Source organism: Fervidobacterium sp., assembly GCF_059913585.1.
In genome coordinates, this window is record NZ_DBOLZL010000007.1 from 1 (window position 1) to 57,671 (window position 57,671).

Annotated in this window: 48 protein-coding genes and 1 tRNA gene; 23 read left to right on the forward strand and 26 right to left on the reverse strand. The window is 38.4% G+C overall.

Features of this window, described 5'->3' with window-relative positions; all coding sequences use genetic code 11:
• On the forward strand, positions 1 to 3,351 hold a 3,351-nt coding region (locus AC3M61_RS01405; protein WP_500779158.1), incomplete at its 5' end, for a hypothetical protein.
• Positions 3,352 to 3,519: 168 nt separating this feature from the next.
• Positions 3,520 to 5,871 (forward strand): homocysteine S-methyltransferase family protein, encoded by a 2,352-nt coding sequence (locus tag AC3M61_RS01410; RefSeq protein WP_500779159.1) that lies wholly within the window; start codon positions 3,520 to 3,522, stop codon positions 5,869 to 5,871.
• A 32-nt stretch (positions 5,872 to 5,903) separates the two neighbouring features.
• On the opposite strand, the gene AC3M61_RS01415 is transcribed toward AC3M61_RS01410, so the two are convergent.
• The 9 genes from AC3M61_RS01415 to AC3M61_RS01455 all read right to left on the reverse strand — a co-directional run bounded on the left by AC3M61_RS01415 (position 5,904) and on the right by AC3M61_RS01455 (position 17,374).
• Positions 5,904 to 6,299, reverse strand: a complete 396-nt coding sequence (locus tag AC3M61_RS01415; protein WP_500779160.1) for a hypothetical protein — start codon at positions 6,297 to 6,299, stop codon at positions 5,904 to 5,906.
• Positions 6,300 to 6,322: 23 nt separating this feature from the next.
• Positions 6,323 to 6,877: a J domain-containing protein gene (locus AC3M61_RS01420; protein ID WP_500779161.1), complete on the reverse strand. Its 555-nt coding sequence runs from the start codon at positions 6,875 to 6,877 to the stop codon at positions 6,323 to 6,325.
• Between the two features lie 7 nt (positions 6,878 to 6,884).
• Entirely contained in the window at positions 6,885 to 8,129 is a 1,245-nt protein-coding gene (locus tag AC3M61_RS01425; RefSeq protein WP_500779162.1) for a hypothetical protein, read from the reverse strand.
• A 33-nt stretch (positions 8,130 to 8,162) separates the two neighbouring features.
• A complete protein-coding gene (locus AC3M61_RS01430) occupies positions 8,163 to 9,290 on the reverse strand; it encodes an alanyl-tRNA editing protein (RefSeq protein WP_500779163.1) in 1,128 nt (375 codons plus the stop codon).
• Positions 9,291 to 9,338: 48 nt separating this feature from the next.
• A complete protein-coding gene (gene gltX, locus AC3M61_RS01435) occupies positions 9,339 to 10,709 on the reverse strand; it encodes a glutamate--tRNA ligase (protein WP_500779164.1) in 1,371 nt (456 codons plus the stop codon).
• Positions 10,710 to 10,742: 33 nt separating this feature from the next.
• A complete protein-coding gene (locus tag AC3M61_RS01440) occupies positions 10,743 to 11,918 on the reverse strand; it encodes an alkaline phosphatase family protein (RefSeq protein ID WP_500779165.1) in 1,176 nt (391 codons plus the stop codon).
• On the reverse strand, positions 11,918 to 14,329 hold the full coding sequence (locus AC3M61_RS01445) for a sugar ABC transporter permease (RefSeq protein ID WP_500779166.1): 2,412 nt from the start codon (positions 14,327 to 14,329) through the stop codon (positions 11,918 to 11,920). Before AC3M61_RS01445 ends, AC3M61_RS01440 begins: the two co-directional genes overlap by 1 nt.
• The gene (locus tag AC3M61_RS01450) at positions 14,329 to 16,035 is read right to left on the reverse strand and encodes an ABC transporter permease subunit (RefSeq protein ID WP_500779167.1); all 1,707 of its coding nucleotides are present in this window, start codon (positions 16,033 to 16,035) and stop codon (positions 14,329 to 14,331) included. Before AC3M61_RS01450 ends, AC3M61_RS01445 begins: the two co-directional genes overlap by 1 nt.
• Before the next feature lie 151 nt (positions 16,036 to 16,186).
• Entirely contained in the window at positions 16,187 to 17,374 is a 1,188-nt protein-coding gene (locus AC3M61_RS01455) for a sugar ABC transporter substrate-binding protein (protein WP_500779168.1), read from the reverse strand.
• A 325-nt stretch (positions 17,375 to 17,699) separates the two neighbouring features.
• Between AC3M61_RS01455 and AC3M61_RS01460 the strand changes: the two genes are divergently transcribed.
• On the forward strand, positions 17,700 to 19,043 hold the full coding sequence (locus tag AC3M61_RS01460; RefSeq protein ID WP_500779169.1) for a cyclic 2,3-diphosphoglycerate synthase: 1,344 nt from the start codon (positions 17,700 to 17,702) through the stop codon (positions 19,041 to 19,043).
• Between the two features lie 103 nt (positions 19,044 to 19,146).
• Here AC3M61_RS01460 and AC3M61_RS01465 read toward each other — a convergent pair whose 3' ends face one another.
• From AC3M61_RS01465 to AC3M61_RS01475, 3 genes are read right to left on the reverse strand one after another with little or no spacing between them, the layout of a single operon-like run.
• Positions 19,147 to 19,389, reverse strand: coding sequence for a hypothetical protein (locus AC3M61_RS01465; RefSeq protein WP_500779170.1), 243 nt, complete (start codon positions 19,387 to 19,389; stop codon positions 19,147 to 19,149).
• Positions 19,390 to 19,447: 58 nt separating this feature from the next.
• Positions 19,448 to 20,674, reverse strand: a complete 1,227-nt coding sequence (locus AC3M61_RS01470) for a sensor histidine kinase (protein WP_500779171.1) — start codon at positions 20,672 to 20,674, stop codon at positions 19,448 to 19,450.
• Positions 20,649 to 21,338 (reverse strand): response regulator transcription factor, encoded by a 690-nt coding sequence (locus tag AC3M61_RS01475; protein WP_500779172.1) that lies wholly within the window; start codon positions 21,336 to 21,338, stop codon positions 20,649 to 20,651. The genes AC3M61_RS01470 and AC3M61_RS01475 overlap by 26 nt, the downstream gene beginning before the upstream one ends.
• A gap of 102 nt (positions 21,339 to 21,440) precedes the next feature.
• On the opposite strand from AC3M61_RS01475, the gene AC3M61_RS01480 reads away from it, so the two are divergent.
• Positions 21,441 to 21,529: transfer RNA gene (locus tag AC3M61_RS01480), tRNA-Ser, on the forward strand.
• Positions 21,530 to 21,569: 40 nt separating this feature from the next.
• Here the strand turns inward: AC3M61_RS01480 and AC3M61_RS01485 are convergent.
• From AC3M61_RS01485 to AC3M61_RS01545, 13 genes are all read right to left on the reverse strand, one after another.
• Positions 21,570 to 22,229 carry a hypothetical protein gene (locus AC3M61_RS01485; RefSeq protein WP_500779173.1) on the reverse strand — a complete coding sequence of 220 codons (660 nt, stop codon included), beginning with the start codon at positions 22,227 to 22,229 and terminating at the stop codon, positions 21,570 to 21,572.
• A 33-nt stretch (positions 22,230 to 22,262) separates the two neighbouring features.
• Complete coding sequence (locus tag AC3M61_RS01490; RefSeq protein WP_500779174.1) at positions 22,263 to 23,240, reverse strand: radical SAM protein; 978 nt, start codon at positions 23,238 to 23,240, stop codon at positions 22,263 to 22,265.
• Entirely contained in the window at positions 23,237 to 23,680 is a 444-nt protein-coding gene (locus AC3M61_RS01495) for a GatB/YqeY domain-containing protein (protein ID WP_500779175.1), read from the reverse strand. The genes AC3M61_RS01490 and AC3M61_RS01495 overlap by 4 nt, the downstream gene beginning before the upstream one ends.
• 39 nt (positions 23,681 to 23,719) lie before the next feature.
• Complete coding sequence (locus AC3M61_RS01500; protein WP_500779176.1) at positions 23,720 to 24,703, reverse strand: histone deacetylase family protein; 984 nt, start codon at positions 24,701 to 24,703, stop codon at positions 23,720 to 23,722.
• On the reverse strand, positions 24,704 to 25,141 hold the full coding sequence (gene rpiB / locus AC3M61_RS01505) for a ribose 5-phosphate isomerase B (protein ID WP_500779177.1): 438 nt from the start codon (positions 25,139 to 25,141) through the stop codon (positions 24,704 to 24,706).
• Between the two features lie 28 nt (positions 25,142 to 25,169).
• Complete coding sequence (locus AC3M61_RS01510) at positions 25,170 to 25,505, reverse strand: STAS domain-containing protein (RefSeq protein ID WP_500779178.1); 336 nt, start codon at positions 25,503 to 25,505, stop codon at positions 25,170 to 25,172.
• Between the two features lie 40 nt (positions 25,506 to 25,545).
• A complete protein-coding gene (locus AC3M61_RS01515) occupies positions 25,546 to 25,881 on the reverse strand; it encodes an STAS domain-containing protein (RefSeq protein WP_500779179.1) in 336 nt (111 codons plus the stop codon).
• A gap of 16 nt (positions 25,882 to 25,897) precedes the next feature.
• Entirely contained in the window at positions 25,898 to 26,494 is a 597-nt protein-coding gene (gene lexA / locus AC3M61_RS01520; protein ID WP_500779180.1) for a transcriptional repressor LexA, read from the reverse strand.
• Entirely contained in the window at positions 26,491 to 26,943 is a 453-nt protein-coding gene (locus AC3M61_RS01525; protein ID WP_500779181.1) for an archease, read from the reverse strand. The genes lexA and AC3M61_RS01525 overlap by 4 nt, the downstream gene beginning before the upstream one ends.
• Positions 26,933 to 29,413 carry a DNA gyrase subunit A gene (gyrA, locus tag AC3M61_RS01530; RefSeq protein ID WP_500779182.1) on the reverse strand — a complete coding sequence of 827 codons (2,481 nt, stop codon included), beginning with the start codon at positions 29,411 to 29,413 and terminating at the stop codon, positions 26,933 to 26,935. Before gyrA ends, AC3M61_RS01525 begins: the two co-directional genes overlap by 11 nt.
• A gap of 62 nt (positions 29,414 to 29,475) precedes the next feature.
• Complete coding sequence (gene metG, locus AC3M61_RS01535; protein ID WP_500779183.1) at positions 29,476 to 31,437, reverse strand: methionine--tRNA ligase; 1,962 nt, start codon at positions 31,435 to 31,437, stop codon at positions 29,476 to 29,478.
• Positions 31,438 to 31,617: 180 nt separating this feature from the next.
• Positions 31,618 to 33,417, reverse strand: a complete 1,800-nt coding sequence (locus AC3M61_RS01540; RefSeq protein ID WP_500779184.1) for a 5'-nucleotidase C-terminal domain-containing protein — start codon at positions 33,415 to 33,417, stop codon at positions 31,618 to 31,620.
• Positions 33,414 to 34,016 (reverse strand): thymidine kinase, encoded by a 603-nt coding sequence (locus AC3M61_RS01545; protein ID WP_500779185.1) that lies wholly within the window; start codon positions 34,014 to 34,016, stop codon positions 33,414 to 33,416. Before AC3M61_RS01545 ends, AC3M61_RS01540 begins: the two co-directional genes overlap by 4 nt.
• Positions 34,017 to 34,174: 158 nt before the next feature.
• Between AC3M61_RS01545 and AC3M61_RS01550 the strand changes: the two genes are divergently transcribed.
• From AC3M61_RS01550 to AC3M61_RS01595, 10 genes are all read left to right on the forward strand, one after another.
• Positions 34,175 to 35,020 (forward strand): TatD family hydrolase, encoded by an 846-nt coding sequence (locus tag AC3M61_RS01550; protein WP_500779186.1) that lies wholly within the window; start codon positions 34,175 to 34,177, stop codon positions 35,018 to 35,020.
• Entirely contained in the window at positions 35,017 to 35,580 is a 564-nt protein-coding gene (gene ruvA / locus AC3M61_RS01555; protein ID WP_500779187.1) for a Holliday junction branch migration protein RuvA, read from the forward strand. Before AC3M61_RS01550 ends, ruvA begins: the two co-directional genes overlap by 4 nt.
• 68 nt (positions 35,581 to 35,648) lie before the next feature.
• Complete coding sequence (locus AC3M61_RS01560; RefSeq protein WP_500779188.1) at positions 35,649 to 36,164, forward strand: hypothetical protein; 516 nt, start codon at positions 35,649 to 35,651, stop codon at positions 36,162 to 36,164.
• 60 nt (positions 36,165 to 36,224) lie between these two features.
• Positions 36,225 to 36,554, forward strand: coding sequence for an iron-sulfur binding hydrogenase (locus AC3M61_RS01565; RefSeq protein ID WP_500779189.1), 330 nt, complete (start codon positions 36,225 to 36,227; stop codon positions 36,552 to 36,554).
• 107 nt (positions 36,555 to 36,661) lie between these two features.
• Positions 36,662 to 37,285, forward strand: coding sequence for a PHP-associated domain-containing protein (locus AC3M61_RS01570; RefSeq protein WP_500779190.1), 624 nt, complete (start codon positions 36,662 to 36,664; stop codon positions 37,283 to 37,285).
• Positions 37,273 to 37,812: an ATP-binding protein gene (locus AC3M61_RS01575; RefSeq protein WP_500779191.1), complete on the forward strand. Its 540-nt coding sequence runs from the start codon at positions 37,273 to 37,275 to the stop codon at positions 37,810 to 37,812. Before AC3M61_RS01570 ends, AC3M61_RS01575 begins: the two co-directional genes overlap by 13 nt.
• 33 nt (positions 37,813 to 37,845) lie before the next feature.
• A complete protein-coding gene (locus AC3M61_RS01580) occupies positions 37,846 to 40,056 on the forward strand; it encodes a BamA/OMP85 family outer membrane protein (RefSeq protein WP_500779192.1) in 2,211 nt (736 codons plus the stop codon).
• Positions 40,057 to 40,094: 38 nt separating this feature from the next.
• Positions 40,095 to 40,721 (forward strand): N-glycosylase/DNA lyase, encoded by a 627-nt coding sequence (locus AC3M61_RS01585; RefSeq protein ID WP_500779193.1) that lies wholly within the window; start codon positions 40,095 to 40,097, stop codon positions 40,719 to 40,721.
• A gap of 35 nt (positions 40,722 to 40,756) precedes the next feature.
• Positions 40,757 to 41,671, forward strand: coding sequence for a glutamate formimidoyltransferase (gene ftcD, locus AC3M61_RS01590; RefSeq protein WP_500779194.1), 915 nt, complete (start codon positions 40,757 to 40,759; stop codon positions 41,669 to 41,671).
• A 153-nt stretch (positions 41,672 to 41,824) separates the two neighbouring features.
• Positions 41,825 to 42,778, forward strand: coding sequence for an aldo/keto reductase (locus tag AC3M61_RS01595; protein WP_500779195.1), 954 nt, complete (start codon positions 41,825 to 41,827; stop codon positions 42,776 to 42,778).
• A gap of 44 nt (positions 42,779 to 42,822) precedes the next feature.
• Here the strand turns inward: AC3M61_RS01595 and AC3M61_RS01600 are convergent, their stop codons facing one another.
• Positions 42,823 to 45,918, reverse strand: a complete 3,096-nt coding sequence (locus tag AC3M61_RS01600; RefSeq protein ID WP_500779196.1) for an alpha-mannosidase — start codon at positions 45,916 to 45,918, stop codon at positions 42,823 to 42,825.
• A 280-nt stretch (positions 45,919 to 46,198) separates the two neighbouring features.
• Here AC3M61_RS01600 and AC3M61_RS01605 point away from each other — a divergent pair, with 280 nt between their 5' ends.
• The 9 genes from AC3M61_RS01605 (at position 46,199) to AC3M61_RS01645 (ending at position 57,517) form a co-directional block, all read left to right on the forward strand.
• Positions 46,199 to 46,894, forward strand: a complete 696-nt coding sequence (locus AC3M61_RS01605) for an N-acetylmannosamine-6-phosphate 2-epimerase (protein ID WP_500779197.1) — start codon at positions 46,199 to 46,201, stop codon at positions 46,892 to 46,894.
• Positions 46,878 to 48,137: an FAD-dependent oxidoreductase gene (locus AC3M61_RS01610; RefSeq protein ID WP_500779198.1), complete on the forward strand. Its 1,260-nt coding sequence runs from the start codon at positions 46,878 to 46,880 to the stop codon at positions 48,135 to 48,137. Before AC3M61_RS01605 ends, AC3M61_RS01610 begins: the two co-directional genes overlap by 17 nt.
• Before the next feature lie 36 nt (positions 48,138 to 48,173).
• Positions 48,174 to 49,421, forward strand: coding sequence for an ABC transporter substrate-binding protein (locus tag AC3M61_RS01615; RefSeq protein ID WP_500779199.1), 1,248 nt, complete (start codon positions 48,174 to 48,176; stop codon positions 49,419 to 49,421).
• 64 nt (positions 49,422 to 49,485) lie between these two features.
• A complete protein-coding gene (locus AC3M61_RS01620; RefSeq protein ID WP_500779200.1) occupies positions 49,486 to 50,370 on the forward strand; it encodes a carbohydrate ABC transporter permease in 885 nt (294 codons plus the stop codon).
• On the forward strand, positions 50,367 to 51,194 hold the full coding sequence (locus tag AC3M61_RS01625) for a carbohydrate ABC transporter permease (RefSeq protein WP_500779201.1): 828 nt from the start codon (positions 50,367 to 50,369) through the stop codon (positions 51,192 to 51,194). The genes AC3M61_RS01620 and AC3M61_RS01625 overlap by 4 nt, the downstream gene beginning before the upstream one ends.
• 40 nt (positions 51,195 to 51,234) lie before the next feature.
• Positions 51,235 to 54,138, forward strand: coding sequence for a family 10 glycosylhydrolase (locus tag AC3M61_RS01630; protein WP_500779202.1), 2,904 nt, complete (start codon positions 51,235 to 51,237; stop codon positions 54,136 to 54,138).
• A 130-nt stretch (positions 54,139 to 54,268) separates the two neighbouring features.
• On the forward strand, positions 54,269 to 55,750 hold the full coding sequence (locus tag AC3M61_RS01635) for a DUF4127 family protein (RefSeq protein ID WP_500779203.1): 1,482 nt from the start codon (positions 54,269 to 54,271) through the stop codon (positions 55,748 to 55,750).
• A gap of 39 nt (positions 55,751 to 55,789) precedes the next feature.
• On the forward strand, positions 55,790 to 56,677 hold the full coding sequence (locus AC3M61_RS01640) for an ROK family protein (RefSeq protein ID WP_500779204.1): 888 nt from the start codon (positions 55,790 to 55,792) through the stop codon (positions 56,675 to 56,677).
• Positions 56,678 to 56,680: 3 nt separating this feature from the next.
• Positions 56,681 to 57,517, forward strand: a complete 837-nt coding sequence (locus AC3M61_RS01645) for a MurR/RpiR family transcriptional regulator (RefSeq protein ID WP_500779205.1) — start codon at positions 56,681 to 56,683, stop codon at positions 57,515 to 57,517.
• Positions 57,518 to 57,671: the final 154 nt, after the last annotated feature.

Sequence of the window (57,671 nt, forward strand, 5' to 3'; positions counted from 1 at the left end):
AACACACTAACACTTAAGAACTACAATAGCAAACTTGGTCTGTCAGCCGATTTCTTTACAGTCCAGCACACGTTGACCATAGTAGTAACATCGGGCCTTAGGACTGAGGAGCTAAAAATACCATTGACTGTAACCAATCAGTTGCCCGTTTTGAAGATTACCCACACAGGTGAGAAAATTAACATCTCTGCAAGTGATATTGATGGGGATACACTCACTACAACGATAAAGGTGTACAAGGATGGAAAGGAATACACACCTGCACAGCCACTGCAAGTAGGAGAGAACGATATCTCGAGTTACCCTGCAGGTAATTACAAGATAGTGGTTCAGACGACCGATGGCTTCAGTGATCCTGTCCAGCAAGAATATTCCTTCGTCATTGAACCATTCATCGAGAGCATCACCTACGACGGAAAGAATTACACATCGTTCACTAGTCCAATAAACGTCGTCAGGTCTAAAGCAATTAGTGTGAACCTGAGGGACACGAGCAAAACTTATACATTCACTTACAAGCTAGACAACATCGAACTTGAGAGCGCAACAACGACGAGGACAATTGTTTTGAAAGATTACAACTCAAAATTGAAACTTTCATCCAGTTTCTTCAATGAGCAACACACGTTGACTATTGTCATTAAATGTGTTGACACAAGTAGGAGCGATGAAATAACAGTACCTTTGGTAATTGATAATCAAGTTCCAATCATTAACATATACAAGGTTACAAAAACTAACAAAACAATAATTTACTTGGACATTTCTGAGCCAGACGATGATGAGATACCGCAAGAAAATATAGGCATCAGACTTTTTAAGGATGGTTTGGAATATAGTCCTTCTGAGCCTATAAAGGTTGGTGAAAATGATGTCACTAATTATCCTGGAGGTAGGTACTTGTTAAGTGTGTCTGCAACTGACAAGTATGGTGCATCTTCTTATAACGAGTACATTTTTGAAATTATCGTTAATAATCCACCAACAGTGAGGATTATTCAACCGTTCAACGGAGAAATAACACCCCTAAGTTTTGTACTTAGGTACTTAGGTAGCGATCCCGATAATGGTGATGCCTTAACTTATGATATTACTGTTGAAGATGTTTCTACGCATTTGCCAGTTCTTCGTATTAGGAAAACGAGTTCCACAGAAATTGTTATTCCAAACTTGATAGGAGGAAAAACGTATAGGGCGACTGTAACAGTTTATGATATGTTAGGAGCCTATGGAGTAGATACTGTTACCTTCAATACGTCGAGTACAACAAACTACTTATACGTGAGCGCTACAGACTTCAGCTCAAGATCACTAATCAGTATTTTGAAGACTTGGGATCTTGACAATATCAGTACCATAGGTTCTTTCACTTATGATAGTCCAATAACCGACTTCGATGTCGTTGAAGATTACATTTATGCGGTGAGTAACAACAAATTGCTCGTCATAGATGCAAAAGACAAATCAATGCCCGTACTTAAGAGTTCTTTGACATTTGATTCTAATTTGTCAGTAGTCAAGGTTTACAAAAACTATGCAATAGTTGGTGTGGGATACGATAGAATCGAGATTGTTGACATAACAGATCCTTCTACACCCCGTGTTTACAAATACGGTAACTTCGGTTCAAAAGTGTTCTCTTACTCGATATCAGTTTTAAGTAAGCAAGTTAAGGCATTGCGCTCCAGTGAATCAAGGAGGGCTACAGATTCAATAGGTGTAACACAAGGGTACATAAGCGACATAAAGCTCTATGCTGACAAAGCATATATCGCGGCGGATATAGCGGGAATATTGGAACTTAATTTGTCTAAGATACCTGATGTTACGATCAATGATATTAAAACGGTCGTTTTGGGAGACTACAGCACAATTGATATAGGTGTCATAAGTTCCGGTGATTCTGTTTTAATATTTGCCTCAAATAATAGGGTTGGATACGTGAAACTTCCAGTAATATCTTATCCAGTTTCACTAACAGAAATAACTTGGAGTCCCTATACCTTTGACACAAATGTCAGAAGAGTGAAGGTTTACGATGGAAATATCTACATACTAACAATGGACAAGTTATATGAATGGGACGGTTCATCTTCCTCAGTTCCAACTTTGATAAAGGAATTCGTTGGAAGTAGTCTCAGAGATTTATACTTTACAAATGATTCTTCGGGTGCAAAGAGTTTGCTAATCTTCGATGAAATCAACGGAATGTGGAGATTTAGAGAAGCCGGAGCAAACTATGAATTGTACGAACCAAACAAGATATATAGTTCTAATGAGCATATTCAGGTCGGAAATTATATCTTCTTACTAGGTGAGGGTTATCACGACGGTGAGAGAAGGAAGGGTCTATTCGTTATTGATTCGAGAGATCCAAATAATCGTATAGTCAGAGATAAGAAGATAAGTGATAGTTTTATAAAGTTGAAGGCAAACCCGATAAGTTCCTCAAAAATCGCAGTCTTAACGAATGATAAAAAAATACATTTCTACAACTTTGACATAGCCACTCTTAAGCTTACCGATGACAGAGTTCTTGATTTGAGCACTTTTGATAATGTATATGACTTTGCTCTAGATAGTCAAAATAACGTTTATGCGCTTGTCAAGGTCGGGACGCAAAACAAAGTAGTTTATTATGATTATAACACTCTGGACTTATTACGCAGCGCAGACTTACCTTCGACAATCAACCAGCAACTACCAAACGTAGAACCCAAGAATGAGTCTGTTGAGCCAAGGAACATAGAGGTTGTAATCAACAACCTGGGTGTTAATAATGAAACATTGGCAATTCTTGTTGCTCTTGGTAAAGCAGGAAGTATGAAGTTCTCGGCAGACTTGTCTGAGTCAGAAACAATATTTACAAGGCATTATATAATCACGGAAAAAGAAGGCACATTCACGCTACAAGTTTATAATCCAGGTGATGATCAAAAAATAATTGCAGACAAGTACTTCGACAGAATCTATGTAGCAGATGGTGAATACAATGGTGTTTGGATACTTGACAAGCATGGCAACAACTTACTCGATACTGCAGGTGACAACTTATCTTCAACACCGCTATTCGATGGTGCACCAGCTAGAAGCATTTCATGGTACGGAAATAAACTCTATGTTGCAGGAGGTTCATATGGATTCAAAATAATAGATGTAAACCTAAAATCAAAGATTGCCGAACTTAGTTTCTCGGGTCTCACATATACGTTCCACTTAACAAGTACAGACGACAAATACTTGTTCGTTTCAACTGATAGCGGATTGATAGTCTACGACATATCAAACATATCAGACATAAAACCTCTCTTCACCTTAAGTATGCCTATGTTCAAAGCTATTGGAAGATAAGGTCATCAAAAAGTTGCAGATTCAATGAGAATCCAAAGGGGGTGGAACTAACCATCCCCTTTTGCTTTTAGAAAAGAACGCCAAGATACTACAAAAATGTTTGATATATGGTAATATATAGAAAAATAAACGTGAAAAAGATAAAAGGACAGAGGAGGGAGAGAAAAATTGGGACCCCTTACCAGACAAAAGTTTTTAGAACTTCTATCCCAGAGGGTGATGTTCTTAGACGGTGCGTATGGCACGGAACTTTTCAAACGAGGATATATTAAAACCAGAGAACCCATTGAGTTACTCAACATCACTAATGCTGAGGCGGTCTTGTCACTGCAATCTGACTACGTCCACGCAGGAGTTGATTTCCTACTTACAAACACTTTCAGTGCAAATAGGCATAAGTTGATGAAATTGGGATATGATGAGTATTTCAGGGAGATTAACCAGTCTGCTGTAAAGATTGCGAAAGAGGCAACTAAAGTTGCCAGCAAGCAGGTTTTTGTTTTAGGTGATATCTCTTCCGTCGGAGAAATGATAGAACCTCTTGGAGAACTGAAATCAAAATACGTGTACAACATTTTCAAAGAGCAGGTTGAAGTCCTAGTTGGTGCAGGCGTGGATGGTATTATTATCGAAACAATGAGTGATATAAAAGAGGCAAAACTTGCGTATTTGGCAGCAAGAGATGTTGCTCCGGAAATCCCCATCTTAGTGAGTATGACCTTTGAAGAAAACGGCGTCGCCGTAACAGGTACAAGTTTAGAAGTTTACGTTGCTTTGTTCAACGATTTGGATGTTGATGCAATAGGTATCAATTGCACGCTGACTCCTGAAAAGATGGTTCCGCTTGTGAAGAAATTGGTAGCACTTTCCAAAAAACCGGTTTTTGTTGAACCAAACGCGGGAAAACCTGTTCTGTCCGCAGATGGAAAATTGACTTACAAAACTACCCCTGAAGAATTCACTATATACATCGAAGATTACATTGAACTGGGTGCGAATATCGTTGGTGGATGTTGTGGTACAGGACCGGAACACATCAAGTACATGGTCCAGCATATTGGTCTGAGAAAACCAAAAACTAGGAAAGTTGAAGAGCTGAATGTGGTTACAAGCAGGGTTCATATGTTTAACGTTGCACCATTCTTGGTCGTAGGAGAACGTATCAACGCATCCGCAAGAAAAAAACTGCATAATGAAATCCGAGAATTCAACTTTGAGAACGTTTTAAAACTTGCTAAATCCCAGGAACAAGAAGGAGCACAAGTAATCGATGTTAACTTTGGAATAGAATCTGTTCTATCTGAAGAACATTTTTCTAAAGCAATTGTTGAGCTCGATAAAATTGTAAGCATTCCAATCTCTTTTGATATTCAGTACAACGAATTTTTAGAAAGTGCATTGATGGAATATCCTGGAAGACCGTTAATTAATTCTTCCAAGGCAACAAAGGAAGAACTCGACAAGAAGATAAGGTTACTCAAAAGGTATGGCGGTCTACTGATTGTTCTTGCAATGGGCAAGGAGATACCAAATACAGCGGAAGAAAGGTATAAATTGAGTAAAATGGCTGTAGAATACCTTGAAAGACAAGGAATAGACCGTTCAAGGATTTTCGTTGACCCATTGGTTTTACCCATTGGTGCAAACCAAGATTACAACGTGACACTTGAAACTATCAAAAAGCTCTCATCCGATGGAATAAAAACAATGATAGGACTTTCCAATTTCAGTTTTGGAATGCCAAACCGAGATGAATTGAATGCTTCATTCCTAGCTTTAGCAATGCATTCAGGATTATCAGGAGCAATCCTGAATACATCAGAAGACGCGACTATGAAAATTCTAAGAGGGATGATAAGAATTTTAGGAAAGGAAAGTGCTCGAATAAGTGAAGAAGTAAAAAGTAGCGAATTAGTACATTTGCTTCTTCGTGGTAACTTAAGTGATGCGGAAAGATACGTACTGTCCTTCTTAGATACATTAACACCAATTGAGATAATTCAAACAATTCTTGCTAAGGCAATGGAAGAAATAGGCAATCTTTACGCTGAAAATAAGATTTATCTTCCCCACCTGATTCTTGCGGCAGAAACTTCGAAGCCCATATTTAACAAGCTACTCTCCATGGTGGCAGAAAAGGATTCTTCAAGGTTGGGCAGGATTCTTCTCGCAACAGTTGAAGGTGACATTCACGATATCGGAAAGAAAATAGTGGCAACAGTTTTAGAAAGTGCAGGATTTGAAGTAATTGATATAGGCAAGGATGTACCGGCAACTGTTATTCTGGAAAAAGTTAAGGAATTAAAACCAGACATAGTAGGGCTGTCAGCAATGATGACAACAACTGTTATCCAGGTTGGACACGTGGTCAAAACACTTAGAGATAACGGAATAGAAATTCCTGTGATAGCTGGTGGTGCTTCAATGAATGAAGAGCTTGCTAAAAGATTTGGAAGCTACTATGCAAAAGATGCCCAGGAAGCTGTCAAATTGTGCAAACGAATTTTGAGTAATAACTAATGAAAGAAGGAGGCTCCAAAGCCTCCTTCTTCTTAACCCTTTTTCGAATAATAGTCGGCAACTATTTCGAACATCTTATCTATCTCTTGAAGCTTTAACTCTTTCACTTCCGTTGGCAAGCTAGAAGCTAGTATTGCTTTTCTTAGGGCGTAATATCTGTAGGATGCGTCCCAGTAATTATCATAAGGAGTTAGTCCGAAAGTTTTAAAAGCTCTTAACAGTTCTTCATTATCAATCCCACTCATTACGTTTCTTCTTTTTTGAAATTCACGCCTACTACCAACACTTGTTTCTGACTCCGGTTCTGTGAAAAATCTAAGAAGAACGTACAATGTGTAAAAAATTAGTATTATAGCTCCTATCCTAAGGACCAGAAAAACCCAACTAATCGGTGGTATCGGGAAATAGTAATAGAGTTCAAAATCCATAATACCACCCCGTCTTTATAACTTCAACTTATTTTTGAATAGTATTCGGTTAGTACCTCGTACGCGTTTGCCAATTCTTCAAGCATTATTTGCCTATGTTCCTCGCTAATTTTCATGTTATTTACTTTCTTGACGAGCTCATAGTATCTCTCGCTCACCTTTGTATAAGACGCGCCGGGGCGCAACCCAAGAATTCTAAATGCTTCTTGAACATCTAACTTATCCACTTTTGTGTTGCTTTCAAGCGAATGTGCTGAACTTTTTTGGTATTCTCTACTATGTTCGTCTTCTGATTGAGTCCAAATTTCCTTTTGTTCAGCAGTCTTCTGCTGACTTTGTTGAGTTTTGACCTTTTCTTTGATAAGTGAAGATATTATGATAAACGTCACAAAAGCAAAAGCAATAAGCACAATAACTACGAAATCTCGTATTATTGTTGGGAAGAATCTGAAAATGCCGAAAGGTATCAACACCCCAAATATAGATGCTAGTACAGGGATTAAAAACAGAAAAGCAACAATTGACATTACACAGCCTAAACAACCCTTACTTTCCTTTCCATTACTGGCATTTGTCATGCTATTCTCACTTCACAGTCCCTTTTTGGATAATTGAATCACCTTCTATGTAGGATACGAACACGGCGGATGATTTAATTTTCTTACCCAACATGGTGTTGATAAGTGGTTCAAAGTTAAGGAATATTCCCATGAAATACTTTGAATTGTACATTGATGTGAAAAAGGTCCTGTCACCTGGTTTGTATTTGGTCGGATTTACCGTGTAGGTTATCATTCTGTCGTTCTTTATAAGTATGTAACTTTCTATCCCATTTTCAGAAGTCAACACTCCGTACTTTTCAGAACCTATCGTTACGTACTTTTTCACCTCAGCAGGCATTTTGAAACCTGTTCCGAAAACCACAGAGTACGCAGATAGACTTACCTGAGGTGTTGTTTGACTAGATTTGGAATTTTGTGCTTGCGAATCTGCACTCAACAATGCATTAACTGCTGCACCAATATCTGCAGAAAGATACATCACCCCTGTTGCATTCATGTTTGTTATATTAAAGTTAGATGCTAAGGCATCTAAAAAAGTTTTTCTCAGAGCGTCAGGGATGGGCCTGTTGACAAACACCAGTAAATCTCCACCAACATTTTTGTCGGCAAAGATATCAATAGGTTTTGTATTTTCCAGTGTTTTGAGCACATTCTTCGCATCTGCCGTTTTGGCATCCAACTTTTGGTAGAAAGTAAGCGCGTTATTTTCTACTCTTATGTATCCGTATCCTTCGAATGTGATTTTACCGTCTGTCACGTAGGAATACGTTACTCCAAGGTTCCCCTTGAGATTTGAAAGTAAATTTGCTGGAACTTTACCACCACCAACTTGCATATCGGAATATATAAAGTAATTCTCAGTAAATTTAACTTTCTTCAACGTCTCCGCCTCTAGAAAGCTCTCCAATACCTTTCTGACTTTCGTAGGACTCTTTACAGGGCCCAGCACAACAGTTGTATTTCCATCTTTATCAATGGTAATGAGCATTTCCTTGCTAAACAAGTCGAAATCATCTAATGTGTATTTCATCGATAAAAGTTGCTGTTCTAACACACCTCTCACAAGTGACTCCAAACCTATTCCTGTATCAGCTAACAAGGTTTGACCTATGGGCAATGCTTTAAACGCATCGTAAGCCTTAGGAACGTCAGGAACGTACAGAATTGCTGAGTAATCTTTCGGCAAAAATTTTAAGGCGTTAGAAAATGCAAAGACGGAAACAAGAAATAGCAGTCCAAATATGAATAACTTCTTTGACATACTCATACGAAACACCTCCAGTGAATAATTTCTTGATAACTATCTGTTGTAGACTTCGGAAAAAACACTCTCAAAATCTGTTGCTGACAACTTTCTGTTTGGTATGTAATTCGCGAACTCTTCTTTTCCTCCGCCCTTTCCTCCAAACCTTTCAATTAACGCTTTTACAAAGTTCCGCACATCATACTTTTTTGAACCGATGATGTACTTGCTACCATCGTAGAAAACCAAGAACTGGTTGTCAACGATTTTCGACAAGAAGTTTCCAACTTCTGTGTAACCTTCCAAGTAGACAAAATCACTGTTTTCAACAGTTCGTTTCAATAATTCCGCATAGTCTTGTGAAACTTTTGAAAGCAACGAACTTTTTTCCCGAAGTTCATCGAGTATCTTTTCAACACGCTGGTTCAGTTCATCGATTGAAGAAGTTAATAGTCTTGAAAGGTTCTTCAGCACGTTGTTGTACTTTCTGAAATATCTTATAGCCCTCTCCCCTGCGACAAAATAAACCCTTGTGAGGTTACCTTTCACTTTTTCCAGATCTATAATCTTTACAACACCTATCTCGCCGGTATTATCAACATGAAACCCACCGCACGCCGAGATGTCTAGGTTCGTTATTTTTATCAACCTTACCTCTCCTTTTATCTTGTCGCTCAAAGGTTTTCTCAATTCAAAAGCCTTAGCTCCTTCGACATCTGTTAATATTTCCTCTACCTGCGTGCAAGATTGAACAATCCTGTTCGCCAAATCTTCTGTTTCCTCAATGACTTCTGGTTCCAAAAACGGTATGTCCAAGTCTATAGTTGAATACTCTTCGCCCATGTGAAAGCTAACAGTCTCAATTTCAGCAACTTCTATGAAAGCTGCTGACAATATATGCTGCGCAGTATGTTGTTGTGCAATATCTTTCCTACGAACTTGGTTGATTTGCACATCGTATATGCCTGGTTCTATCATCCCCGCAAGTTCATGGATAACAAAACCGTCTCTTTCGCTTACAGACAATACATCGACATTGCCGACTCTTCCTCTATCTCCAAGTTGTCCACCTTTTCCATCGGGATAAAATGGTGATGAAAGAGCGTACGCGTAATATTTACCACTCTTTTCTTCGATTTTGAGAATTTCTAATTTATCGCTTTTGTAAACACTTTGAATCTTCAAGGTTTCCAACCCCTTATGTGTTCTTTATAGCTCTTGGTCTTAATCACATTAGCTTAGCTTTTTAATAAAATCAAGAGTTCTTTGCAATCTTCTAATTGTTTCCCCTTTTCCTAGTACAACTATACTTTCAAACAGCCCAGGAGTAACAAGCTTTCCAAGTAATGCTCCTCTAATTGTTTGAAAAACTTTATTAGTTCCGATATTGAGTGAGGCAGCAATTTCCCTCAACGTTGTTTCAACATTCTGAATATTGTAATCTTCTAAGCTTGAAAATCTCTCCAGCGCCAACTCGATGATACTAACAGCTTCTGGTTTCTTTGCGAACTTTTCAATGTAATCTTCCGAATACTCGTATTCCTCATCAACAAATGGCAGAGCAAATTCGTAGAGCTGTCTTAGGGTATTAACCTTCTCTCTGCATATTTCTAAAACCTCTCTTGGAATGCGTTTTTCGGCTCCAACGAACTTTCTCCATTCCTCAAAATGGGTATAGAGTTCATCCACTGTAAGTAGTCTCATATGCTTTCCGTTGACCCACTCAAGCTTTTGATAATCAAATACAACATTTTTGTTGGAAATTCTATCTGGGGTGAACGAATCTATCTTTAGAGTATAATCGAATATCTCTTCGTCTACGCTCCATCCAAGGATTGCAAGATAGTTAACCAAAGCTTTAGCAAGGTATCCTTCCCTTCTGAAATGTTCAACTGCAGTTGCTCCATGCCTTTTACTCAAAGGTGTCTTGTCTGCGCCAAGTATCAAAGGAATATGCATAAATTTTGGTGGTTCCCACCCAAATGCTCTGTAGATGAGTATCTGTTTTGGTGTGTTTGATATATGGTCTTCTCCACGAAGAACATGCGTTATCCCCATCAGATGGTCATCTATAACAACGGCGAAGTTATAAACAGGATATCCGTTGGACTTCAATATTATAAAATCATCCATGTGTTCTGTTGAAAATTCAATCTCACCTTTTAGCATATCATTGAATTTCACAATCTCATTCTCCGGCACTTTAAAAACAACGGTATATGGGTTCCCATCTTTTGGTTCTTGAGTTGTTGTGTAAAGGACTTTTTTTGCATCTTCTTTATCGTAAACCGCAAAGTAGGCATGCCCATTTTTAACCAACTCGTATGCGTACTCTTTGTACAGTTTCAGTCTCTCACTTTGCCTGTAAGGACCAAACTCGCCTCCAATGTCTGGTCCTTCATCCCAGAACAAACCAAGCCATTTTAAATCGTTCATTATCATTTGTTCTGACTCACGTGTTGACCTTTCCGTATCGGTATCTTCTATTCTTAGGATGAATTTACCCTTGTTTTTTCTTGCAAACAACCAATTAAACAGTGCAGTTCGAGCTCCACCCACATGTAGGTAACCGGTCGGACTAGGTGCAAATCTCACTCTTACCATTTCCGTTTCCTCCTGTGTGTAGTGTTTTTATTATCATCTTCTTATAAAAACTGCAGGAACAAAAACTTCATCTTCAGTTAAGCTACCGTGCATGCCAGAAAGTCTTTCTTCGCCACCACTGTATAAATATGTAAAGGCATTATTCGCCCTTGTTATCATTATAGCATCACCTATTCTGTTATACAACTCCGGATGCATTCTCCCATTTCCAAAAAGTCCCATATCCACAGCTTCTCTACTTGTTAGAAGCACGCAACTTAAAGGGTAGTTTTCTTCAAAGTAGTTCTTTAAAAACTCGTAGTTGCTCTTTTTTACTAAATAGAAATACATCATTCTCATTTCTCCACCTGGAGGTGACACTAAGAGTCTGTTGAATACATCCGTCGGTTTTAAGAAATAGTTTGTCGAACTTGGTATCTGAACCATACCATGGTCAGATGTAACCACAAGAAGTGTATCACTAGGTAGGTGGTCTTCGGCAAATTTCTTAATTTCTAAAAGTATCCTTGCCATTTCCATTTCGTAAGCTTCACTATCCGGACCTTTTTTGTGGCCCAAACCGTCCAGATGACCCCAGTAAATGTAGAGAATCCCTTGCCAGTCTTCAGCAAGCTTCTTTTTTAAAGTAGCCAACAAATCTCCCATATAGTAATACCCCATTACGTGCGCATTTTTATGTATCAAATAAGAGAGACCCGAGTTAGAGATATTGGCATGCGTTAAGACCCCTCCGTAAAGTCCCCTGTCTTTCAAAAGGTCGAAAACGTTATCTAATCTGTGCAACCGCTTCTTGATAAGACCAGAAAATATACCACCTTCTACCCCCGGATACGTGAACTCAATCATGTTTGTAATTGAACCTATCTCACGTAGATACAAAATATAACCAAGAAGCCCGTGTTCTTTTGGCGTCTTCCCAGTAAACCAACTCGTTACAGCAGCAACAGTAGTTGTTGGGAAGACACTTGAAACTTTCAGAATATCTCTGAACCCAACAATTGCGTTGATTTTTACGAACTTGTTATATCCCATACCATCTATTAAGAATATCACTATTTTTCTCACATCGTGGAAAAACCCCTCGAAGTTACCTTCGAGGGGGTATCCGGGATGGTTTGATTGAATTTCGAAGTGCTTGAGAAACGTTGAAACAAGATTGACAATTGATTTGTCGTATTGTGGAGTAATCAAGCCGTCACCGATGTTCATTATCCTTTAACTGCTCCTTTCACAAGCCCACCGACAATATATTTTTGCATCAACAAGAAGAGAATCACCATTGGCACCATACCTATCATCGCAGCTGCTGTAAACAATCCCCATTGCGTTTCAAACGGACCTGTCGAGAAGGTGTACAAACCTATAGCGTATGTGTACTGTTTTACGTCTTGTAATATAATCCTTGCAAGGACGAATTCGTTAAATGTACCCATGAACGTAAGGATAACGATAACCGCAAGAATTGGAGAAGCAAGAGGAAGAACTATTTTCACAAATGTCTGCCATCTCGTTGCACCATCGATTAGAGCTGCTTCTTCTAATGAGTCTGGGATGGTGTCGTAATAACCTTTTATAAGGTACATGTTGTACGCGATACCACCCAAATAAGCAAATATCAAACCAGATAGTTTGTTCAACCCAAACCCTGGAATATACTTTCCTGCAAACGATAAGAATGTGTAAATAGCAATCATGTACATAATTGCTGGGAACATTTGAATGAGCAATAACGCCATGATTCCATACTTTCTTCCTTTGAATCTCATTCTACTGAATGGATATGCTGCAAGAGCAGTTACCGCAGTTATTATAATTGCAACACTGAGAGAGACAATAACACTGTTCATAATCCACCTTAACATGTAATGGTCTGGTTTTCTTTGCCAAATTTGGTCAATTCTGAACGCCGCTCCATCGAGTTTTTTCAAAGTTGCTGAAAGTTCTTTAATATTAAGCTTGTCTGACAATTCTGATGATTTTCTCGACATAACATTCATATTAGGTACTACGTTGTTCCTATATACAGATAGTACAGTGTCAGTTAAACGTTCCATAGCAATAGGTCTGACCTTTACACCTGTCTTAGAAACGGGCATAAACTTGGGACCCTGAATTTCTATATCCGCAAGGTAAGCTTTTAAGTCGTCTATGAAAGGTTCATAGTTTTGTGAAAAGAGCTCGTAGTTCGTAAACATATCTTTTGCAGTACCTGGCCAATCAAGCTTAGAAGCTATTTTCCTAATCTTACTCTGCTTTTTTTGGTCATTAATCATGCTTGCCACATCTGTTGTGATTCCAAATATCCTCCTGGATTGGATGTTAAGCATTTGCAGTTGAGCTGGGAGTTTTATGTTAGCGACTAAAGTTTTTATTCTTTCAAGCTGAGTAACTGCAAGTTTTGCTTTTAGGTACAACAATGAATCATGTAAAATCTCGTAAGCTTTTGTAAGCTCAGCACTGGTTTTGTTCATTTCTTCTTCTATCTTAGCGTACCTACTCTTGTATTTCGTTATTTCCGCTTGCAGTTGTAACATTTTCTCGGTTACTCTATTTAATCGATTAATTAAGCTTACAGTTTCGGTTATTGTACTTGCTATTCTCGTTGTAAAAACATCTATTGTATTCAAGAAATCGGCAAACGGTGCCTTATCCTTGTTTGTTGCCTGTACCCATCTGCTCATAACTTGGTTATATCCGTTTTGGAATTCTGACAACGCATCATCGATATCTTTCAAATCATCAAACTTTTGAACATTTAACTGGATATCTTTTATCTGTTCGAATGTTGTTTGGAAACGTTCTAATATTATATTTTCTTCTGGCAATGATTCTGACAAAACATTAGAAACCTCTGCTGCATCAAGCAAATCAATAGCAGATTTGAGAACTAAGGAGTATTCCTTTAGTTGTGGAACTAAGAAAGAACGAATTGTTTTAGCAAGACTTAGATATTGACTTTGATATGTTTGATATGTTTTTTCTAGAGGTTCAACAGCGCTCTTCAACTTCATCTTTTCGCTATTTAATTCTTCTAATTGCATTTTTCTTTTACCAATCATATCTTCCCAATCCTGCTGACCTGCGTATGGGTCAATTTCTAGTATTACACTTAAATCCTCACCTTGTGAGTACAATTCATAAGCGGCGACTTCCAAGTATTTTTCTGGTCTTTCAAATTGGAGTTCCCTAATTATGTTATCTATATCAGCTATGTAAGATTTTATAAGCGATTGTGAATTCTTTTCAAAATAATCATTAAGATACGCAATTGCGTTGTCTATTTCTTTTTTCAATTTTTCGGTTTCTTGGATGTACGTCTTGAATCTTTCCACATCGCGTTGGAAAAGTTCTTTCGCTTTTTCAACCGTAATCTTATCATGAGGGGGTGCCATAAGAATAAGTGCGTCCATATCAGAAACCAACCTTGGTCCATTTTTCTCAGGTGCTATAAGGTCTATGTAGTTTTGGAAAGTCATTCTACTGCTAAACAGTTTTGTCGAAAACGCTGCATTATCACGTCTTAAAGACGTAGAAACAACCCAGACTATTGGGAATAAGACAACTATAGAGACTATTATAAGAAGGATATGAGTGAGCCATTTTCTTTCTTTTCGAACCATTATCTATTCACCTCCTCAAAGGACCCTGACAGGCGGAAGTTGATAAAGCTCAGTGTTCCGACTATGAAGAATATGATAATAGATATCGCTGAAGCAAAACCGAAATCTTGACCACGTCCTCCTTCAAAAGCAAGCTTGTACGTGTAAGAAATCAAAATATCTGTAGAACCAGCGGGGGTTGTTGTATTTGGCATTGCGGGTCCACCACCAGTAAGGAGGTAAATGTTGACAAAGTTGTTGAAATTGAACGCAAAACTACCAACCAGCAAAGGTGCGATGGTAGTCATTAGCAATGGGAATGTAATCTTCCAGAATCTTTGCCATTTGTTAGCACCATCAATAGCAGCAGCTTCGTAGTAATCTTCAGGAATACTTTGCAAAGCACCCAGCGAAACAACCATCATGTAGGGAAAACCAAGCCATGTGTTGACCGTCAATACAGCAACCTTAGCCCAGAATGGGTCATTAAACCACCTGATAGGTTCCTTACCAAAAAGTTGAGTGATTATAAACTTGTTTAAGATACCGTAAGTTTCATTGAAAAACCCGTTTTTCCAAACGAGAACAGATATGAAAGCAGGTATTGCCCAAGGTATAATTAAAAGTGACCTGTAGATTGCACGCCCTCTTAAATTCGGATTATTAAGAACAAGTGCAAGTATCAGACCTATAACAAAAGTGAACAAGACGCTCAAAGCCGCCCATGTAAAGTTCCAAACGAATATTTTTGCAAATGGGCCGGAAACAGTCGGATCGGTGAATATTCTTGTAAAATTCTTCAAACCATAGTAAGAGATGTATCCACCAACAGCAACCTTTTCTCCTTTTTCATTTATATCGTAAATCGTACCATTCTCCTCAATTAGAGGCCTGTTCGTGATGGTATTTATAAGAACGGTTTTAACTATGCTTTTCCCCTTCTCTATTGTTTCGGCAAGGCCTAGTTTATACAAATGCCTGATATTGTACATTAAAAGCTTGCCTTCTTCATTTTGCCTGATTGCAAATCTATTGCCATTGCTGTCAACAAATTCTATTTTACTCATAATTGGGAAAAGTATTGAATACTTGAAGTAGTCTTCGTTTATGGATGTTGAACTATCTTCAGGGTTGTAAAAGTACCTGAAAATCTTTCCATTATCTCTTATAAGCTCTATTTTACCGTCTTGCCTTTCTAAGCTCAATCCACTTTCGCTAAGCTTTATCAATTCGGCTTCACCTAATATCAATTGCCCTGCTTCACTTTTCAGAACGCGATATTCGCGAGCAACATAGTAACTTGAACCATCAGATACAATAGTTCTAAAATCATTCGTTGGCTGAGTACCTTCGAACCTCACATACACACTGTAAGTTAGTGGCGAACTATCTGGAACAATGTAAGTATAAATCGGGTCAACGAGTAATCTTTCAACAACCTCTTGACGTGTCATAATGTGACCGGTTCCATAATTTGTAAATGCAGTTCTTATTGTGAACGCAATTGGATAGAGAACGAGAATAAAAAGTAAAACCAAAGCGGGTATCATGTAGCGATATGGATAGGCGTTCCTATTAAGAATAAAAAAGTCTATCACGAATATCAAAACAAAGAGTGTTACAGATAATTCGTAGAAACCCCTTCCAAAGAGGAAGATGGCACCAAGTATGCTGAATATAGTGAATACAACTAGCATTGTGTAACCAAGAGCTTTCCAAAACTTCATCAGTTCATCCTCCTTGTAGTCATTTTAAGGAACTTCCTTCATCGGAATTATTTATATGAGCTACTACTACGGCCGTTTTCTCAATTCCTACATAATTAACTTAAGAAAAAGCACGGGGGCATTCCCCCGTGCCCCATATTTTTTGCTATAACTACTTAATCTGTGCCTTTATCTGGGCTACGGCGTCGGCAAGAGCCTTTTCTGCTGGAACACCCTGGTCAAGCGCTTTTGCAAGAGCATCTCCCATTGCTCCCCAGACAGCTGCCATTTCTGGTACGTTTGGCATTGGAAGACCATATTTTCCAAGGAAGTCGGCGAATTTCTTTGTAAGTGGGTCTCTTGCCATAACGAGTTCGTTAACATCCGTTCTCGATGGACACCTTGGGTCTGCCTGCCAAATTTGGAACATGATATCTTTGGTTGCTATGAACTTTGTCAAGAAGTCAAGTGCGAAGAGTTTGTTTTTACTCTTTGCATTAACCATGAAACCTTGTGCACCAAAGAACGGCTTTGGTTTCTTTCCGCCAGGAAGGTCTGGAATTGGAGCAACATCAAAATTGATACCGGCCTGTTTGTAGCCAGGAACCGCCCATGGTCCGTTGATTATCATTGCTGCCAAACCGTCTTTGAACAGACCATCCATTGTATTGTAGTTGTCGCCAGGTGTAAGTATCTTTTCATCAACAAGTTTCTTAATAAGTTTGAGACCTTCGATTGCTCCAGCATTTGCAAGTCCAACATCTTTCACATTGATTTTTCCTGTCTTATCGGTTCCAAACACGTAACCGCCCATACCAAAGAATGCAAATGAGCTGAAGTAGAAGTTCTTGTAGTCGTAAATAAATCCTCTAACTTCTCCACCATAGTCTTTTTCTATTTTCTTCGCGAGTGCGATGAGTTCATCAAATGTTTTTGGTGGGTTCTGGACGTAGTCTTTGTTGTACATTAGTGCTGGACCATCGAATGCATATGGAACACCGTAAATCTTGCCGTTGTAGGTAAATCCTTGAAGTGGTGCAGGGAAGTATTTGTCTTTTTCTGGGAGGTTGATTGGTTCAAGTAAACCGTTAACAACAAGTTCTCCAACCCAGTCATGTGCTCCGACAATGATATCCGGACCTTCACCTGCTGGTGCTGCTGTCAAGAATTTCGATTTGATATCCCCGAAATTGACTTGAATAACATCAACCTGAACACCATACTTTGCTTTGTACTGGTCTGCAAGCTTTTTAAGAATAGGAACCTGGGCTTCTGATGTCCAAATAGTGATCTTCTTGGCTTGAGCAAATGCCAAGAAAACGAAAAGAACTGCCAAAACAACTGTTAGCCACTTTCTCATACGCTCTACCTCCCCTTTCAGGATAATGTGGAAACCATTTATATTATACTACAACTTGCCTTAAAGTGAACCTTATTTTGGAAAAGTTTCCATAAAGTATGTGAAAATTCCAGGATTCGTATTTTAAGCTACATTAATATCACTGCGCACAAAAAAACATACTTCAGCATACTAAAGCATACCAAAGGATAAAACAGTAACGAAGAAATTGTCACTAATAATTCGGAATACCTAGTATTGAAATGTACAGCTACTACTTGTATAATTCTAAATGCTGTGAATCATTATCAATTATCAATCAACCAGTTGAACGGAGGTGAACAACATGGAAAAAAGAAGGAGAAGAGTCATCATACTTGGTGCCGCCGGTAGGGACTTCCACAACTTTAACACGTTCTTTAGGAACAACCCCGATTACGAGGTTGTTGCTTTCACTGCTACGCAGATTCCCGATATAGCTGGTAGAATTTATCCTCCCGAGCTTGCTGGTCCACTCTATCCAAATGGAATTCCTATCGAAGATGAAGCACATCTTCCAGAACTCATTAAAAAATACGATGTTGACGAAGTTATTCTTGCCTATAGTGATTTACCACATCAATATGTTATGGAAAGGGCTGCAATTGCTCTTGCAGCTGGTGCTGACTTCAAACTCATGGGTCCAGATTCAACAATGATAGAGTCAACCAAACCTGTTGTTTCTGTATGTGCTGTAAGAACTGGTTGTGGAAAGAGCCAGACAACAAGAAGAGTGCTTGACATTTTGAGAAGCAAAGGGCTCAAGGTAATCTCAATAAGACATCCAATGCCTTACGGTGATTTGGTTGCACAAAAGGTTCAAAGATTCGCCGATTACTCCGACCTTGATAAACACAACTGTACAATTGAAGAAAGGGAAGAGTACGAACCACACATTGATAGAAAGAGCGTAATTTACGCAGGTGTCGATTACGAAGCTATTCTCAGGGCAGCCGAAGCGGAAAATCCAGATATTATCCTCTGGGATGGTGGTAATAACGACTTCCCATTCTACAAAACCGATTTACACATCGTTGTAGTTGACCCACACAGACCTGGTCATGAAGTTACTTACTACCCCGGTATGACAAATCTGCTTATGGCAGACGTAATAGTCATTAACAAAGAAGAAACAGCAAATAGAGATGACATTGAAACAGTTAGAAAGAACATTGCTAAATGGAATCCTAATGCAATAGTAGTTGATGCCGCATCCCCAATCTTTGTTGATGACCCATCATTGATAAGAGGGAAAAAGGTCTTAGTTGTCGAAGATGGTCCAACCCTAACACACGGTGATATGAGATACGGAGCTGGATACGTTGCAGCAAAGAGATTTGGAGCAAAAGAAATAATTGACCCAAGACCGTTTGCAGTTGGTTCTATCGTTGAGACCTACAACAAATACAGCCACTTAGATGTTATACTTCCAGCGATGGGCTATGGCGAAAAGCAAATGAAAGAATTAGAGGAAACAATCAACAAGTCTGATGCGGAAGTCGTTATAATAGGTACACCTATCGATTTGAGAAGGGTTTTGAAACTCAACAAGCCTGCAGTCAGAGTTAGATACGAACTCCAAGAGATAGGCGAACCAACACTTGACCAAATTCTTACAGACTTCCTCAAGAAAAAAGGACTTTTGAAGTAATCACAAAATAACAAAAAATCAAGCGGGTGTGTTGAAAACACACCCGCTTTTTTCAAGTATAAAAAGCGTTATTGGATAGCCTAATCTATGGTACAATTCCAGACTATACAGTTACATCAAGACTCTTACCCTGGAAAAGTTCGCCAGCAATCCTTACAAGCTTGAGATTCATGTCTTGTTGTTTGTAAAACGCAAATTCCAAAGTTCTAAGCATAAGCTCTTTCGCTTGTTCGACTTGCTGATTCACGTCCAAAGCGGATGGTCCGGAAGTTGATACACCCTTTACTCCAACGGACATTTGATGATACATGGGTCCTAAAATACTGTTTACACCAGAAATAGTCATACATATCACCTCTGGTTGTATTATCGGCAAAAACAGAATTTATTTTACGGTTAGCTTGTCAATCTTTCACTATCTTAAAGATAGTTCTTTCTTCTGTGCTATTCACGTGTATTTTCAAACCCAACTTTTTAGCAATTTCGTTTGCAATATAAAGTCCCAAACCTGTGCCTGTTGATTTCTCACCTTTGAAGAATCGTTCAAAGATTTTCGGAATAACCTCTTCGGGTATCATTTCACCGTGGTTAACAACTGCAATTTCGTTGTTTTTTATTTCAATTAAGTAGGGAGGTGCTCCATGGTTAAAAGCGTTATCAAGCAATATCGTCAAGATTATACCCAGTCCCTCCCTATTTGTTTTCATTGTTCCTTCCCCACGAATTTCCACATTGACAGATTCATGGTTTCTGTTTCTAAATTTCTGATGCAGTAACTCTTCGCAAAAGCTCTTTAGTTCTATATTCTCCTCTGTAAGAGTTTCCACCCTCGCAATCAAGAGCATGTTTTCAACTATTTGTTTTATCTCTTTACTACTTTCTTCTATAGCCTGAACAGACTCCCTCAAAACGTTCTCATCATTCATACCCCAACGTTTAAGCATGTTAACGTAACCTAATAACGTTGCAACAGGTGTTCTTAATTCATGCGATACAGCCGAAACAAAAGCTTCTTGAGCTTTATAGGACCTCTCTATTCTTTCCATCAATTCATTAAACTTTTGAACCAGCTCTTTCAATTCATACGTGGTGGTAGCCATCTCAACTCTTTTTGTAACATCCGTGCCACCAAGCAATTCAATTTGTGATATGAACTCCTTTAATTCTTTAACGTTCTTCCTTGTCAGAAAATAAGTAAACACTGCTACGCCTATTGCAAGAAGCAAAATAGCGAGGATAAAAAGCTTCCGAACGTTTTCGAGAAATTTGATTATTGCAGTTATCTCCTTTCCTACTATCACATTCTGAACGGATGTCATATAAAAGTAGCGATTTCCAATTTTCTTTAGTCCATTTTCTTCAACTAAACCTATTCCATAAGGATCATTGACTACCACTCCCTCTTCCAAATCCGCAACATATGCATCCCATCTTAACACAATGTACTGCTTACCAAAAGGTGTGGAAATGATGGTTACAAACCTTCCAGGGTTGGAAAAATCTTCAAGGACGGGTCTCATGGCAAGCTTGTAGAAGTATAGGTATGTGATTCCTAAAACAAAAGAGACAAGAATGACAGTTGCAAAAGTATTTACAAGCGCAAGCTTAGTGGTTAGTTTCAAGTTCTTCACCAACCAGTCGGTAACCTACTCCCCTGACTGTTTTTATCAAATCAGATGAGAGCTTCTTTCTGAGGTAGTTTATGTAAACTTCCACGGTGTTGTCTGAACCGTAATAATCTATGCCCCAAACAGCATTGAGTATTTCTTCTTTGCTAACAGCTCGATTTCTGTTTTTAACTAAATATATCAGCAACTCAAACTCAGTTTTCGTTAGGTCAACCTCTTTTCCGTCATAATACACAGTCCTTCTATCTTCGTAGATTTCTAGAGGACCTATCCTGTATGGTCTTGAGACATCGATATGTTTCCTTCTTAAAAGTGCCTTAATACGAGCTAAGAGTTCTTCATTGTCAAATGGCTTTGTAAGGTAATCATCTGCTCCGGATTCAAATCCTGTAAGCTTGTCTTTTTTCATCCCTAGAGCTGTGAGCATCAAGATTAAAACGTCTGGACTAAGTTTTCTTAAATTTTGAGCTATTTCGTAACCGTCCATATCTGGAAGCATTATATCGAGTATTACCAAGTCTGGCGCGAACTGTTTGAAATTTTCAAGAGCATCTATACCATTATCAAATGAAGCTACTTTGTAGCCTGCGTGTTCAAGTTCCATCTCTAGAAGTCTACGAATTTTTCTGTCATCTTCAACAACCATAATTCTTGGAGTATTTTCCACAAACCCCACCTCTAATCGAAAAAAGCAATTACAGACGACTTAATGTGAAACTTTTAAATATTGAAAATTACAAAAGCTATGGTATACTATCTACTGCTGGACGGAGGCGTGTCCGAACTGGCTAAGGAGCCGGTCTCGAAAATCGGTGGACCTTACGGTCCTTGTGGGTTCGAGTCCCACCGCCTCCGCCATTTTATTTTTTAATAAGTTATCCTTTTTGTCCTGCACAAGTCACTGGTTGTGTGATGTTCCTCTCTGTATTGCATATTCATCCAACGCCTTTTGCCACAAATCTTTAAAAGGAACACCGTAAGTTTGAAGTTCTTGAATAATGTCGGTTGCCACAGATTCTATTAGTATCCTTGCGTATTCGTCATCAAAAATAACAAGATAATAATATGTTGTCACTTCACCTTTGCTCTTTTTCCAAATTTTGTAGGTAACAGCCAGTGCATCGTCAAATGCGATTCTTTGGTAAAGCTGGTCAAATAATTCGGCTATTTTTGTACCCATTGTTTTCGCCCTTTCCTCGTCGAAAAGTGAAATGACCTGTGCTATAAGGCTGTTTTTCACTGTTTCTAGTTCTGTAATCAAACCCTGATAAGCTATTTGTTGAGCTCCGTCTCTGATACCTTTTTCGTTAAAAGTAGGACCTGAGAATTCTCCCAATGAATAAATAACAACTTTCCCTTCGAGAAATTTACTCAGTTTTTCACCGAGAATTTCATTTTCATATATTAATTGCGCATCAGGGTCCTTTTTGCTCAAGTCCGGCAGCTCAACATTTGTGAGTTGAGGTACTGCCGGTCTCTCTGTAACCACGACTGTTTGAGTAATTATCAATGTTGCCGCTACAATGGAAAAAATCAACCAGAATATAAGTTCTTGCATTTGACCACCTCAATTTAAACTGGGAAAATCTTTTCAAATTATTGCTGAATATTTCCTTAACATTTCTGAAAGCGGTGTCCCATCAAAAAATATATTCTCTTCTTCAGTAAGTTCGAGAAATTTTACTTGGGGATTTTCGTTTCCATAACCTTTAACCCAAGACGTGAATCTTCGACTATAAGCAATATGTTTCACTTCAAACCTCTCAACTATCATTCTTATAATTCTACTTCGCACCAAGTCACCAAATGAAGGATGGTACGGACCGGCAACAACAAATTTTAATTGAGATTGTGGAATATGATAACCAATTCTAATAACTTTTCCATCATTACCTTCAGCAATTATAACCATTTCGGTCACAACAAGTGTGGCTTCTTCAAGTGTCTGAGGCTTGTATAGACCTTTCTCTAAAAGTTTCTCTAGCGCTGTGTTCCTAAAAACAATTGTAGGATGTATTCTAAAGTTTCTGATACCTTCATTTATAAGGAGTCTGACACTTTTCAAATCTTTTTCTCTGCTATCTTTAGGAAGCCCGGTCATTAGATGTGCAATAATTTCAAAATTGTCTTTTAATAGTGATATCGCTTTAAAAATATCGTGTTTCGAATAATTACGCCCGGAGTGAAAAAGTACTTCATCATCGATACTTTCAATCCCTAATTCTATCGTTTTTACGTTGCTTTTCTTTAGGAATTCAACAATATTCTCATCGATAGTATCAGGTCTGGTGGAGACTCTTTTTGGTATATCTGGTCTTATCGAAAGTAACTTTTCCATTAGTTCCCATTTCAAGCCCGTAAATGTGCCGCCATAGTATGCTATCTCATCTATCTGAGTCACAAACGCAAGTTCTTCAGCAATTTTGTCAATATTTGGAATTGTTTCTCCTGTCATTATAAACTGGTTGCAGTAAACACAACGTGTCTTACAACCAAGGTTCGGCAGAAATACGGGATATATCTTAGGTTTCTTTTCACTCTCTTTCTGTTTTAATTCCTGTTGTTTCACTTAAGTAGCTCCTTTACAACTTCGTTCACTAATTTTCCATCAGCAGAGCCTTTGACCCTTGCCATTACTTCTTTCATAACCTTTCCAAAGTCTTTAGGCGTAGCATTCAGCTCTGATATTACAGCTGAAACGATCTGTTTTATTTCCTCTTTGGAAAGCATCTTAGGAGCGTATTGCTCTAGTATTTTGAGTTCTTCTTCTTCGGCTTTTGCTAAGTCTTCCCTACCTGCTGCCTTGTAAGCTTCTATTGATTCTTGACGCTTTTTGATTTCTTTAAGGATAAGCTTTTGCACGTCTTCATCGGACGCTTCTTTTTTCTCACCTTCAACTTCAAAATAGCCGATAGCAGTTTTGATGGATCTTAAGACTCGTAATCTTATTTCATCTTTATTTCTCATAGCTTCTTTCATATCATTGAGTATTTTTTCCTTAAGTCCCATATGAATCCTCCTTCTGTCGTTAAACAGTTTTAGTTCCAGCTATTCTCCAAGAAGGCCTGCAAGGAAATTTTTAACTGCTACAAGGTTAGACCTCGAGTTGTACCCACCTTCATGCACAATAACGAGATAGTCGCTCACTAAAGAATTAGCTATCAACGAGCCAATAGTTTTGTAGTCTTCAGATAAAAGAGCGAATCTTCCGACAGGGTCTTTTATATGCGTGTCAGTACCCAGAGAAATCATAAGGGCGTCTGGTTTGAAATCTTTTAACTTTTGAACTGCCTTTTTTAAAGCCTCAACATATATATTCACATCTGCGTTTTCAGGCAAAGGAATATTTAAATTCGTCCCATACGCGTTTCCTTCTCCACATTCCGTCTCGTAGCCGCTAAACCACGGATAAAATTTTCTGGGGTCTCCATGTATAGAAACGTAAAGCACTTTTGGGTCTTTGTAAAATATATCCTGCGTTCCGTTGCCATGGTGGAAATCTAAATCAAGAATAGCGACACGCATACCCTCTTCTTCAAGGTATCTAGCTGCAACTGCAACGTTGTTGAAATAACAGTATCCACCACCATAATTGACCATTGCGTGGTGGCCGGGTGGTCGTGTAAGTGCGTACGTCATAACTCTTTGCTCGAGGGCGTATTTTGTCGCACTGAGAACTACGTCTACGGCTCTTTTGGCTGCAAGAAACGCTTCTTTCTTGATAGGTGTTCCAGTATCAAATATTGGGTCAATAAAAAATACTTCTGGGAGGTATTCGTCCTCCACTTCCTCAGATTTCTTGACTAAATAATTAAAGTAACTTTCACTATGCACTTTCAGGATATGTTCTTCGCCGAACTCCGATGGTTGAATTGCTTGGAAATGTTCTTGAAGATAATTCAAAACAAACTTTAACCTGCTTGGTTTCTCAGGATTTCTTATAAATTTTCCGTTATCTATTTCTTTTTTCGGAACAAAATACTCGTTCAAGTCAGCACAGAAAAACAAACACGTTTTTTTACCACTTAACATTTATTTCTCAAGCTCCTCAATTTTCTTAACTCTTCTTTCGTGTCTTCCACCTTCAAAGGAGGAATTCAAGAACGCATCAACAGTCCACTTTGCTAATTCTATTCCCATCAATCGCCCAGGTAAAACTAGAATATTTGCGTCATTATGCTTGCGTGCATATACAGCCATTTCTGGGAACAAGCAGAGGGCAGCACGAACACCCTTTATCTTATTTGCGGCAATAGACATGCCTATCCCTGTTCCACACATAAGGATTCCAAAATTACACTCTTTGCTTGTAACTTTTTCTGCAACTTTTTTCGCGTAGTCAGGATAATCAACGCTTTCAATCGAATAGGTGCCACAATCGATAACTTCTATACCTGTTTTCTGAAGATGTTCCTTTACTCTCTCCTTCAATTCAAAAGCAGCATGGTCACTACCTATTGCTATTTTCATTCCTATGCACTCCTATGGTAAATAATCGTTATTTAATAGAGTTAACAGCATCCATAACTGATGGGAATACTTTAATAACCTTGTCCAAAGCCGTCATTGTAAGAAGCTTTTTGACGTTCTCGTTGACGTTGGCAAAAGTTATAGCTCCATTCGCAGACAGAGCGGTTTTGTGCAAACTAACAAATGTGCCCAGCCCGAAACTATCAACCGAATTAACTCTTGTGAAATCAAACACGATTTTTGACTTGCCTTTCTTGATAAGGTTATCAACCACCCAATTTCTTAAGGTCATCGCATTTTGCATGGTAATGTCGCCTTCAAGAGAAACAATAACTACACCAAACTGTTCGGTGTACGTGTACATAAATATCTTACCTCCCCTTGCAAGAATTGTTCAAAGTTGCTTACTTATTTAAAAATTCGATAGCTTCTTCTTCATTGTCGTATATGTTCAAAATCCTATCGAGTGCTGTCATTTTGAGCAGACCTTTTATATTGCTATCAAGGTTCAAAAAGACAACAGCACCAGCGTTCATAAGCGCTTGCTTATGTATTGCAACCATTACTCCCAACCCGGTAGAATCAATGTACTTTGTTTTTGAGAGGTCCAAAATAACCTTCTTGAACCCTTTTTCAAAAGCTTCCTCATAAATCGTCTTCTTGATTTGTTGTGCATTCGTTAATTCTAGTTCGTCTGGAAGAATGAATTTTATAACATCTCCTAATACACTTTTCTGCATTTCCATCACCCCAGATTCACTTTATAATCCTTATTAATCCTACCATCTTCCCGATGATTCTCACTTTTTTTGGGTCGTATCGCATAACAGGATAAGATTCATTCTCTGGAATAAGTTCCACCAAATTGTCTCTTAAAACAAATCTTTTCAAGGTTACTTTATCATCAACGACCGCAGCCACTATTGAGTTATTTTCTGCTGTGTATTGCTTCTTAAGTATGACGTAGTCCCCGTCGATAATGTGTGCATTTGTCATGCTATCTCCTTGAACTTTGAGAGCGAAATACTCTCCATACCCTCGAAGCATTTCGATAGGAACTTCTATCTCTTCGTCAACTTCTTCAAACATTTCTATCGCTTGACCAGCAGCTATCTTTCCCTTAACGGGGACTACTATACTCTCCTTGCGGTCAGCAAGTGTTATTGCCCTCGCACCTTTGGAACGTTTTATATATCCTTTCTTTTCAAGTGCGATAAGATGTTGCTGAGCTCCTCTAGGCGTCATTTTAAAATGTCGTGCAACGTCTCTAATCGAAGGCGCATAGCCCTTTATTGTTATGTACTCCTTTATAAATTCGTAGATCTGCCTTTGTCTTTCGGTTAATTCTCTCATACATCAAACACCACCTTCAGGCTTATTCTTTCACCGCGTTTCACTTCCAGCCCATGATACGTCAACGCCTTGATACGTGTTATGATGAGCTTTTTGGCAAAATACACACATTGGTTCTCAACTTTCATTGGAAAGTATCCTCTGTCAACCAAAGAAATTATATCGTTGACGGTGTCGAATAAGCTGTCTACAAATTCTTCATCGCTACTATCGTTGATATTATAACATTTTTTCATAACATTTTGCAAATCTGTTGTGCCTTGATTGTTACTTTCGTTAACAACATTAGATATTGATTTTGTAATGTTCGTGCTAGACGTCTCAAAAATTTCAGAATTTTGAATAATTATTGTTACAAAATCCTGCAACAATTCATTTACGTTTGAAGCTTCTATTTCATAAGCAAGGTCTGCAGTATGGGAGATTTCTCTGAACAAATTACTCTTCACCACCTATAACTGCAAAATCTGCAACTATGTCGCCATCTGCTAAGTGTATAACTCTAACACCTTGAGCGACTCTTCCTCTTGAAGGAACATCTGCCACTTTGAATTTTATAGAAGCTCCGTCTTTTGTAAAGACCACAACTTCTTCATCTCCCTTTACATAGGCAACTCCAACAACAGGACCTGTTTTTTCAACTTCTGCGATATTCTTGATTCCTAAACCATCCCTCGATTGTTTTCTGTATTCACTTGCCTCGGTAAGCTTTCCAAAACCTTTTTCAGTTATCGTCAGTATGTATCCGCTATCATCTTTTAAAATTGTAGCAGACACTACTTGATCTCCTTCTCTTAACCTAATGCCTCTAACACCTGCAGCATTCCTACCCATTGTGCGAACTTCATCAACTGGGAACCTTATACTCATACCAAGTTTAGTAGAGATTAAGACGGTGCTATCTTCTGATTCTACACGCAGGACTGAAACAAGCTCGTCCCCATCTCTAAAAGTAATTGCTCTTATACCTTTGGATGTAATATTCTTGAAGTCTTCTAGACTTGTCCGCTTAACTACTCCGTTTTTTGTGACAAACAGCAGGTCGCCTTCGTAATCTGAGATGTCCATCATGGCAAGCACTCTTTCATTTGGTTCTAGCTTGATGTATTTAGTAATCGGCTTTCCTTTCGTAGCTCTACCGCTTTCTTCTATTTCTATATTCTCAATTTCATATACTTTGCCTTGCGAAGTGAAAAACAATGTTTTATTGTGCAACTTGGTATAAATAATCTGAGATATTATGTCGTCTTCCATTAAATTTGCCCCAGTAACGCCCTTACCATTTCTTCTTTGCGTTCTGAATGCGTTCAAATCCATGAGTTTTAGGAACCCTTTCCTTGTAAGCGTCATAACAACATCTTTGTTTGGTATAAGGTCTTTCTTGTCAAATTTCGTTATAACTTCTTCATATTCTGTTATCTCCGTTCTACGGTCATCTCCGTATTTCTCTTTGACTTCGAGCAACTCTTGGACAATCACTTCGTAGACTTTTTCATCACTCATTAAGAGTTCTTTTTCTTTTTCAAGTCTTAAAAGGACCTCTCTGTATTCTGATTGGAGGTTCTGTGTCTCGAGGTTGGTTAATCTACCAAGTCTCATATCAAGCACAGCTTTTGCCTGTTCTTCAGTCATCTGTAAGATTTCCATAAGCTGAGCCATAGCATCAGATGTATCTTTTGCATTCCGAATAATATCGACAACAGTGTCAATAGACCTTGAAGCCTTTATTAGCCCCTCCAAAATATGCGCCCTTCGTGAGTCTTGTTGATAAGCATATTGCGTCCTTTTTCTGATTACTTCAAATCTATGCTTTATATAAGCTTCAACAAGTTGCTTTAAGTTCATCAATTTCGGCTGTTTGTCAGCATCAATAACAAGAAATGTAGCGTTAAATCGTGTTTGAAGACTTGTTTTTTGATAAAGATTGTTTAAGATAACCTCTTCGTTTATATCCTCAGGAAATTCTATAACGATTCTGAGTCCTTCCTTATCACTTTCATCTCTTAGGTCTCTTACAGGAACCTCTTCTTCTTGCAAGTAGGCAGCTATTTGGTTTATCAGGTCTGCTTTACTTATACCGTACGGTATCTCAGTGATAATAATCGACTTTTTCTTTTTATCATGTTTTACTTCCACTCTGCCCCTAACTGTGAAACTTCCTTTGCCGGTAACATACATTTCCCTGATACCGGCTTTACCTATAATGATACCTCCTGTTGGAAAATCAGGACCTTTTATTATATCAATCAATTCTTCCATCGATATATCAGGTTTCTTTATAACTGCAATTATGGTATCAACAACATCTCGTAAATTGTGCGTTGGTATACTTGTAGCCATTCCAACAGCAATGCCACTTGCACCATTTAAGAGGAGATTCGGTAGCTTTGAAGGAAGCACTTCTGGTTCTTGCAATGAACCGTCAAAGTTATCTAGCATCCGAACCGTTGATTTGTCTATGTCTTCGAGCATTTCTTCCGCAATTTTGTGCAACCTGGCTTCTGTATACCTCATTGCAGCAGGTGGATCACGGTCGATGGAACCGAAGTTTCCCTGCCCTTCTACAAGTGGATATCTCATCGTCCAAGGTTGCGCCATTCGAACAAGTGCCTCGTATATTGCAGCATCACCATGAGGGTGGTACTTACCCATCACTTCACCGACGATACGTGCCGACTTCTTAAATGGTTTGTTGTGGAGCAATCCAAGCTCGTACATGGAATATAATATCCTTCGTTGGACGGGCTTTAGGCCATCTCTCACGTCTGGTATTGCACGACCAATAATGACACTCATCGAATAGCTCAAGTAAGACTTAACAAGCTCTTCTTCGAGCACACGTTCTATTACATTTGAATCATTGTTGTCTTTTAACTCATTATTGGCTAGAATATCCTTGTTAATTTCTCTTTCGTCCACAGAAAATTACCTCCCTAACGTCTCAATCATAGTTTGACTTTGTTTAAATTTAAGCTGTTCAATTAGGAAATTTTCGCTCCTGGTTCTATTTCGCCGGACACTGTTAAAAGTGTAAGTTTGTCATTCTTTTTTGCAGCAAGAAGCATGCCTTTAGATTCAATTCCCATAAGCTTTGCTGGTTTTAGGTTCGCAACAACGACTATTAACCTTCCCACAAGTTCCTCAGGCTTGTAGTACTGAGCGATTCCCGCAACAATTTGTCTTGTCCCGAGTTCGCCCAGGTCAATTTGTAATTTGACCAACTTTTCGGATTTCTCAACCTTTTCAGCTGATATAATCTTTGCTACTCTTAGATCAACCTTTTTGAAGTAATCAATATCTATAATTTCTTCCAAAGAAACAACATTTTCTGCCTGGCTCACAACATTCTCTTGCTTTTCCATAGGTTTATCCCCCTGCTTATTAGATTTTTGCGGTTTTTGGATTTCCTTTTCTATTTTCTCTATCTTTTTGAAGAGAGGTTCTCCATGAACAACCTTGTGTCCTTTAAGTATGTTCCATCCTTCCAAAAACTTTTCCGTGAACCCTTCATTGACTGAAAGCCTGCTGTAGATTTCCTTTGAAGAATTCGGCATTACACAGGATACAAGTGTTGCTATTTTGAAAATACTTTCAGTTACAAGAGAAAGAACCGTCCCAAGTCTTTCCTTATTTCCTTCTTTAGCAAGTATCCAAGGTTTTGCCTCGTCAAAATACTTGTTTAAATCACCTATAAATTGCCAAAGTACCTCTAGTGCTTCGGTAATTCTGTATCTATCCATAAGTTCAGTATAGGTTTGCTTTGTTTTTTCGTAATTTTCCAATAATTTCTTGTCCAGTTCTTCCAATTCCCCAATTCCTGGTATCTGAGCATCGAAATGTTTTACTATCATTGCAAGCGTTCTATGTAAAAGATTTCCGTAATCGTTGGCAAGGTCTGAATTTAGTCTCTTGACCAAGTTTTCTTCAGAGAAGTCCCCATCTTTACCAAAGACAATATCTCTGACAAGGTAGTACCTAACAACGTCGTTACCATACTTCTTAACATATTCCCTTGGATCTATAGCGTTCCCAAGCGATTTACTAATCTTCTGACCATTTACTGTTAACCAACCGTGCGCGAAGATTTTCTTAGGCAATGGTAAACCGACCGACATTAACATCGCAGGCCAAATCAAGCTATGGAACCTGTTAATTTCCTTGCCAATCAGATGCACATCGGCAGGCCACCATTTGTTGAATGTCTCCATATCATCAGGATATCCTATAGCAGAAACGTAGTTTATAAGTGCGTCAACCCAAACGTATATGACATGCTCCGGGTCATTTGGCATGGGAATTCCCCACTTCAGAGTCGTTCGAGTTATTGAAAGGTCCTTCAACCCCGATTCAAGAATTTTCAACATCTCGTTTCTTCGAAAATCTGGCTCTACAAAATCTGGATTTTCTTTAAAATGTTTCAGAAGTGGTTCGGTGTATTTTGATAGTCTAAAGAAGTAATTTTCTTCTCTAATCAACTGCACTTCTCGTTTACATGATGGGCAAAGGTGTTTTCCGTCTTCTGAATGCTCGAGTTCATCTTCATTCCAGTAAGTTTCACAAGGTACGCAATACCAACCCTCGTAGGTTCCCTTATAAATATCACCATTTTCCATCATCTTTGAAACAAAAAACTGAACGGTTTTCATATGATGTTCATCGGTTGTTCTGATGAAATAATCGTTTGTAATTTCAAGCTCTCTCCAGAGCTCTTTAAACTTCTGGGCTAGTTCATCACACAGTTGCTGTGGTTCAACTCCTCTTTCCTTTGCCGCTTGTGCTATTTTTTGCCCATGCTCGTCGGTACCGGTTAGATAAAAGACTTCATAACCCATCATCCGCTTGTAACGAGCAAGAATGTCGCCTATGATAGTTGTATAAGAACTTCCAATGTGTGGCTCAGCATTCACATAATAAATAGGGGTCGTAATATAAAACTTTTTCACTTTATGGCACCTCCAAGAAGTTTAATGATAACTGATTCTTTTGTATATTATACCATAGTCTAAATCCTCTTGTGTGAAACTTGTGAAAACTTTATTGACAATAAAAACACGAGGTGGAAGAACTTTCCACCTCGCACTTTTGTTATAAATTAATGCATCGCGTAATAAGCTAATAGGTCTTTACCTTGCTTCAAAAAGCTCTCTAAGAGGTGGTATGAGATCCAAGTACTTCTTGTAATAAACAATTTCCCAGCCAGGTCTAATAAGGTTCGGGTTTTTGATGATGGGATTAAGTGTCATAAGTTCTTCAATCGCTAGTGGTAAGTCTTCATCTGAGGTCGCAATACCTAATCTATAGGCTATGCGAGCCAGAGTATCTCCAGGTTGTACAGTATAGGTAAGTTGAACCAACGAAACTCGATTACTATCTTCCCTTGTATTTAGAATATCTTCAGGCAGAATTTTTTTAATTTGAGAAAAAAGAATTTTCTGAACAGGTATCTCAAATTCGCTTAATACTGTACCACCAAGAATTGCGTTTTGACCATAGGTTCTCACGGATGGAACGGAGACAACAAAGACATCGTTATCGTTAACAATTTTCCTCATAAATTGTATTTTTTTCACTTCTCTTTTGTTTATTACAACTTCATATTCAAGATTCTCGAACAAATCGTAAATCCAAGGAGAGCTAACGAGACTTTTTTCAAAAACAACCTTCCCATCTTTAAATGAAAGCATGCTTAGGCTCTTTACAATGATTTCCTTCACTTGTTTTCCTGTTAACCGCAAAGTTTTAACAGTTGTTGTTTTGCCTACTACGGCATAAAGGTCTCGTCTTGTTATATCTCCTTCAATAAAACCTTCAAAATTTGGATTAAATACATTCCATACTCCAATATGAGAATTTGTATACTCAATTATAGACTTATTAACGATTTCAGTAACTAAACTGTCCTCTAAAATTGCCATGTACTTATTAAATCCTATTGTTAAATCCGACTTTAATACAGGCGTATCTAACCACTTCTCTATGAGTGTTTCAAATTGCTGAGCCCAGTTCAATACGCTTTCTACAGGCTCAATCTTTTCCAACTTCACATTTCGTATAGTTACTTTGCTTATTTTCCATTTGTTCCCTACTTGTGAAAAAGATATGTCTATCTGATTTACAGAAGTCCCTTCACTACCAGGAATTGAAAAAACTTTATTCTCCTTGCTTATGTTTGTGTAAACAACTGTTTGGTTACCAAAAAGGAAAATATCTACGTCTTTACTGAATTCTTTAACCAAAATATCACCCAAGTTCAAACCACTCTGAATTGAGATCTGTTTACCACTTACAGGATCATACGTTATTCCTCCACTGGTTGCTAAGATAATAACATCTGGCTGAACCTCGGATTTCAACCTCTGTATAACTGATTTAATCGTGTTAATATAGTCTGCTGAAGCCAAATTACCATAAGGTGGAACAACACCTATCGTAGCAACTTTCAGACCGCTGTGAAAAACTTTGACATAGTAACTCTTAACAAAATCAAACTTATTCGCTAAATTAGATGCCAGTATATATGTTTTCAAGCTCTTCAAAGTTTTTTCAAACTTTTCATTTTCGAGTGTTAACTCGAATGTACCTGGAACGAACACATCATATCCAATTTGACTGAATAAAGTAACAACAGGATTTTCACTTGCATCGTTTTCTAAAAAGTAATCGCCAAACGGGCTACCATATAATAAGTTTCCAGTGTCAACTAAGAATAAATCTGATGATTTTTGTCTAAGCTGTGCAACATAGGAATAAATTTGCACCAAACCTTTTGGTTCATAAGTATTCGTGAAATAATTGAACGGAAGGACATTCCCGTAAATATTGGCAGTATGGATAATAGTGACCGTTGTTGGAGTGGTCTGACCTAAGGCTAAAACTGCCAGAACAAATAAACCTATCAGTGCAAGTGTCGTTCTTCCTTTCATAATGTTCTTCCCTCCTTTTTGTTTATGTTTTGTGCATTTCTTTCATAACTTTCATAACAATCTTTACAGACAGCGATGTATTTGTCTTTCCCACCAACATCAAAAACTCCACCGTTGCTTTTTAACTTGTAAGATAATGTCGCCTTATATTCGCCGCACACTTCACAGACTGCTTTCTTTTTGATAATCTCATCTGCAAGTGCCATCAACTTTGCAGTCGTTTCAAAAGGCTCCCACAAATAACTCATATCAAGTCCTGCACAATAAACATCTACCCCATCTAAGGTTATTTCTTTGGCGATATTAACTAGTTCAGAATCAAAAAAGTGAACCTCATCTATGAACACCGCATCCGGCTTTTCGATTAAAGAATTATAGTATTCAAAAAGCTCGGTCGAATCTTTGACAACCCTTGCAGGCATTTTGTGAAACTTGTGAGTTACGACATCCTCAGCACTGTAGCGTGTATCGATAGCCGGTTTGAAAATCAGAGTTTTCTTCTTACCAATTTCGTAAATCTCCGCAAAGTTTAGAAGTTCGGTTGTCTTACCTGAATACATGGGACCAGTAATTACAGTGAGCTTCCCGATAGTTTTCATAGTTTAACATTTACACCTCGCTTTTGTCCTATATTTTTTCAAAGTTACACCATTTATCATATTACCACAAAGTTAAGTTTTTGTCGATAAAGCTGGGCAACTGTAAAAAATTTTACCACTTCTGGTATAATTATACCAGAAAAAGGAGGAATAGAAAAATGGATATGGGAAGAGACGAAAGATACCTCGTAGATACGCATGCGCATTTGCATATGCCACATTTCAAATCAGATTTTCAAGATGTCCTCGAAAGGACTTCTCGACTACGTTTTGTCCTAAACGTTTCGACAAGCTTGAACGATATACAACCATGCATCGATATCGCCAAAAATCTGGGAAACACTTACGTAGCTATAGGAATTCATCCGCATGATTCAAAGGATGCTTTCAAAACCGGAACAGAATATCTTGATACTTTAGAAAAGACTGCAACGAAAGTAAACAGAGTCATTGCTATAGGTGAGATAGGTTTGGATTACTATCGGAATCTATCTCCTGTGGATGTTCAAAAGAAAGTTTTTGCCGACCAGGTGGCACTAGCACTCCACTTAAAACTACCAATAATTTTGCACATCAGGGATTCATACAATGATACATACGATATTCTTAGAGCCTTTTCTTTTGAAAACTTACGTGGAATAGTGCACGCTTTCAGTAGTGATGAGATTTGGGCAAAGCGTTTTGTTAAGTTAGGCTTTAAAATAGGAATTGGAGGTCCTATCACTTATCCAAAGAACGAAATGCTAAGGTCCGTGGTCAAAATAATCGGAGAGGAAAATATAGTTCCGGAAACGGACTGTCCTTATCTCCCACCACAGCCTTACAGGGGTAAGCGGAATGAACCAATTTATGTATCTTACGTCTATGAAGAACTCGAAAAAATCTTTGGTCACGACATTTCGGAACGACTATGGAAAAATGTTCAAGAAATCTTCGAAGGTACTCTTGCTGAAAGTTTTACAAACATCGAACAAAGCACGGAATCTGGAGATGGTGAAAAATGATAGAACTAGTCCGTGGTAAATTCCTAGGACATAGTGAGGGGAAAGTACTTGTTGATATCGGTAACTTAGTAATTGGTATTATCTGCGATGCGGAAAGTTTTTCAGAAACAAAGGAAGGACAAGAAATTATTGTGTTTACAAAACTGATGGTAACGCAAGAAGATATAAGTATATACGGTTTCGATTCGAAGGAAAAGAGAGATGTTTTTGAAAAGCTCATAAAAGTATCAAAGTTAGGACCAAAGAGTGCAATAAAGATTCTATCTTCAGCAAGCATAGAGTTTTTATCAACGGCAATCGCAAATGGTGACATTGAAAGACTCTCGTCGATTCCTGGCATTGGAAGAAAAACAGCAGAAAGAATAGTTGCTGAACTTAAAGACGAATTTGAGCCGATGCAGGTTGATAATGTATCGCTTGAAGCAATCGAAGCGCTTGTATCACTTGGATATTCGAAAACACAAGCTCAAAACGCGGTGAAACAAGCGAGGAAAGAATCTCCGGATGCAAATCTGTCTAAGTTGATAAAAGAAGCACTTAAGATTTTGTCAAAGATGTGAGGAAACATAAGGAAAGCATAAAAGAAAGAAGGTATTAACATGGGGTAGGTCCTGTTGGTGGAATTTCAATGACAAATTCACCAAGCGTGGTCAACCCCGTCTTGGGTTACAAATTAGATCCCGGAGAACCCGGTGTTCCTTTTGGTGCACCGGCGAGTCAAAGTTTTTTAAGAGTGATGAGCCAAGAATTTGCAAATTATATTGACTTTAAAAAGCAAGCTGCCGAGCAGGGTGGATTTATAATATACGGCGGTATATACCTTGATGTTCAAAAACGAGGCTCTTTCCTAGCGGCAGTTGCAGGTAAAACCAAAGTCTTAATCTATGTGCCTGGGCAGAGAAATGGTAATACCTCACAAGAAAACCAACAAAACAAAATAGGTGAAGACAGTGACTTGAAAAGAAATGAAATTGAAAGAAAGATAGATGAACTGTACAGAAAGCTTTATCAAACAGCGGATCCTATGGAGCGAGAAAAATTGCTACAACAGATTCTTTTACTTACGATGGCTATAAACGCACTTATGACAGGTATGAAGATTCCAGAACTGCTTGTTGGAATGATTTTGAATACAACTGTGTAGTTAGTTAATATACTTAGCTCTCATAAAAAATTCCGGAATATTTCAAGGGGAGGGGCTTTTGTGAGAATTTCCGAAATAGCAAAAAACGTAGGTTTGAAAGAAGTTGTGGTCTGCAATGATTACGAAATCGAACATTGTTACGTTGGAGACTTACTAAGTGTTGTTATGCGTTCCGCCCAGCAAAATAGCATTTGGCTCACGGTCCAAAGTCATGTCAATATAATTGCAGTTGCTGCACTAACAGGAATAAGGGCAATTGTGCTATGTGAAGGGCTTGACTATCCGCAAGACACTATCGAAAAGGCAAAAGAGGAAGGTATAAACCTTTACGTATCTTCAGAGAGTTCCTATTACATCGCCGGTAAGATCTACGAATTAGGAATTCGCTGATTAGATATTTTAGTTGATTATGAGAAAGCTGATGATACATGTACAGGGCTGATCTTCACGTTCATTCTTGTTTGTCCCCTTGTGCAGAACTTACGATGGTTCCTTCGGTGGTCTGTGATTCAGAAGTAGAAATAATATCTATTACTGACCATAACTCCGCACGTAACGTTGCGGCTTTTATTTCTTTATGTAGTAACAAAATTATCGTTCCTGGCATTGAAATTCATTCACTGGAAGACGTTCACATACTTGGATATTTCGCAGATATTGAAGATGCGTTAGCAGTTTCTAAAGCTGTTGAACAAATGCTACCAAAATTTGAGTATGATCCAGAAAAGTACGGTTACGAGCTAGTCCTGAATGAGCAGGAAGAATTTACAGAATCCCTAGATTATTACCTTGGTTTTCCTGTAAATATGACTATCGAAGACGTTTTAGAATTGATTAAGAAGCACAACGGACTTCCAGTCTTTGCACACATCGATAGAAGATTTGGAGTCATCCAGCAACTCGGAATGGTGCCATACAATGCCAGATACGTTGAGGTAAAGAAAAAGGAACTTGCGTTTGAATTGCGAAGGAAAGGATTCATAGTTTTAACTTCATCAGATGCGCATACACCTGGCGAAGTGGGTTCAAGAAAAATATATTTTGAAGAACAACCAAAGAGTGCAGAGGATGTAATAAAACTAATTCAAGAAGGGAGGTTTAAAACAGTTTGGGACTTATAACTCTCGCAGACCACGTACATGATATAGCAGAGAATTCGATAAATGCAAAAGCAAAGAATGTGAGATTGGTAATTAAAGAAACAGACGAAATTTTTTATTTCTCAGTAGAAGATGATGCGGGTGGAATTAGGCCTGATATCCTTGAGAAAATTTTTGATCCATTTGTAACAACCAGAAAGAAGGAGATTAGAAGGGTGGGACTTGGACTACCCTTTCTAAAGCAGTCTGCCGAAGCAACCGGTGGGTATGTAAAAGTATATTCTGAATACGGCAAAGGCACAAAAACAGAAGCTTTGTTCTACAAATCCCATATCGATTGCCAACCGGTTGGGAATCTTGTCGATACATTTCTTGTTCTTTTGCTAAACCAAAATATAAACTGGTTTATCGAACGGTGTTATAATGACAATTGCTACGAAATTTCCTCTGAAACGATACGAGAATACCTAGGAGTTTTAGACACTCCGGAGAAAATAAAAACATTGTCAGAAATGCTTGAAGAGCTGGAGAGTTCAATAAAGATTTAGTAAAAGAAAACTACAACAAGGGAGGAGAAAAAGATGAGGAAAACATTTGTTTTACCTGTCTTAACTGTACTTTTTGTCTTTGTTAGTGCAAATTTGCTTGGTTTTGTGTTGAAAGATGTAAAGTTCGAAGGACTAAAAACTGTTCACAAATACGAGTTAGTTAACGTTTACACTGCTTACATAGGAAAAGATGTAAACATGTATGCAATAGAAGACATTATCTCCCAGCTTGATGAACTTGGATACTTCGAAGATATTCAATACGTTCTGGAAGACGTTCCAGGGAAGGAAAATGAAAAAATTTTGCTTATAAAGGTTGTAGAAAACGAACCTGTTTCACAAGTTTCCTTAGAAATAAAAGGACCCGGGCTTTTCGCCAAGGAAACACTGCAAGGCTCAATAACCTTAGAAGAAGGTAAGGCTTTCAGTTTTGAAAAGTTTTGGGAAAGTATAAACAACATTGCAAAAATTTACTCTGATAATGGTTACGTTGTAGCAACTCCAAAATCTCAAGATAAGACATTTGCTTTTGTGTACATATCGGGTCGTGTCGATGGCAATAATGTACTGTTCCAAGTAACAGAATATGTACTTTACGATGTAAAATTTGAAATTCTAAGCAGTGATGAACAGTTCAAAGCGGAGTTCCAAAATATCGAAAAGCAGTTAAGTTTGCCAAAATACAAAGATTACGAAATCAAAGCCCCACTCTTAAAGATTTTCGACAGCCCGAAGAATTACGTTCCAAGCTTACAAAAATTCCAAGAATTTTTCCAAAACCTCTCTAAATACGTATACTTCAAAGTAATTGATATTTCTACCTCTGAAGAGGAAACAGACCTTCCCGCGAAAAATCTTGTAATTACAGTAACAGACAACACTATTTTAACTCAGCCTTCCCAATTAAAGGGAATCAGAAGTAGAGGTAATACAATCTTTAGCGAAAGGGAACTCGTTGGTGAGGTAAAAGAAGGAACATACACAAATTTTGACATTTTGAAAACGATACAAAAAGTAAAAGACAAATACGATAAAGCCGGATACATCGTAAATCTGAATTTGGAAGCTGACAAAGAAGGTTATTTGTACATAATAGTAAGTGAAACCAAAGTCAGAAATGTCAAAATAACTGGGAACGAACGAACAAAAACTTACGTATTCGATGATTTAATAGCTCTCAAACCCGGCGACTATCTAAACCGTAATCAGCTACAAGTCACGCTTATTGAACTCAAAAAGAGCAACTTCTTCAAAGACGTGAATTTAAACTTTGAACCAGTGGATAATGAAAACGTTGACATTGTTGTAAACGTTTCGGAAAAAGACAAGAAATTCGACTTTCAAGGTGGAATAACATGGGGACCAGTGAAAGATAAACCTTGGTACGAGGGATTTGCAGGTATACTCTCACTATCTTCTACAAATCCTTTCGGTTATGGTGAGAATTTCTCCATATCATTGCAGAAAGCACTTTCTACCACAAACATATCGCTTGACTTTGGTATTAGAAAACCTTTTGAAATGCCATTTAGCGTATCATCTTCCATTTCTTTCAACCAAGAAACACAAGAAGGAACAACAACAACAAAATGGAGTACTTCAGCTAGAATAAGTACTCTAAAACTGCCTATCGGCCAATTTTCTTTGACAGCGAATTACTCTGAAACCACGACATCATCTACAACAACGTTCACAACAAAAACTATGGCTCTTACAGGGAGCTACATTTATGAAACTTTAGATAACCTTTACGTTCCAATGAAAGGTTATTCATTCACCCTCAGTGGAACAAGATATTTCCCAATTTCAGAACAAGGTTCTGACGCTATAAGTTACTTCGCAGAGGTAACATACCACTTACCATTATCCGAAACTGTTTCGTTAGCAAGTCGCATTTATAATGCCCAGGTCATCCAAACATCGGGAGCGCCTGTTAACTTCAGTCTTGCGGGTCCATATCAAGTGAGAGGTGTAAAGAGCGAAGAAAAAGGAACTGTGCTTGTTTTAAACAACAACGAAGTCAGATTTAAAGAACCAGACCAGATATTCTACTTCTCCATTTTTTACGACCTTGGGTTCATAGGTCAAGCTTACACATTCGACAACCTTAAATCTTCAGCCGGTGTTGAACTGGGCTTAGTGTTACCTATGTTTGGTTTGGTGCGTTTTGGCGCAGGTTTGCAGATTTTGCCAACATTTTCTCCAAACTTTAACACATATTTCATTTTTGGCCAGACATTCTAAATATCATAAACAAAGAAAAGCTTGGAGGTTTATGAAAAATGCACAGCGTAGACGAACTACTTAAAAATCTCGAGTCAGTAAGAGAACAAGCAAGAGTTCTTGTTGAATCAAGATGGGAGGAATTTGAAAAACTGAGGCAGGAAGGTTCTGAAGAAGATTTATTTTCAGAGCTATGCTTTTGCATCCTAACAGCAAATTGGAGTGCACAAGGTGGCATAAAAGCGCAAAAAATTATCGGACATGGTTTTGTATATATGTCAAAAGAAGAATTAGTAAACAAATTGCGCGAAGTTGGACATAGGTACCCCGAAGCTAGAGCTGAATACATAGTATCGAATAGGTGGATTATTGGTAAACTAAAGGAGTTAATCAAACAAGACGATCCTCGTGAATACATCGTAAAAAATGTCAAAGGATTGGGTTGGAAAGAAAGTTCACACTTTTTACGCAATATAGCGTTCTCAAACTATGCCATTTTGGATAAGCATGTTCTAAGAATTATGAACAAATACGGTCTCATCGAAGAGATACCCAAAGGATGGACGAAAAAACGCTACTTAGATTACGAAGAAAGGCTTAGAAAAGTTGCAGATATGTTTGGAGAGCACTTAGGGAAGTTTGACCTCTACCTGTGGTATATGATAAAAAAGACTGTGGACAAATAAACAACTTCGTTCTAACTTAAGGAAGGGGGATTTCCATGAAACTAATCGAAAGCGTTCCAAATTTTAGCGAGGGAAGAAGGGAAGAGATTGTCCGACAAATTATCGAAGAAGCGAGTAAGTATCCAAAAGTTAAGGTACTTGACTGGTCAATGGATAAGGACCACAACAGGTCTGTCGTCACAATTGTTGGTGAGCCAGAGCATGTTCTCAACGCACTTTTCGACATGACGAAAAAGGCAGCCGAGCTAATTGATTTGCGCTACCATAAAGGTGAACATCCAAGGATGGGGGCTACGGATGTTATTCCTCTCGTTCCACTTATAGGAACAACTATGCAAGAATGTGTAGAGTGGTCAAAACAATTGGGCAAGAGAATAGGCGAAGAACTTGGAATTCCCGTTTACCTATACGAACGAAGTGCAACACGTCCAGATAGGGAAAACCTCTCAGAAATTAGAAAGGGAGAATTCGAGGGATTTTTTGAAAAAATCAAAGACCCGAATTGGAAACCAGACTTTGGTCCAGATAGAGTTCATGAAACGGCCGGAGTCACAGCTGTTGGCGCAAGAGAATTTCTCATTGCATTCAATGTGAACTTAGGAACAAATAACATTGAAATTGCAGACAAGATAGCAAAAGCTGTGAGACACATCAGTGGTGGATACAGATACGTCAAAGCAATGGGTGTGGAACTAAAAGAGAAGGGTATCGTTCAAGTATCAATGAATCTAACAAACTATAAAAAATCTCCTATCTTCAGGGTTTTTGAAACAATCAAGCGCGAAGCTGCCAGATACGGTGTTCCTGTTGTTGGAAGTGAAATAATAGGTATGGTACCACTCCAAGCTATTGTCGATACATTTGCATGGTATTTACAGATTGACGACTTTGGAACTAACAGAGTTATAGAGGAAAGGTTACTCAACGAACTGACAAAAGAAATAGAGTAAAATGAGCTGAATCAAAATATTTTTCACAATCTCAAAATTCAAGAATTTATGGGAGGTGCACTTGCATCTCCCATTGTTTTTGTGATATAATATAACAAACCAACAGTTCGTATCTCGAACTTTTAATTTATCTTGCAGCAGGAGGTGGGTATTATGGAATACAGGAAAGTAGGTAAGTGGGGACTAAAAATCAGTGAACTTTCGCTTGGAACGTGGCTGACATTTGGAAACCAGCTGGATTTGAAATCAACTCGTGAGGTTGTGAGATATGCTGTGGCTAACGGTATTAATTTCATTGACACAGCCGAGGCATATGCAAATGGAATCGCAGAGTCTATGCTTGGTATGATTTTGAAAGAATACAGAAGAGAGGACCTTGTCATATCTACAAAAATCTTCTGGGGTGGCGAAGGTCCAAATGATAAAGGACTCTCCAGAAAGCATCTTCTAGAAGGGACTTGGAACTCTCTTAAAAGATTGCAGCTGGATTATGTAGACATTCTCTACTGCCACAGACCAGACCCGGAAGTTCCTATGGAAGAAGTGGTTTGGACAATGGACCAGATTGTCAGAAGCGGACTTGCATTCTACTGGGGGACAAGCGAATGGAGTGCCGAAGAAATAGAAAGGGCACACCAAGTTGCAAAAGAGTTGAACTGCATACCACCAGTTGTTGAACAACCTCAGTACAATCTCATATTTAAAGACAGGGTTGAAAAAGAATACGCGCCACTTTACGAAAAATACGGCATGGGTCTAACAACGTGGAGCCCTCTTGCATCAGGAGTCCTTACTGGGAAATACTTGGAAGGAATACCACAAGGCTCAAGACTCGATAGATGGCCTTGGCTTAAACAAGTGATGGAAGAAAGAGGAATATTTGGAGAGGAGACAACAAACAAAATCAAAAGGTTAAAACAAATTGCTGACGACCTGGGTGTTACTATGTCACAACTATCTATCGCTTGGTGTCTTAAAAATCCACATGTTAGCAGCGTCATACTTGGAGTAAGCTCTCTTGAGCAACTCAAGGAAAATATAAAAGCTGCTGAAGTGAAAGACAAGATAACTGATGAAATCTATAAAAAATTAAGCTCACTATTTTAATAAAAACTCAGTTAAGAAGCCGCGCAGTCGCGCGGCTTTTTTAATTATTCAATCACCAAAGTGTAGATTTTAAAAGGTTTGTATTCTAACATAATGGACCCTTCATTTACTTGTAGTTCTTCGACGTCTGTTTCTAAAATGTTTGTAAGATAAGCTCTACTGAAGCTGAACTTTGGAATTATCTCCAAGTCTCCCGACGAACCAACCTGCTCGCATATCCTTAGTATCTTCTTACCCTCCACTTTTCTGTAGGAAAGTATTTTAAAGTTGTCAGGTTTAACCTTTATCAAATTTTTTGGTTGGCTTAATAAACCTTCGAAAACTACTATTTTCTTGTTGAATTTGTCAGCCCTTTTCACTATATCTTTCACATCACACGGTCCATGTACGTAGATAGCATAGTTGAATTCTTGCAATCCTTCGTCATCGTAAAAATCTGGATATATACCTGCCTTGAGAGCCGTCAAACTTATGGTTGAATCTTCAACAGAATGTCCATATTTACCATCGTTTATTATCGTTACTCCATAGTCGTATTGAGAAATATCCACCCACCTGTGGGCTAAAACTTCAAAACGAGCCTTTTCGAAGTTTGTGTTTCTGTGTGTGGCTCTCTCTATAAAGCCTCCATCAATATCAAACTTTGCAGTCCTTGAAAGTATATTAGTTGGGAATTTAATCTTGAGAACCGTTCTTCTCATATGCCAATCAATACGAGTTCTAACAACAACTTCTTCGCTGTCGGAACCAATAATAAAGTACTGTTCGACCATTGAACCCTCAATTGTGTATTTGGCTTTCAAAACTTTTCTCAGTTCATTATCTTCAACTACACAAACGCTATCTGCTTTCAAAATCTTCTCAGACAGGTGAGAACGGTAATCAATATCCCAGTTGTCCCAGTAAGCAGGAATATCTTTGTACAAGGCTACCAAATTTCCTTTGCCTTTAAAAGCACATTTTCTTAAACGCTTGTTGTATATCTGTAACGAACCATCGTTAAAGATATTCACTTTCAAATGAATGTTTTCAATGTGGTATCCGTTTTCATCTTTCTTGAGTGTAAAATCCTCTCTTCCTCCTGAATTTTGAACACTGTCGACAGGATTCTTAATACTTAACGATAGGAACTTTAGCGGTTCAATAGTGGTGGTATCATCACTCAGCTTATAGAAATACTTCCCATCGTACGTTGGAACTCTTTTCAAGGTTTTACCATTTAAGCTAAGCTCAACTTCCTTTTCAAGCTCAAATTCGACGCTTTTTGCAAAAGAAGAACTATTGAACAAAGTAATATATCCACTCTCTGGAGCTATGTTTTCTAAAAATAGCTTTTCCTGAAGTTCCTTGCAATGTTGTATGATATAACTCAACTCAGCGTTTGTTGTTTCGTATACCTCATGTATTGACGAACCAGGAAGAATGTCATGAAACTCATTTCGAAGGAGAATCTTCCATAACTCGTCAATCTCAGATTGCAATTCACCGTCGTACAACGCATTTAAGATTTCCGTAACCCTTAAATAATCTTCTGCAGTTTTGTGGAGACGTTTTGTTCTGCTTTGCGAAGTTAACGTTCCGCGATGAAGTTCCAGATAAAGTTCCCCGTCCCACACAGGCAATTTATCAAAAGAAAAATCATCTTTCAATTTTTCGAAGAAATTCTCAGGCGTTGAATATACTATATCTGGTATTCCTGGTATGTCCTTCAAAGCATAGTAGTTTTCGCACATCTCTTCAGTAGGACCACCGCCGCCGTCACCGTATCCGAACGTTAAGAAAACTTTTTCAGTGAGTTCTTTCTGTCGGAAGTTTTGCCACGTATTAATAACAGATTTTGCACTAATCCGACCGTTATAACCTTCTTCTAAATTCTTGTAACTGTAATACACAACCTCTGTTCCATCAATCCCTCGCCATCTGCATATATCATAAGGGAACTCATTCGATTCATTCCATGTCAGTTTTGTTGTCACAAAATACTCTATACCAGATTGTTCTAAAACCTGTGGTAAAACCCAGGAAAATCCAAAGACATCTGGCAACCAAGCTACTTTAGAAACTTTACCGAATTCTCTCTTGAAAAAACTCTGACCGTAATAGAATTGCCTGATAAGAGATTCTAAACTCGGAACATTGCAATCTGATTCAACCCACATACCGCCAACAGGTTCCCATTTTCCCATTTTGACCAGTTCTTTGATTTCATTATATAGTTGTGGAGAAATTTCTTTTAGGTCCTCGTACATCTGCGCAGAAGATTGGATGTATATAAACTCTGGATATTTCTTTGCTAATTGTACTGCGTTGGCAAAAGTTCTCACAATTTTTCGTTTTGTTTCTTCAACTGGCCAAAGCCATGCATAGTCTATATGTGCATGCCCTGCTAAATAGACTTTTCCGAGTTTTGGGAATCGCACAGATGCTTTTGATAATTCAGACCTAAATTTTTTATAAGCAAAGAGCAAAGCTTCCTTAATTTCTTTTCTCCATAATGCGACTTGAGAAGAAACTTCTGGGGGTTCCCAAACGCTAAGTACAAGATTTTTAGCCGATTTATTTTCGCATAATCCATCCAAATAACTTTTTGTATCACGTGAAATTTCTATTAACTGAATATGCTCTTCCAACAACTCCAATATCAGCGTTGATAGTCCTTCGTCATGTGTTTCTTGAACCACGTCGATAGCATTTTTAAAGAATCTCACAGCTCTTAACATATCGGCATCGTAGCAAATCAAATAACCTTCGGTAAACAATGGCTCAGATTTTGTTCCAAAAAGTCCTCTTGGCATAGTTTCAACAGTGAGCTTGTGTTCCTTCCCATCGCAAAATTGAGTAAGATTTATTTCCCTGTGGTATTCATTTATTTCGCCAAGTGTTAGCCCATCCACCTTGATAAGGGATTCCCCACCAAACCAAGCACGTAGATAACACATGTGAAAACTTTCCGGTAAATTCTGCTGAAATATCGATTCAAAAATTGCTGGTGCATTTCCCGCCTCCCACCTGTAAGGGAGTCTTATCATCTCCCCTTTATGTATCCAGGTGAGTTTTTCAGTTCGTGCAACGCAATACGGCATGATTTCATCCAGTATCTTGGAAAATCTTGCGCACTCAATTTGTTTCTTTCTGTACATATTTCTCTGCCTCCTTTGTTTTGAACTTCGTAATAAATTTCACCAACATCAGAAATTATAAATTTAGAAATGTAAGACTTCCTCTGAAAGAGACATAAGAAATGAAAAGGAATTCTAAGATAAAGTTTGATCCAAACTGTTTTTCTTAATTTTCTTATTGATTATTATTACTTTTTCCACCAAAAAAAGTTTTTTTGGAAATAATCTCCAATGATAAAATTTTTCTGGAAACAATTTCAAAAAAGTCTTCGAAATCGTAAACGAGAGGGTGAACCGATTCATGAAAATAAAACCTGGTATTATACTGAGTGTTCAGCTGGAACCAACAGACCCAATCGTAGACCCTTGTTTTGTGCTCAGCATGGCAAAGATTGCCGAAAGTGTAGGTGCAACGGCAGTAAGAACAAACGGAGGAGAACACGTCAAAATATTGAAACAAAACTTAAGAATCCCAATTATTGGATTGGTTAAAAACAGAGCTTATGAAGCATATATAACTCCTACATTTGACGATGTCAAAGAAGTAGCAAGTTCAGGTTGTGATGTTGTAGCTATAGATTGCACTCGGCGCAATCGTCCCGTCCCGCTGGAAGAACTATTTAGAATGGTCAGAACTAATTTTCCCTATGTTGAGATAATAGCTGATATAGCCGACGAGATTGATGCACGGCACGTTTTACCTTTGAAACCCGATTATATTGCTACAACTCTCAGTGGGTACACTGAGTACACGAGAAATACTTTGTTACCGAACATACGGCTTGTAAAAGAGCTGGCATCCTTCTCGCCGGTTCCAGTAATAGCTGAAGGTGGTTACTCAACCGAAAAAGAAATTGTAGAAGCTTTTCTTTCGGGAGCATATGCGGTTGTCATCGGAACAGCTATAACACGACCTTGGGTTACACTATCTAGATTTATCGAAGCATTCAGAAACATTAAAAACATAGGAGGGAATAAAAATGACTCTCAACTATGATGTTGCTGTTTTTGGTGCAGGCTTAGCAGGAATAAGTGCAGCTGTAACTATCCAGAGACTCGGAAAAAGAGTAATCTTAATTGAACAAAGTGCAGTTGTTGGTGGTAATGCAACAGCTGGCCTTGTTAATCCATTTATGAGGTTTTGGCTTGGTAACAAAACACTTTGCGGAGCTTTCTTCAAAGAACTGATAGAAGATTTAAAAAGCCGGGGAGGAATAATTGAAAATTGCTTTGACTCGGAAGTCCTCAAATTAGTATTGATGAAAAAATTGCAGGATGTGGACGTACTTTTTAGAGCTATACCTGTATTTGTAAGAACCAGTGAGGATAGCAGAACAAGACAAAAAAGAATAGAGCGTGTAGTAGTTAAAACTTCTTTGGGAAACGAGTATGAAATAAATTCCTCACTCTTCATTGATGCTACAGGAGACGGTAGCCTTTCTTATCTTGCGGGTTGTTCGTATGATTCAGGAGACGAGACAACACACGAGAACCAAGGGACAACACTTATTTTTACATTATCAAACGTGGATTTTGAAAAAGTACGCGAGTCTGTACGCAGAGATCCTGATAACTTCTTTAAGTGGGTTTCACCTAACTCAAAGGTCTTATCGGTAGGCGGTTACTTCAAGGAGGTGAGAAGAGCAAGGGAAGAAGGTCTAAACTATCCGGTTGACTACTTCTTTTTCAACCAGCTTCCAGGAACAGGTAGAGTTACAGTTAACACAACTCATGTCTGGGTTAAAACAACTGATGATTTTGAACTCTCAAAAGCCCTAAAAGAACTACATAAACAAGTTGAGACAGTGTACATATTTGCCAAGCATTACGTACCTGGTTTTGAGAACTGCTATATTGAAAAAATAGCAACATATCCCGGGGTCCGTGAAAGTCGTCGTATACGCGGACTTTACAGTTTTTCTGGTGACGATGTTACGAATAAAAGAAAATTCAAAGATGCAGCCGTCAAAGCCGTATATGGTATTGATGTTCATAAAAAGATTCAAGAGAGTAACTCGAAAGGTGAGCTTGAGGTTCCAATGTATGAAGACTATTATGAAATACCAATAAGGTCACTTATTTCCAAGGATTTTGTAAACTTAGGCATCGTAGGGCGTAATTTTTCTGGAACGTTCTTAGGTCAATCTGCCGCAAGAATAATGGCAACCTGCTCGGATATGGGGGAAGCAATTGGGCGTGCGGCAGGCATTGTGGAAAAAAGCTTCTACGAAATTTTATAATTTAGCGAACCAAATAATAAGAAGGAGGGGTAACCAATGAGAAAGATTCTTCTGATGATTCTTATTCTTATCACAGTGCTTGGAATATGTAAGACAATAACACTTGAATTCTGGACACTTTCTTTAAGTCCCACCTTTGATGCATACATAAAGGAAATGATCGCAGATTTTGAAAAGAACAATCCTGGAATTAAAATCAATTGGTTGGATATTCCGTACGCCTCTGCAGTCCAAAAGTTAACCGCATCCATTGCAGCAGGGCAGGGACCAGATGTTGTAAACCTCAATACAACGTGGGCCACGGATTTTGCTGTGCAGGGTGCTCTGATGCCTGTGGACAACCTAGTTCCATCAATTACAATTAAACAGTACTGGGAAAGACTATGGAATGCAACAGTAGTAAACGGAAGAGCTTATGCTTTCCCATGGTATGCATCAATTCCTATATTAATGTACAATAAAGACTTGTTCAGAAAAGCTGGTCTTGACCCAGCCAAGCCTCCGAAAACTTGGGATGAAGTCCTTGAATATTCAAGAATCATAAGAGCCAAATTGGATATATACGGTTTTGAACCAAACATAATTGCTATCGACGAACTTCTCTTAGAAGGCGTACCAATAGTAACACCTGATGGCAAAAAAGCGGCTTTTAATACCCCGGAAGCAGTAGCCAAGTTAGAATGGTTCCAGAAAGCTTACAGAGAGAACCTGATGCCGAGATCACTTGGAGGTTACGGAGAGGGTAGAGAATTCTATCAACAAGGTAAAATAGCGATGTACCCCGCTGGTTTAACTATGTTGAAGCACATAGAAGTAAATAGTCCTAATATCTTCAAAGTTACAGAGGTAGCACCTTATCCCGTTGGAAAAGGTGAAATCATAAAAGTCTCTTTGATGAATCTCGCAATTCCTATCACTTGTAAGCATCCAAAAGAGGCAGCTAAGTTTGCCGCACACGTAACTTCTCCGAAATGGCAGATAGAGTTTAGTAAATATGCTACCGTTATTCCGTCAACTAAACAAGGTTTAGAAACAAGTGAATACTTTAGACAACGTGTCAAAGCAGGAGACCTTAATGCCAAAGCCATGTACATGGCGAGTCTTTCTATGAAAAATGCTGTTGACCTTAACGCTCCTGCTGTCATAGGTGTTCCGGTTAACAAGCTACCAGATGTAAGAAAAATCTTACAAGACTATTGGATGAAAGCAATCAAAGGCGAATTGAGTGCAAAAGAAGCACTAAGCTTAGCTGAAAAAGAGGTAAACGCAGTACTAGGCAAGTAATTCGTTCTTTACTGTAAGACTCACATGTGGGGGCAAGGTCCCCACATGTGTTAAATTGTGTGAGGTGATAACATTGCGTGCAAGAAAAAGACAGACTATGATAATAGCTGTTCTTTTTTTGGCAGTGCCTTTGACACTACTATCCGTCTTTACATACTACCCGATAATAAGAGGCATAATTCTCTCCTTTGGTGACTACAACATGTTCACAAAAAAGGTAACATGGGTTGGTCTAAGCAATTATAGAGAGATATTTAGGAACAAATACTTTTACGAAGCGCTAGGAAATATCCTTAAATATCTTATTGTAGTTCCCTTTATTCAATTCGTGGCGATACTCACCGCGGTACTTGTAAATCAAAATCTTCCTGGGATTAAATTCTTTCGTACACTTTTCTATGTCCCTGTGATAACCGGTTCAGTTATAGTAAGTATGACCTGGCGGTGGATATACAATGTCGATGGTTTGCTAAACAGCTTTTTGCTCTCAATAGGTGTGATAAAAGAACCAGTAATGTGGTTAACAGACGAAAGATTCGCGCTTTATAGTGTTATGTTTGTTACGTTCTGGAGAGGTATTGGTTATTACATGGTCATTTACCTTGCAGGTCTTCAAAATATACCAACTGAACTGTACGAAGCGGCAAAAATTGACGGGGCCAACAGTAGACATCTTCTAACTAAAATTACTTTACCACTTCTAAAACCCACAATGCTGTTTTGTTTTACTATATCGAGCCTTGCTGCTCTCAAGGTATTTGAAGAAGTTTTCTTAATGACACAAGGTGGTTCTGGAACAACAACAATGATGTACTTGATTTACGACTATGCTTTTGTCAGATTCAAATTTGGGCTTTCTACAGCAACTTCAGTTATCTTTGCAGGTATTTTAATTACCTTCACGGTGATAAACTTCAAGTTCTTTGGAACAAGAGGTGATAAAAAATGAAAATAAGAAAACTAATTCGAATGCTTTTTAGCTATTTCATTCTAATATTGTTAGCTGTCTTCTTTACTTTCCCTTTTATATGGGTGTTGTCAACATCATTTAAAGGTCCGGGTGAAAACTTATTTACTTGGCCTCCCAAATTTATCCCTGAACATCCAACATTTGAGAATTATATAGCTGTTTTCAAAAAAGTACCAATGGTTCGATATTTCATTAACACCTTAATAATAACTTCTCTTGGAGTGGTCTTCCAAGTAACGTTAGCGGCGTTTGCTGCCTATCCTCTTGCGCGACTGGAATGGAAGGGTAAGGACCTCGTTTTTAAATTCATCTTGTTCCCTTTACTAATACCCATGGAAGGTGCGTTGATTGTCAATTTTATAACTATACTAAAAATGGGGTTGTATGACACTCACTTAGCTGTCGTCCTTCCGAGTGCAGTATCGATTTTTGGCATCTTCCTCATGCGTCAGCATTATCTTTCTGTTCCCGCAGAGCTTGAGGACGCTGCCAGGATAGATGGATGTAATGAGTTCCAGGTTTTTTGGAAAATAACGTTTCCACTTGTTAGACCTGCAACTGCTGCGCTTGCAATTTTTGCATTTACTGCTTACTGGAACTCTCTACTGTGGCCACTCATCGTGTTAAGAACACCTACGAAATACCCAATTCAAGTCGGATTGTCTCAGCTAAGTAGCACGTTTGAACCTAACTTTAGAACAGCCTCTGCTGCCATAGTCATCGCCATGGTTCCTATTCTAGTATTCTTCTACTTCACACAAAAGTACTTCATAGAAGGGTACAAAGGTGCAATAATCGAATGATTTACTTACTAAGTTTTACTAAGTTGGGAGGTGTATGGACATGAGGAATGTTTTGGGGTTATTTTGTTTAGTCATGTTAATTTTAATAAGTACAGTTGCTGCAGCACTTCCTTCTGTTGGAATACTATACTCAGCTACAACAGAAGCTTATTACACAAAACCAACCTATGACAACATAATCCGTGGTGTGCTTGCAGTTTTGGACTATGGCAAATTGGAATACGAAATTATCAACACAAGTAAGGTTACAAGTATCCCCGAATATATAAAGCTCGTTGTTGATCCTTCGAATGGAGCTTTATCCGATAACGAGATTAACCTCGTCGAATCCTATTTGATGAAAGGTGGAAAGATACTCGCTTGTTACGAAAGCAGTCTTAAAGATGCAAAAGCCAAAAACAGGGGAAACTTTGCGTATTCAAAATTCTTGGGTATAAAGTTTATCTCCTGGGATAGTGGGAAGTATTATAACATGAAGCCGACTCAATTAGGAGAATCAGTGTTCCAAACTAACAAGAGCATACCTTTGTCCAGAGGTTTCACATTTGTTATAGAGGTTACAGAAAACGCTACACCTTTAGCAATTTGGTATAACAAAGATGGAAAAGTTTCAAACGAAAAATACCCCTATGCCGCTGTTCTTTCACCTTTTGGTATTTACTTTGGTGAGAATATCTTCCTACAGACAGCAACAAATGAAGAGTTAAAGTCACTGGTGCTGAACGCTATAACTTACTTACTTGGGGAGCCCGTGTCTGCAGTTAATCCCCTGTTTTATATGAAGGCATCACTGGATGAAAAGATATACAGTCTTGAACAGAAACTCCTTGAATATAGGAATAAGTTATCTAAGTCGAAGCTTTACGAACTACAAGAAACCATTTGGAACATTAAAGATGCTGCGAAAAAGGTCTCCAATACGTCAGAACTGAAAAGACTTCAAAAATTAGTCGACTTGCTTGAGATACAGCTCTTACCGCAGTACAATGTTCAGTTAAGAGGGATTTGGTTTGATAGTTACGCAATTAGAGATTGCGAAACTCCTGAGAAGTTGCGAGAACAAATTCGAGAGCTCAGCGAATTAGGATTTAATGCCGTGTTTCCCGAAGTTATTTACAAAGGTATGACCATATCTCCAAAACTTTCTAAATTCCCACAAGACCCTGCGTTCAAAAATTGGAAAGAAGACCCTTTGGAAATTATAATTGATGAAGCCAAAAAAGTTGGTATGGAGGTTCACGCATGGTGCTGGGTGTATGCTGTTGCTTCTGGCGGCGTGAAAACACCTTTCATGGATGCTCATCCTGATTGGATTGAAAAAGACAAGTTTGGAAGTATTTTTTCAAAAAACAACACGGCCTGGTTGTCACATGCGAATCCAGAAGTGAAAAACTACCTCATTGATGCACTACTAGAATTGGTACAAAAATATGAAATCGACGGTATAAATCTAGACTATATAAGATATGATGGCGATGAGTTTGGATACGAAGAATTCGCGGTGAAGAGATTCAAAGAAGAAACTGGCATAGATCCGTTCAGTATAGAAAAGTATAGCAAAGAGAGCGTTGTATGGCAAATGTGGCGAGAAGAAAACGTGAACACATTTGTCCAGGAGTTCTATAGTAAAGCAAAAAAAGTGAAAAGCGACTTGATTGTCAGCGCAGCGGTATATCCTACGCTCAGTGGTGCTCGTATGGAAAAAAAGCAGAACTGGGAATACTGGGTAAAAAAAGGATATCTAGACCTCCTCATACCAATGGATTATAGAAACTCAGTTGAAGATCTTAAGATTCTTTTTGACATGCAGTTAGAATACAAGAGCGATGTATACCTCTGTCCAGGGCTTCAACTCATTTCCTTGGACGAACCCAAGAAAGTCATTGACCAGATTTCCCTTGCGAGTGATTATTTCAAGGCTGGATTTGTCTTATTCTCTGTCTCTCATATAAAAAAGTTCTCAAAAGATTATGAATACTTTAAAAACGCTATGTCGAAAAAGTCAATAACACCGTTTAGAAAAATAGAAGAATTGCTTGTTGCATTCGATGAAGCTTTGAAATCAGAACTTCAAATCTTTGCTGAGAACGACAGTGTAAAGAACGATATTGAAGTTGTCTTTTCAGAATTTGAGAAAATTAAGAAAAGCAAAGATTACACTAAGCTCACGGAGAGTATTTCGAAAGCAATTTTTACCATCTCTGACAATGTAAAAAACCCTGGGGTAGCTTTAACAGCAGCAGATTCGCTGCATTGGATGCTTGAAATCGTGCGTCCAGCAGCAAACAGATTAAAGCCAAGAGCGGATTTTGTCCTGCAAAAACCAAAGGAAATGGTTGTTGTTGATAACATAGTTCCAATACCAAAATTAACAGTTCAGCAGGGTAGTTCAAGTCTTAATCGAAATCTTGATGAATGGAAAGATGCAAAAACTACCGGAGAGTTCCTTTACCACGATAGCGGGCAAAAACCTGACGTAAAGACATTCGCCAAGGTTATGTACGACACCGAAAACTTGTACGTTCTTTTTATTTGCGAAGAACCGGATCTCAGCTCTGTAAAAATAGTTTCTGGACCACGTGACACTCGCACTTACTTAGGCGACTCTGTTGAGGTTTTCATACTTAAGGATGAGAAGAACAATACTTACTACCACTTTGTTGTAGGTTTTGATGGTACTATTTACGATGAAGTTGGTTACGATAGTAAATGGAACGGCGATATTGTTGCAACCACCTGGAAAGAGAACAATGTATGGTACGCAGAGATAAAGATTAATATGAATTACTTAGGGTTGTCTTTAGATGATATCTCAGAACTCAGAGTCAATTTGTGCAGGAATCGTTGGAAAGGCAATGCTGTGTTTTACTATGCTTGGAGTGTCACTTATGGTACGTTCCACACACCTGAAAGGTTCGGAAAACTCATACTTCACAAAAAATAATACGTCCAAGTGTTTTAGTCGTTTCAGCAAGTTAAGCTAAAAAAGTTAGGAAAGGAGGTGTTTTGTGCGCGCTTTCTTTTCATAAAAGATATGTTCAATGTTCAATACCGGTGCGCGCACCTTTCTGAAAATGAAAATACTATTTCTTCCCGTAGACGAAAGGTTTTGCACTAAAGATTATTTCATCCACCTTTGTTTGTCCGTCGGGATAGACGTTCTTGTACCTGGTCACTTTGGTCTTAAGAAAATACCAGCTGATGTTGACTACATAATTAACTGGTTATTTGAGAACTCAACTGACTGTGATTTAGCAATACTATCATTAGACATGCTTTTACACGGTGGACTCGTCCCTTCGAGGTTGGATTACACACAAGAGGAAACGTTAGTCAAACGGCTGAACGTATTGTCTCTGTTAAAAAGACAAAATACTAACCTAAAAATATACGTAACAAAAAGTATTACAAGAATCCCGACCTATAATTCGATGGAGGAAGAACCAGATTACTGGGTATATTTTGGAAAAGCACTTTACGAGTACTCACTTGAACTTGCAAAGGGTATGAAAGTAAAAAAGGCAGATATTCCTAATTGGATTATTGAGGACTTTTTGTGGAGACGAAGGAGAAATCTGAAAATAATAAGGGAAACCATCAAACTCGTTCAATCAGAAGTTATAGATTTTCTTAGCATAATGCTCGATGACAACTCTGAAGGAAGCCTTGTTTACAAAGAAGCATGCGAGCTTGAAGAATTAATTAAGCAACTGGGACTAACTGACAAAGTACAGATTCGAAATGGCGCAGACGAAGCTTCCCTAAGTTTGCTTTCGAAATCTCTGTGTGATTACTTTGGTCTCCAACCAACCTTCAAAATTGTTTACAGGAAACCAGAGTACGCCCATCTCGTCCCCCCATATCATAGTGACGATTTGGATACGTCAGCTAAATCACAAATCGTCGGCGCTGGAGGGAAGTTAACCAACTCAGAAGGTAAATTTGATATATTGCTTTACGTAAACAACTTCGCTCCGGACGAACCAAGGGAAGCAGCTTTTCAAGAAAACTTACATGAACAAGAAAATCAGGACAAATTGAGACACTTGATACAGTTAGCCCATGAGCAAAGCAAAATAATAGCTGTTGCAGACGTAAGATATGCAAACGGCTCAGACAATATTTTAGTCGAAGAACTTTTGCAAAGGCCAATTGATTGGAAAAGCGTAGCTTACTATGGTTGGAATACCGCCGGTAACACTCTTGGATCAACATGTGCACACGCTGTAATACTTTACTTCAGCAAGGTTGGGTTGTTTAAACTAAACGTACAAGACATGGAAAAATACCAATCTATACTTTTGTTAGAACACTGGGGATATCAAGCTAATGTCAGAAAAATGCTCTACGGAGAAATCGAAAAGCTCGGTTACAGTGCTAACTCTTGTCTTTCAATGATAAAAGATGAGGATTGGGCTAAGAACTTTGTACAAGAAAATCTTAAACCATACCTCGAGAAGATTAACAGGGCTTTTAAAAAGAACTGGAAATGTTCCATTTTCTTTCCGTGGCATAGACCTTTTGAAATTGGCATTGTTCTGCACGATACTCAATAACGGTATTACATACTAAAGAAAAGAAAGGAGTTAAGGCAAGTGGGAACCAAGATCATAGGAATTGATATAGGAGGTACCACTGTAAAAGGTGCAATATATGATAATGGAATCCTGATAAACAAAATCATCCAGAAAACGTCAAAAACGAACCCACTTGACACAACTATGCAAGTGATCCATCAGTTATCGAAAAACAGTAAAGATATAGCAGCCGTAGGAATCGCAACTGCGGGCAGAGTTAATTCGAATACAGGAGAAATCCTGTACGCCACCCCCAATTTAAAAAACTGGGCAGGAAGGAATATTAAAAGAGACGTAGAAGAAACTTTAGGAGTACCGACTTATGTTATAAATGATGCCAGAGCAGCGACATTAGCAGAAGCACGTGTTCGAAGTGTTCGTTCTCTATTTTTTCTAACTGTGGGAACAGGTCTTGGTGGTGGACTCTTTATCGATGGAAAACTAATAGACGGAAATTTGTGGGAAGCAGGAGAGGTGGGACATACCATACTCTATCCTAACGGTCGCAAATGCAATTGTGGTAAGCACGGCTGCGCAGAACAATACGTGTCTATGAAAGTGCTTCACAGATATGCAAAAATACCTTTGAACAGACGTCCTCAACTTATCAGCTACTTCAGAAACAAGGACGAAAAAGTGCTGCTGGCAGTTGACAAAATATGCTCCGATTTGGCAATCTTGATTGATAAGATATTCCTTATGATTGACCCTGAACTTGTTGTCATTGGTGGAGGTTTTACGGAACTGGGAGAAGGAGCTTTACAAATACTTAGAACCAAAGTCGGAATTTATTCTTCTAAATCACTTTATCGACCTGAACAAGTCGAGCTTAGCGTTTTTCAAAACGATGCAGGGCTCATCGGTGCTTCTCTTTTTGCTATAAAAAATTTTGAGGAGGGAGCATAAAATATGGCCGAAGATGTTTTTACGATTTTAAGTTACAAGCACGGTGCTCTTACCAAAAAGGAAGAAATCATTGCGCGATATGTATTAGAAAATGCAGAAGAGGTAATTCATATGAGCATTACAGAGCTTTCTGAGCTACTACGCGTCGGCGAAGGCACGATTGTAAGATTCTGTCAAAAACTTGGTTTTGAAGGTTTTCACTCATTCAAAATCTCCCTTGCAAAAAGTATACCGAACGGTAAGAATGAGAATGAAATCTTTTCCTCAGAGGATATACTTTCGAAAATAAAATCAAATCACGTAAATGCTATAGAAAAAACTTACGAACTTTTAAAATCTTCAAAAGATGTTCTCACCAAATGTGCTGAGAAAATTGCTACCTGCAACAAACTTTACACGGCTGGCGTTGGTGCTTCCGGTGCAACTGCTCTCGATGCTTACTATAAATTTATGAGAATAGGGATTAACACGTTTTTTTCTCAAGACCCGCATCTATCAGCCATGGAAATCGCAATATCTAAATCAGAGGATGTTCTCCTTGCTTTTTCTCAAAGTGGTTCGACATCGGTCATAGTAGACTTAGCAAAACTAGCAAAAGAAAACCACGTTACAGTTATAGCTGTGACTGGGCATATGAGGTCTCCTCTTGCAAACGTTGCTGATTACGTTTTGCTTACACCTATTCGTGAAGCACCTTTTGAAAGCGGTGCAATTAGATCAAAAATATCTCAGTTGCACGTTTTAGAGGCTCTTTTTGAGATGACTAAACAAAATATAAAAGCTGAAGCAGACTTGTGCATTCAGAAGACGGCACGTGCTGTTCAAAAGTGGATTTATTAATTCGCATGATATATTTGAGAATGGCTTTCTAAGATCTTAACACTCGGTTATTGAAGAAAGAACGCAAAAATCACGAAAAAATGAAGAAATTTTAGAGTATAAAGACTTCTTTCCGTTACTTTAACAAAATAGCGGTGCAAACGTGTTTCTGTAC

Excerpts from the sequence above, each read along its gene's own strand:
- AC3M61_RS01495 (WP_500779175.1), bottom strand. The coding sequence starts at position 23,680 with ATGGGACTTAAGGAAAAAATACTCAATGATATGAAAGAAGCTATGAGA.
- AC3M61_RS01595 (WP_500779195.1), top strand. The coding sequence starts at position 41,825 with ATGGAATACAGGAAAGTAGGTAAGTGGGGACTAAAAATCAGTGAACTT.
- gltX (WP_500779164.1), bottom strand. The coding sequence starts at position 10,709 with ATGGTAAGAGTGAGATTTGCACCTAGTCCGACCGGTTACCTACATGTG.
- ruvA (WP_500779187.1), top strand. The coding sequence starts at position 35,017 with ATGATAGAACTAGTCCGTGGTAAATTCCTAGGACATAGTGAGGGGAAA.
- AC3M61_RS01455 (WP_500779168.1), bottom strand. The coding sequence starts at position 17,374 with ATGAGAAAGTGGCTAACAGTTGTTTTGGCAGTTCTTTTCGTTTTCTTG.
- AC3M61_RS01420 (WP_500779161.1), bottom strand. The coding sequence starts at position 6,877 with ATGACAAATGCCAGTAATGGAAAGGAAAGTAAGGGTTGTTTAGGCTGT.
- AC3M61_RS01440 (WP_500779165.1), bottom strand. The coding sequence starts at position 11,918 with ATGAACATCGGTGACGGCTTGATTACTCCACAATACGACAAATCAATT.
- AC3M61_RS01645 (WP_500779205.1), top strand. The coding sequence starts at position 56,681 with ATGGCCGAAGATGTTTTTACGATTTTAAGTTACAAGCACGGTGCTCTT.
- AC3M61_RS01510 (WP_500779178.1), bottom strand. The coding sequence starts at position 25,505 with ATGTACACGTACACCGAACAGTTTGGTGTAGTTATTGTTTCTCTTGAA.
- AC3M61_RS01560 (WP_500779188.1), top strand. The coding sequence starts at position 35,649 with ATGACAAATTCACCAAGCGTGGTCAACCCCGTCTTGGGTTACAAATTA.
- ftcD (WP_500779194.1), top strand. The coding sequence starts at position 40,757 with ATGAAACTAATCGAAAGCGTTCCAAATTTTAGCGAGGGAAGAAGGGAA.
- AC3M61_RS01445 (WP_500779166.1), bottom strand. The coding sequence starts at position 14,329 with ATGGTTCGAAAAGAAAGAAAATGGCTCACTCATATCCTTCTTATAATA.
- AC3M61_RS01605 (WP_500779197.1), top strand. The coding sequence starts at position 46,199 with ATGAAAATAAAACCTGGTATTATACTGAGTGTTCAGCTGGAACCAACA.
- AC3M61_RS01550 (WP_500779186.1), top strand. The coding sequence starts at position 34,175 with ATGGATATGGGAAGAGACGAAAGATACCTCGTAGATACGCATGCGCAT.
- AC3M61_RS01460 (WP_500779169.1), top strand. The coding sequence starts at position 17,700 with ATGGAAAAAAGAAGGAGAAGAGTCATCATACTTGGTGCCGCCGGTAGG.
- AC3M61_RS01635 (WP_500779203.1), top strand. The coding sequence starts at position 54,269 with ATGAAAATACTATTTCTTCCCGTAGACGAAAGGTTTTGCACTAAAGAT.
- AC3M61_RS01485 (WP_500779173.1), bottom strand. The coding sequence starts at position 22,229 with ATGCAAGAACTTATATTCTGGTTGATTTTTTCCATTGTAGCGGCAACA.
- AC3M61_RS01585 (WP_500779193.1), top strand. The coding sequence starts at position 40,095 with ATGCACAGCGTAGACGAACTACTTAAAAATCTCGAGTCAGTAAGAGAA.
- AC3M61_RS01465 (WP_500779170.1), bottom strand. The coding sequence starts at position 19,389 with ATGACTATTTCTGGTGTAAACAGTATTTTAGGACCCATGTATCATCAA.
- AC3M61_RS01415 (WP_500779160.1), bottom strand. The coding sequence starts at position 6,299 with ATGGATTTTGAACTCTATTACTATTTCCCGATACCACCGATTAGTTGG.
- AC3M61_RS01425 (WP_500779162.1), bottom strand. The coding sequence starts at position 8,129 with ATGAGTATGTCAAAGAAGTTATTCATATTTGGACTGCTATTTCTTGTT.
- AC3M61_RS01580 (WP_500779192.1), top strand. The coding sequence starts at position 37,846 with ATGAGGAAAACATTTGTTTTACCTGTCTTAACTGTACTTTTTGTCTTT.
- AC3M61_RS01610 (WP_500779198.1), top strand. The coding sequence starts at position 46,878 with ATGACTCTCAACTATGATGTTGCTGTTTTTGGTGCAGGCTTAGCAGGA.
- AC3M61_RS01630 (WP_500779202.1), top strand. The coding sequence starts at position 51,235 with ATGAGGAATGTTTTGGGGTTATTTTGTTTAGTCATGTTAATTTTAATA.
- AC3M61_RS01625 (WP_500779201.1), top strand. The coding sequence starts at position 50,367 with ATGAAAATAAGAAAACTAATTCGAATGCTTTTTAGCTATTTCATTCTA.
- AC3M61_RS01600 (WP_500779196.1), bottom strand. The coding sequence starts at position 45,918 with ATGTACAGAAAGAAACAAATTGAGTGCGCAAGATTTTCCAAGATACTG.
- AC3M61_RS01545 (WP_500779185.1), bottom strand. The coding sequence starts at position 34,016 with ATGAAAACTATCGGGAAGCTCACTGTAATTACTGGTCCCATGTATTCA.
- rpiB (WP_500779177.1), bottom strand. The coding sequence starts at position 25,141 with ATGAAAATAGCAATAGGTAGTGACCATGCTGCTTTTGAATTGAAGGAG.
- AC3M61_RS01540 (WP_500779184.1), bottom strand. The coding sequence starts at position 33,417 with ATGAAAGGAAGAACGACACTTGCACTGATAGGTTTATTTGTTCTGGCA.
- AC3M61_RS01515 (WP_500779179.1), bottom strand. The coding sequence starts at position 25,881 with ATGCAGAAAAGTGTATTAGGAGATGTTATAAAATTCATTCTTCCAGAC.
- lexA (WP_500779180.1), bottom strand. The coding sequence starts at position 26,494 with ATGAGAGAATTAACCGAAAGACAAAGGCAGATCTACGAATTTATAAAG.
- AC3M61_RS01450 (WP_500779167.1), bottom strand. The coding sequence starts at position 16,035 with ATGAAGTTTTGGAAAGCTCTTGGTTACACAATGCTAGTTGTATTCACT.
- AC3M61_RS01500 (WP_500779176.1), bottom strand. The coding sequence starts at position 24,703 with ATGTTAAGTGGTAAAAAAACGTGTTTGTTTTTCTGTGCTGACTTGAAC.
- AC3M61_RS01615 (WP_500779199.1), top strand. The coding sequence starts at position 48,174 with ATGAGAAAGATTCTTCTGATGATTCTTATTCTTATCACAGTGCTTGGA.